The organism is Cuspidothrix issatschenkoi CHARLIE-1, assembly GCF_002934005.1.
GTDB classification, from domain to species: Bacteria; Cyanobacteriota; Cyanobacteriia; order Cyanobacteriales; family Nostocaceae; genus Cuspidothrix; species Cuspidothrix issatschenkoi.
Genome location: NZ_PGEM01000078.1, coordinates 1 through 57671, shown reverse-complemented (window position 1 = coordinate 57671; position 57671 = coordinate 1). Strand labels below are relative to the sequence as shown.

General features: G+C 36.7%; 43 protein-coding genes, 2 pseudogenes and 1 CRISPR repeat array (1 of these 46 running past the window's edge). Of the genes and pseudogenes, 33 read left to right on the top strand and 12 right to left on the bottom strand.

The genetic code is table 11. From position 1 onward, the window contains the following. Positions 1 to 944 carry the 3' portion of a B12-binding domain-containing radical SAM protein gene (locus CUN59_RS11655; RefSeq protein ID WP_104387998.1) on the top strand. 634 nt of this gene lie to the left of the window's left edge, so 944 of the gene's 1578 nt are visible here — the last part of the coding sequence; the start codon falls outside the window, past its left edge; it ends in the stop codon at positions 942 to 944. A 124-nt stretch (positions 945 to 1068) separates the two neighbouring features. Here CUN59_RS11655 and CUN59_RS11650 read toward each other — a convergent pair whose 3' ends face one another. The 3 genes from CUN59_RS11650 to CUN59_RS11640 all read right to left on the bottom strand — a co-directional run bounded on the left by CUN59_RS11650 (position 1069) and on the right by CUN59_RS11640 (position 3883). Beyond that, complete coding sequence (locus tag CUN59_RS11650) at positions 1069 to 2334, bottom strand: thioredoxin domain-containing protein (RefSeq protein ID WP_104387997.1); 1266 nt, start codon at positions 2332 to 2334, stop codon at positions 1069 to 1071. A 15-nt stretch (positions 2335 to 2349) separates the two neighbouring features. Next, positions 2350 to 3168: an SDR family oxidoreductase gene (locus tag CUN59_RS11645; RefSeq protein ID WP_104387996.1), complete on the bottom strand. Its 819-nt coding sequence runs from the start codon at positions 3166 to 3168 to the stop codon at positions 2350 to 2352. A gap of 247 nt (positions 3169 to 3415) precedes the next feature. After that, entirely contained in the window at positions 3416 to 3883 is a 468-nt protein-coding gene (locus CUN59_RS11640) for a hypothetical protein (RefSeq protein ID WP_104387995.1), read from the bottom strand. Positions 3884 to 3957: 74 nt separating this feature from the next. Between CUN59_RS11640 and corA the strand changes: the two genes are divergently transcribed. Beyond that, positions 3958 to 5109, top strand: a complete 1152-nt coding sequence (corA, locus tag CUN59_RS11635; protein ID WP_104387994.1) for a magnesium/cobalt transporter CorA — start codon at positions 3958 to 3960, stop codon at positions 5107 to 5109. A gap of 44 nt (positions 5110 to 5153) precedes the next feature. Here the strand turns inward: corA and CUN59_RS11630 are convergent, their stop codons facing one another. The 6 genes from CUN59_RS11630 to CUN59_RS11605 form a co-directional block, all read right to left on the bottom strand. Then, entirely contained in the window at positions 5154 to 5711 is a 558-nt protein-coding gene (locus CUN59_RS11630; RefSeq protein ID WP_104387993.1) for a hypothetical protein, read from the bottom strand. Beyond that, entirely contained in the window at positions 5708 to 6301 is a 594-nt protein-coding gene (locus CUN59_RS11625) for an ABC transporter permease (protein ID WP_104387992.1), read from the bottom strand. Before CUN59_RS11625 ends, CUN59_RS11630 begins: the two co-directional genes overlap by 4 nt. A gap of 11 nt (positions 6302 to 6312) precedes the next feature. After that, positions 6313 to 7503, bottom strand: a complete 1191-nt coding sequence (locus CUN59_RS11620) for a hypothetical protein (RefSeq protein WP_104387991.1) — start codon at positions 7501 to 7503, stop codon at positions 6313 to 6315. 893 nt (positions 7504 to 8396) lie between these two features. Next, positions 8397 to 8753, bottom strand: coding sequence for a Rieske (2Fe-2S) protein (locus CUN59_RS11615; RefSeq protein ID WP_104387990.1), 357 nt, complete (start codon positions 8751 to 8753; stop codon positions 8397 to 8399). A 245-nt stretch (positions 8754 to 8998) separates the two neighbouring features. After that, entirely contained in the window at positions 8999 to 10051 is a 1053-nt protein-coding gene (locus CUN59_RS11610; RefSeq protein WP_104387989.1) for a hypothetical protein, read from the bottom strand. Positions 10052 to 10082: 31 nt separating this feature from the next. Then, entirely contained in the window at positions 10083 to 10484 is a 402-nt protein-coding gene (locus CUN59_RS11605) for a hypothetical protein (protein ID WP_104387988.1), read from the bottom strand. A gap of 361 nt (positions 10485 to 10845) precedes the next feature. Here CUN59_RS11605 and CUN59_RS11600 point away from each other — a divergent pair, with 361 nt between their 5' ends. From CUN59_RS11600 to bchB, 4 genes are all read left to right on the top strand, one after another. Beyond that, positions 10846 to 11394 (top strand): GNAT family N-acetyltransferase, encoded by a 549-nt coding sequence (locus tag CUN59_RS11600; RefSeq protein WP_104387987.1) that lies wholly within the window; start codon positions 10846 to 10848, stop codon positions 11392 to 11394. A gap of 47 nt (positions 11395 to 11441) precedes the next feature. Beyond that, positions 11442 to 12878, top strand: coding sequence for a dolichyl-phosphate-mannose--protein mannosyltransferase (locus CUN59_RS11595; RefSeq protein ID WP_104387986.1), 1437 nt, complete (start codon positions 11442 to 11444; stop codon positions 12876 to 12878). Positions 12879 to 13064: 186 nt separating this feature from the next. Continuing rightward, on the top strand, positions 13065 to 15665 hold the full coding sequence (gene mutS / locus CUN59_RS11590) for a DNA mismatch repair protein MutS (protein WP_104387985.1): 2601 nt from the start codon (positions 13065 to 13067) through the stop codon (positions 15663 to 15665). 229 nt (positions 15666 to 15894) lie between these two features. Beyond that, positions 15895 to 17445, top strand: a complete 1551-nt coding sequence (bchB, locus tag CUN59_RS11585) for a ferredoxin:protochlorophyllide reductase (ATP-dependent) subunit B (RefSeq protein WP_104387984.1) — start codon at positions 15895 to 15897, stop codon at positions 17443 to 17445. 198 nt (positions 17446 to 17643) lie between these two features. On the opposite strand, the gene CUN59_RS11580 is transcribed toward bchB, so the two are convergent. Beyond that, positions 17644 to 18990, bottom strand: coding sequence for a response regulator (locus CUN59_RS11580; RefSeq protein WP_104387983.1), 1347 nt, complete (start codon positions 18988 to 18990; stop codon positions 17644 to 17646). Between the two features lie 726 nt (positions 18991 to 19716). Here CUN59_RS11580 and CUN59_RS11575 point away from each other — a divergent pair. The 23 genes from CUN59_RS11575 (at position 19717) to CUN59_RS11470 (ending at position 48986) form a co-directional block, all read left to right on the top strand. Then, positions 19717 to 20391 (top strand): vWA domain-containing protein, encoded by a 675-nt coding sequence (locus CUN59_RS11575; protein ID WP_104387982.1) that lies wholly within the window; start codon positions 19717 to 19719, stop codon positions 20389 to 20391. Positions 20392 to 20540: 149 nt separating this feature from the next. Beyond that, a complete protein-coding gene (locus tag CUN59_RS11570) occupies positions 20541 to 21323 on the top strand; it encodes a PP2C family serine/threonine-protein phosphatase (protein ID WP_104387981.1) in 783 nt (260 codons plus the stop codon). Positions 21324 to 21471: 148 nt separating this feature from the next. Continuing rightward, on the top strand, positions 21472 to 23664 hold the full coding sequence (locus CUN59_RS11565; protein ID WP_104387980.1) for a tetratricopeptide repeat protein: 2193 nt from the start codon (positions 21472 to 21474) through the stop codon (positions 23662 to 23664). Positions 23665 to 24173: 509 nt separating this feature from the next. Next, positions 24174 to 24947 (top strand): glucose-1-phosphate cytidylyltransferase, encoded by a 774-nt coding sequence (gene rfbF / locus CUN59_RS11560; RefSeq protein ID WP_104387979.1) that lies wholly within the window; start codon positions 24174 to 24176, stop codon positions 24945 to 24947. A gap of 165 nt (positions 24948 to 25112) precedes the next feature. Then, positions 25113 to 26324, top strand: a complete 1212-nt coding sequence (gene lhgD / locus CUN59_RS11555) for an L-2-hydroxyglutarate dehydrogenase (RefSeq protein WP_104387978.1) — start codon at positions 25113 to 25115, stop codon at positions 26322 to 26324. Between the two features lie 44 nt (positions 26325 to 26368). Beyond that, on the top strand, positions 26369 to 27397 hold the full coding sequence (locus tag CUN59_RS11550) for an NAD-dependent epimerase/dehydratase family protein (RefSeq protein WP_104387977.1): 1029 nt from the start codon (positions 26369 to 26371) through the stop codon (positions 27395 to 27397). A gap of 69 nt (positions 27398 to 27466) precedes the next feature. After that, entirely contained in the window at positions 27467 to 27601 is a 135-nt protein-coding gene (locus CUN59_RS22330; RefSeq protein ID WP_279327301.1) for a hypothetical protein, read from the top strand. Between the two features lie 207 nt (positions 27602 to 27808). Beyond that, positions 27809 to 28651, top strand: coding sequence for a phytanoyl-CoA dioxygenase family protein (locus CUN59_RS11545; RefSeq protein ID WP_104387976.1), 843 nt, complete (start codon positions 27809 to 27811; stop codon positions 28649 to 28651). Between the two features lie 75 nt (positions 28652 to 28726). After that, positions 28727 to 29272: a dTDP-4-dehydrorhamnose 3,5-epimerase gene (gene rfbC / locus CUN59_RS11540; RefSeq protein ID WP_104387975.1), complete on the top strand. Its 546-nt coding sequence runs from the start codon at positions 28727 to 28729 to the stop codon at positions 29270 to 29272. Positions 29273 to 29274: 2 nt separating this feature from the next. After that, positions 29275 to 30588 carry an NAD(P)H-dependent oxidoreductase gene (locus CUN59_RS11535; RefSeq protein WP_104387974.1) on the top strand — a complete coding sequence of 438 codons (1314 nt, stop codon included), beginning with the start codon at positions 29275 to 29277 and terminating at the stop codon, positions 30586 to 30588. Positions 30589 to 30983: 395 nt separating this feature from the next. After that, positions 30984 to 32081: a glycosyltransferase gene (locus CUN59_RS11530; protein ID WP_104387973.1), complete on the top strand. Its 1098-nt coding sequence runs from the start codon at positions 30984 to 30986 to the stop codon at positions 32079 to 32081. A gap of 193 nt (positions 32082 to 32274) precedes the next feature. Next, entirely contained in the window at positions 32275 to 34503 is a 2229-nt protein-coding gene (locus CUN59_RS11525; protein ID WP_104387972.1) for a GumC family protein, read from the top strand. A gap of 827 nt (positions 34504 to 35330) precedes the next feature. Then, entirely contained in the window at positions 35331 to 36053 is a 723-nt protein-coding gene (gene hepC, locus CUN59_RS11520; RefSeq protein WP_104387971.1) for a heterocyst development glycosyltransferase HepC, read from the top strand. A gap of 279 nt (positions 36054 to 36332) precedes the next feature. Continuing rightward, positions 36333 to 38177, top strand: coding sequence for a heterocyst formation ABC transporter subunit HepA (gene hepA / locus CUN59_RS11515; RefSeq protein WP_104387970.1), 1845 nt, complete (start codon positions 36333 to 36335; stop codon positions 38175 to 38177). Between the two features lie 19 nt (positions 38178 to 38196). Continuing rightward, positions 38197 to 39648: a glycosyltransferase gene (locus CUN59_RS11510; RefSeq protein ID WP_104387969.1), complete on the top strand. Its 1452-nt coding sequence runs from the start codon at positions 38197 to 38199 to the stop codon at positions 39646 to 39648. Continuing rightward, positions 39645 to 40826 carry a glycosyltransferase family 4 protein gene (locus CUN59_RS11505; protein WP_104387968.1) on the top strand — a complete coding sequence of 394 codons (1182 nt, stop codon included), beginning with the start codon at positions 39645 to 39647 and terminating at the stop codon, positions 40824 to 40826. The genes CUN59_RS11510 and CUN59_RS11505 overlap by 4 nt, the downstream gene beginning before the upstream one ends. 11 nt (positions 40827 to 40837) lie before the next feature. Next, positions 40838 to 42001, top strand: a complete 1164-nt coding sequence (locus tag CUN59_RS11500) for a glycosyltransferase family 4 protein (protein WP_104387967.1) — start codon at positions 40838 to 40840, stop codon at positions 41999 to 42001. 32 nt (positions 42002 to 42033) lie between these two features. Then, the gene (locus tag CUN59_RS11495) at positions 42034 to 43038 is read left to right on the top strand and encodes a glycosyltransferase family 2 protein (RefSeq protein WP_104387966.1); all 1005 of its coding nucleotides are present in this window, start codon (positions 42034 to 42036) and stop codon (positions 43036 to 43038) included. A 62-nt stretch (positions 43039 to 43100) separates the two neighbouring features. Further along, complete coding sequence (locus tag CUN59_RS11490) at positions 43101 to 44084, top strand: glycosyltransferase family 2 protein (RefSeq protein ID WP_104388004.1); 984 nt, start codon at positions 43101 to 43103, stop codon at positions 44082 to 44084. Positions 44085 to 44226: 142 nt separating this feature from the next. Continuing rightward, a complete protein-coding gene (locus CUN59_RS11485; RefSeq protein ID WP_104387965.1) occupies positions 44227 to 45429 on the top strand; it encodes a glycosyltransferase family 4 protein in 1203 nt (400 codons plus the stop codon). After that, positions 45347 to 46309: a glycosyltransferase family 2 protein gene (locus CUN59_RS11480; protein ID WP_104387964.1), complete on the top strand. Its 963-nt coding sequence runs from the start codon at positions 45347 to 45349 to the stop codon at positions 46307 to 46309. Before CUN59_RS11485 ends, CUN59_RS11480 begins: the two co-directional genes overlap by 83 nt. Positions 46310 to 46353: 44 nt before the next feature. Beyond that, positions 46354 to 47805 carry a glucose-6-phosphate isomerase gene (locus CUN59_RS11475; protein ID WP_104388003.1) on the top strand — a complete coding sequence of 484 codons (1452 nt, stop codon included), beginning with the start codon at positions 46354 to 46356 and terminating at the stop codon, positions 47803 to 47805. A gap of 302 nt (positions 47806 to 48107) precedes the next feature. After that, entirely contained in the window at positions 48108 to 48986 is an 879-nt protein-coding gene (locus CUN59_RS11470) for an aspartoacylase (protein ID WP_104387963.1), read from the top strand. Here CUN59_RS11470 and CUN59_RS11465 read toward each other — a convergent pair. Next, a pseudogene (locus CUN59_RS11465) lies at positions 48969 to 49422 on the bottom strand (glycosyltransferase family 4 protein); the annotation flags it as partial. The gene CUN59_RS11470 and the pseudogene CUN59_RS11465 sit on opposite strands and share 18 nt — an antisense overlap. A gap of 164 nt (positions 49423 to 49586) precedes the next feature. Then, positions 49587 to 51863, bottom strand: a complete 2277-nt coding sequence (locus CUN59_RS11460) for an NHL repeat-containing protein (RefSeq protein WP_104387962.1) — start codon at positions 51861 to 51863, stop codon at positions 49587 to 49589. A 905-nt stretch (positions 51864 to 52768) separates the two neighbouring features. Between CUN59_RS11460 and CUN59_RS11455 the strand changes: the two genes are divergently transcribed. The 4 genes and pseudogenes from CUN59_RS11455 (at position 52769) to CUN59_RS22655 (ending at position 56541) form a co-directional block, all read left to right on the top strand. Then, positions 52769 to 53932, top strand: coding sequence for a glycosyltransferase family 4 protein (locus tag CUN59_RS11455; protein ID WP_104387961.1), 1164 nt, complete (start codon positions 52769 to 52771; stop codon positions 53930 to 53932). A gap of 90 nt (positions 53933 to 54022) precedes the next feature. Beyond that, positions 54023 to 55159 (top strand): glycosyltransferase family 4 protein, encoded by a 1137-nt coding sequence (locus CUN59_RS11450; RefSeq protein WP_104387960.1) that lies wholly within the window; start codon positions 54023 to 54025, stop codon positions 55157 to 55159. Positions 55160 to 55422: 263 nt separating this feature from the next. Beyond that, a pseudogene (locus CUN59_RS22660) lies at positions 55423 to 55860 on the top strand (ATP-binding cassette domain-containing protein); the annotation flags it as partial. 45 nt (positions 55861 to 55905) lie between these two features. Further along, complete coding sequence (locus CUN59_RS22655) at positions 55906 to 56541, top strand: ABC transporter ATP-binding protein (protein WP_438501815.1); 636 nt, start codon at positions 55906 to 55908, stop codon at positions 56539 to 56541. A gap of 402 nt (positions 56542 to 56943) precedes the next feature. Further along, positions 56944 to 57641: direct repeats of the CRISPR family, unit length 36 nt; unit sequence GTCCCCACTCGCTGGGGATATTAATTGAATGGAAAC. Between the last annotated feature and the right edge of the window lie 30 nt (positions 57642 to 57671).

Genomic DNA, 57671 nt, shown 5'->3' with positions numbered 1-57671 from the left:
TGGGTTGGCGGCGGGGTGTATTCATGGTTGATGATAACTTTATTGGCAACAAGCGGAATGTGAAATTGTTGCTAAAAGAGTTAAAAGTGTGGATGGCAGAACATCAATATCCGTTCAATTTTGACACAGAAGCTTCCATTGATTTAGCACAAGATGCAGAAATGATGGAGTTGATGGTTGATTGTGGCTTTAAAGCGGTATTTTTGGGTATTGAAACCCCAGATGAAGATAGTTTACAACTAACTAAGAAATTCCAAAATACTCGCAGTTCTTTAACTGAGTCAGTAGAAACCATTATTAAAGCTGGCTTAAGGCCAATGGCTGGATTTATTATTGGTTTTGATGGTGAAAAATCTGGTGCGGGCGATCGCATTGTCAGATTTGCCGAACAAGCAGCCATCCCTTCTACTACCTTCGCCATGTTACAAGCATTGCCCAACACAGCGTTATGGCATCGCTTGAAAAAAGAAGGACGACTACGGGAAAATCAAGACGGGAATATCAATCAAACCACATTAATGAATTTCATTCCTACCCGTCCTCTGGAAGAATTAGCAAGAGAATACATTGAAGCTTTCTGTGCTTTATATGATCCTGTTGCCTATTTAGACCGCACCTATCGCTGTTTTATGATCTTGGGTTCAGCTAAATACAAAGCACCAGGCAAAATGCCAGAATGGGTAGTTGTAAAAGCTTTGCTACTAGTAATTTGGCGACAAGGATTTAAACGGCAAACTCGCTGGAAATTCTGGCATCATTTATTTAGCATTCTCAAGCATAACCCCAAGGTAGTTGAACAATATGTTTCTACCTGCGCTCACATTGAACATTTTATGGAATATCGGCAAATTGTCCGCGATGAAATAGAAAGTCAATTAGCTGCATATTTAGCCCAAGGTGCAGAAAAACCCTATGTTCCAGAAAAGGAAAAAGCAGTAGCTTAATACAGCAGAATTTAGGAGTTCAGGAGTTCAGGAGGAAGAATTTTTTCCCTGTTCCCTGTTCCCTGTTCCCTGTTCCCAGTTAAGAGTTCCCAGTTAAGAGTTCCCTGTTCCCTGAGTTCTTAGTTTAATTTTTCTCAACAATACCACCATTATCAATGGCGGTATAAGCATCATTATCAACTAAACCCAACCAAGGATCGGAACTGGGAGTTAAAAACAATTCAGCATAAACTTTTTCATTGAGTTGGTTAACATCTGAAGTTTGATTTTGGGTTAAAAACCATTGATGAATTTGTCTATGTAGTAGATATTCGTTTCTGACTGTATCTAAAGCCATGACGGTTTCAAAATTACGAATTACTCTGGATAAATTATTGTTATCTCTGGTCTTTGGTAATTTCTTATTCTCAATCAAGGCAATGCTATTACTATCAAGTTTAGCATCATTTTTATAGAGTCTAGCTAATCTATCCCAGGTTGGTTGATCGAGAATTTCTGAGGTATTTTCTGGTGTTTCTGGCTGTATAGATCTGAGAATTGGTATTTCTACTCTAGATTTAGAAATTGCTAAAGAACCTGCTATGATTGCGTTAGGATTAGATGTAGAATTGTTAGAATTTTCTCCTAAACGGGGAGGAGATTGTATCCCTAATTGAGATAAATCCGTTCTCCATTGGTTTTGAATATCATCAAGACGGCGTTGGTGATATTGTTGTAATAGGATATTATATTTTTCACCTTTTTGGTTACTCAAGATTTTAGCTATTTTTTGCCCTTGCTGAAGTTGTTTTAGAAAAGCTTGGGGTCCATAGAGTCCAGGAATGGCATCCAGTGGACGGCCATCACTATCTAAAATATAATGAATACTATTACCTGTGATGGTTCTTTCTAATTTGCGTCCGTCACCAAAATCAATGGTGATTTTTGGCGCAGGCCGGACAGTTTGCCAATGTAAAATAAAGTCTTTTCTCAAAGTTTGGGAAATTACGGCATTAGGATATAGGGCAACTCTAAAAAATCGGCTGTTAGCACAACTCAGTTCTGTATCTAATCTGCCTAATAATCGCAAGGAAAGAATTGGTTTACCAGTGATTTTCGCAGCAGCTTTTGCTTGTTCTAAATCAGTATACCAATATAATTGAGAAGCATAACAATCTCGTTGTTGACATAATTGATCGAGGGCTATTTTAACTTCTGGTTTAGGTGGTGTCTGTAAGTTATTAATGTAGGATTTGAGGAAAATTTCTAGTCCTTTTTGTCCTTGGGGTCTGAGGTTCGTGACTATTTGTGATAATTGGGATTTTGGAGATGGGGATATTTGGCTATAACTTGGTTGTGAATATACAAAACTTGCCAAAATAACCAGGAATGAAAAATGATTTAGTTTCATGTTTTTACTATGGTTTTATAATTGTGAAAATAAACTTTGCCAGTCAATTATAGGCGATCTATCCCCTTTGTTAACTATTTCAAAAACTTTGTTAACAGAAGTTTGATAAAATAAACTTTCGACACAGGCTGCAGCTACATCAATGCGACTAGAATCACCTGTAATTGTATCTCCTGTGGATAAGACGACATTTAATTTACCTTGGGTTGTGGCTTGGAGTAGGGTGTTAAGATCAGAGGATGTATAGGGGCCATCAATTAAACGTCCGGGACGAATGATAGTATAGGGGATGCCGGAATTAATAATTGCTTGTTCTCCTTTTTCTTTGGCATCGAGTACGCCAAAAAGATTGAGAATTTTAAAGGGAAATTGATGTTTGCGGAGAATACCACAGGAGGAGACTAATACGAAGCGGTTTAAGTTTTTGGGTGCGGCTGTAAGTAGGTTAACTACACCTTGATAATCAACTTTTGTAGGGGTATTTTTGGCTTTATTTTCTAAAAATTGGGGATTAAATAAAGTTATTCCTAATTCCAAAATATTAGGCGGTTGATCAAATTCCCATTTGCTAGTAGGAAAAGCACTTGTTCCTGTACAACAAATAATTGAGGTAATATTTGTCATGGAGGTTTTTAATGTGCTGGGTTCACAAATATCACCGACAACTATTTCTACTTTGTCGTTAAACATTTGCGCGGCTTTTTCAGTATTGCGGGTGAGAATGCGAACTGGTAAGCCCTTGGCTAATAGTTGACTAACTACAAGTTGTCCGACTCCACCTGTAGAACCAACTACTAAAATGAGATGTTGAGAAGAGTTTTCACTGCTATTCATAGATAGATATTTTTGGCATTGGATATACAGTATAAAGCAGATCCATAGGTTACAGAATCTAAATTTCAACCTATACAGGACTTACGCAACTGGCACATTGGTAGGGTGTGGTTCGACAACCTCACCAACCGGGTCAGACTGCATAAATCCTGTAAATAAAGAGATTGTTAATGTCTGACACACCCTACAACTACTATACACAAAGCTAGTTTTAATTCTGACTCCTGACTCCTGGATTCTGCTGTATTTAGTCTATAACAATTTTGGTTTTACCTTTGTGTCCATGAATTAATTTAATTTGTTCCCATCCTTGGGGATACCAAGCTGTTGATTTTGGTTCTTTTAACCACTGCATGACAGCAATATTAGTACAATCTGGACTAATATCTTGAGGATACATTTGAAAGTAACAGCCAACAGCAACTACGCCAATACCACTAATTCCTGTGATATCTTCATCTCTGACTAATTGAAAACTTTGGAGTTGATAATTATCGAGGGAGTTTTGCCCAAAGATTAATTTTCTGCCTCTTTGATTTTGCAGTTCTTGAAAAGATGCCCAAGATGGAAAGGTTGCATGACTGGGATGGGGAAAAATTCGGACTATGGCTACTTGTCCATCTGGTAAAATAAATCCGCCAGCAATAATCTGTTTTGATGGTTTTGCTTCGGGTTCAATTAACCAAAATGTTTGTTGTTTTTGGGCTATAAACATATCTTTTAAATTGTCTCTTCCACATATTATATGTGTTAAAATCCCAATCATTCATAACTAACGGTGAAAATTTTATGGTGAAGAAAAATCGCAAATTTACCAAACTGATGAAGAAATCCGGGGTTAAGGAACATTTCCACCAACCTGGAACTATACCTGGGACAATTATTGTTGATGAAAATAGCAAGCCACCTAGCATTTTTCTGATTGACTATAATCAAACTGATCTGATTCATAAACAAATCAGTTATCCGGAAGAATGTATTAACTATTTGGATACAAATTCTGTTTCTTGGGTAGATGTACAAGGTTTAGGAAATCAAGATATTTTACAGCGTTTAGGCCAATCTTTTGATTTACATCCCCTAATTTTGGAGGATATTGTGAATATGGTAGAACGTCCGAAAATAGAGGATTATGAGGATCAATTAGTAATTATTGCCCACATGGTTGTTCCTAATAACAATAATGGCAGTTTTTACGGTGAACAGGTAAGTTTGGTATTAGGTAAATATTATGTGTTAACGGTGCAAGAAGAACCGGAACATGATTGTTTTGATGGTGTGAGAAACAGAATTGATAAATCTAAAGGTATCATCCGCTGCCAAGGTAGTGATTATTTAGCCTATGCTTTATTAGATGCAATTATTGATGGCTTTTTTCCCGTTTTGGAACTTTATGGAGAACGAATTGATGATTTAGAAGAGGAAGTGATAATTAATCCTAGTCAGAAAACATTACAAAAAATATACCAAATTCGTCGGGAATTATTACAACTACGGCGGGGAATTTGGCCGCAAAGAGATGCGATTAATTCTTTAATTCGAGATGGCAGCGAATTAATTAGTCCTGATGTGAGAATTTATCTCAGAGATTGTTATGATCATACGGTGCAATTAATAGATATATTGGAAACTTACCGAGAATTAGTAGCTGGATTAATGGATGTTTATTTATCGGCAGTTAGTAATAAAATGAATGAAATTATGAAGTTGCTGACGGTGGTTTCTTCGATTTTTATTCCTTTGACTTTTATTGCAGGGGTATATGGGATGAATTTCAACACTGAAAAATCACCCCACAATATGCCGGAATTAAATTGGTATTGGGGTTATCCCCTATGTTTAGCACTAATGCTATTAGTTGCTACCATTTTACTATACTCATTTTGGCGGCGGGGTTGGCTGAGTAATTCTGCAAATTTGCCAAGAGAATTTCACCGCTAGAATCAATTAACATTAAAGTTTGGTTTAGCGAATTTAGTCTGCTATCAACTGCGGGGACTTTCAGGCGTTTTTAAGTCGTATAAAAATAAGTGTAGAATTTCCAATGGTGACAGAGGAGAAGCATGAATCATTAAATCATCATTTCCTGGATGTAAATGAAATCGTTTTCCTCTATCATCATTATTATGTTCTGGTAAATTTAGATCAAATCGTAAAAATTTAGTTGGGTTATTTTCTAAAAATCTAATTTCAAAATCAAAAGCAATAATTTCAGCAGGTTTAATATTTTCATTCACTAAAATTGCAAAATCAAACCAGCAACCGTCACATCTTTCAAAATGAGAAATTTCTTTAAGTCGCTTAAAGTTTCTCTTTCCTCCAGTTATTTCAATAATTCCTTTATCTTTAGATGGTGAGATTTTCAATAAATTATGAATTTCATAAGATTCTGTTTTTAAAAACTTATCATCACAGGCTGCTATTAAAGATTTAAGAATTTCACCTCTTAATACCTTAGCACTTTTTACTGTTAAGGGAGTTATTTTTAATAGGCGTTCTTGGACATCCTCACAAATTTGCACCCAGTCACTTTGGTTACTCAAATTAAATCCCCCCGTTCCAGTAAAACAACCCATTCAGCATATTCAGGTTCAGGTGGTAAATTTCTACTTTCAGCCATTTCAATTATTTGAGAGTCTGTTAAACCTGACCATTCTCGAAGTGCTGTTAGTCTTTCCTGAATTTCGTCAACACTGAGCAATTCTGTATCTTTTACAAAAAAATATACCCTAGAACCGAGCCAACTTACAATATTTGGAGCATAAGAAAACATTATTTTTGCTGATTCTGATGATAAAATTAACACTACTCCGCGTTTTCTCATCAGTGAACTTCGCATACAATCAAATTCATACCAATTATTTTTATCCCATTGTTCGAAGTTCCAAAGAATCAAATAATCTTCACTTGCTTGAATAATTTGCTTTATAAAAACATTAGTTTCATCTTGAGCAGATAAACAACCCACTTCACACTCTGAAAAAATGCTCAGAGTTTCTTGTAAATCGTCCACTAATTGCTGACTATATAAACTAGAAGTAATTAGTGCTGACCAGGTATTTCCTGATGTTGGTTGTGAGCTAGTTTTTTGTAAAAACTCGTCAATAGAAAGTAATTTAAGTAAATTAATCATCGAAATTAATTTTAATCTAAAATTTGTTGAATTAATGGTTTAATAGCTGGATGAACTGCATAACGTAGTTTTGGATATCTATATTCAAGAATTACCCTTTTCACCAACAATCGCAAATCTTCGTCAGTTATAGGAATAAATTTTTTATTTTTGAGCATCTGCTTAATAATTTTTAGCTCATTATCTGATAAACCAAGTAGTTGATTTCTACCAGTTGAATCAACAGCTTTTAAAACTTGTTTTTCTTGTAGTTTTTCGTCACCTGATATGTATGTCTCTTCAAGAGATGCTTGTGTTATTGCAATAAAGTCTCGTAAAACCCCACCAGAAAATTGAATTAAAGCTTTCATGGCTGATTCTTCTATAAAATCTTCAGATGATCGATTTTTAATAATTTCTTCAAAAAAATTATAAGCATCTTGGTCATTTTCTATATCAAAGAATGGTTGATAATAAAAGTAGTCTAAAATCTTATCAACGGTATCACGATAGTTACTATAAATTGCAGTTATTGGACCAACTAATACTAGACCAATACCAGCAGATGATATTGCTTTTGCATCTGAAAATACAAGCTGCATAAAGGTTTTAATATCATTAATTCTATCTAATCCATCAAATAAAATAACTAAATTACCATAGTTTTCGGATGCACATTTAGCTAACTTATTGACCGTTTCCACTAACTCTGAATTTATCCCATATCCCTCTACTTTCTTAGGAATAATACCTTTTACACTTATTAATTGTTCGTCATAGTCAGGTCCGTAATAGTATCCATCATCATAGTATGTATAACCATGTGCCAACTTACGAATTAAATCAATGGATTGTATAACATTGTCATCTTTACTATCTTTCATAAGATTAGCAAGTTCTAGACCCGCAATTGCAGTTAGAACGCCAGTGGTTATTTTGGAAATATATGTATACAAACTAACATCTACATATATTGCATGAGTATCTTCTATTTCATTAATCTGTTTACAAGCAACTAACAATTGAGTTGTTTTTCCAGATCCAATACCTCCTAAAAGCAGATGCGAAGAAGACGGACGTAAAGCTATTCTTGCTGATATTTCATCTACAAGTAATTTTCCTGGTGCGTGGACATAATAACCACTTTCAATTGCTGCTGATGGATCTGCTGCACCCTCAAAAGCTGCCATTCTTTCTCGAAAAAGTTTGAGGCGATTAGACATATAATTTAAGCTCTCTGTTTTCAACTCTTTGTTAATTTGTGTCTATATGTTTAACAGTTGTTAAGGTTTCCAACCTCATAGAGTCCAAGTTTAGCATTAAAGATTAATATTAAGTAGGGTTTGCTGAATAAACGCAAAACCTAGATAAAAAAAGAGCTTAAGGGTAAGAAAAGAGAAAAAAGTGCAAGAAAAAGGCGTAAAAAAGGTTTTTAATCAAATATCTCCTGATGGTAAATGTTGTTAAATTACGGGGGTAGCTGTGACAATAAACCAGAGTAACAAAGCTAAAATCAAGATACCGAGTTTAACAGCTATATAGGTATAACCGTGATGAATAATAAAATCTTGGCTCGTCATATTCCACCTCTACTTACTAGCTGGTAACTAGCGATTTTACTCCAGGGAGTATTTTTCCTTCACTCCATTTTCTCATGCTTCTATTATGGCTTGAAAGTGGATAAGAAAGATGTTTAGTAAAGTTTCGTTAACATTTCTTAGCTTTATTTAGCATAGGTGAGTGGTCAATATTTGATCATGATAGAGGTTGGGATAAAAACCCAACTTCTATCTATTAATTAGGGGTTATAGTTTCTTAGTGAAGCTACGTATATTTACCCCCCGGCTACGGTGTACACACAAGTTCTATCTGTCTTCCTTTTGTGCTTATTTAGCCCCCTAAATCCCCTGCCCCCGTGACCCCCAGAATTGGGGGTTAGGGGCATTAAAACCCTATTAGAGGATGTTTGAAAAGTTTTGGGCGAATATAATTCGCTACTAAACAAACCAAGTCCACCTGCGTGGACTAGCGAAAAATTAAGCTTTTTAACCCACGAAGGTGGGTTTTATCTGTGTAGCCGCGATTTCTAATCGCCAGGGCTAGGGCTAGTATGAATTTAGACTGATGGAACGTCAATCAAAATGTTACCTTCTTCCACTTTCAGGGGATAGGTTGGCAGGGTTTTTTCTGGGGAAACTTTTCCCAATAATTTACCAACTACTGGTGGAAATGGACACCAGGTTTTAACTTGGCCATTTTTTAAGTCGAAAGCACTGCGATGGAAAGAACAAACTATAGCACCATCTTCAATTTTGCCTTTTGTCAGGGGCATTTTTAAGTGGGGACAGGTATTATCTACTGCATAAAGCTGATTTTCGTGGTTTAGGAGTAGGATTTTGCGATCGCCTACTTTAACTACTTCTCGCGCACCGGGTGTGAGTGCATTAGCCCCTAAAACTTTAGTCCAAGCCATGATATTTTCCTAATCTAGAATAGATATCTTCTTAGTTTCTCGTAATTTAGCACTTTGCGATCGCTTGATTTGATAACAAACCTATCTACCCATAGATAGAGTCTAATAGCTGATGACTGATACCTAAATATGTAATAATTCAGGTGAAGGTATAAGCTCCCCGACTTCTTTGATTGATTCTGTCCACAAACTATAAATTGATATTAGAAGTCGGGGATCTGGGTGTTAATAAGTGATATTTACATTTAGGTAAAGTCAATGGTGACGACAAAATCTAAAATAGTTTCCTTAATTTTCTCGGCCTCTTCTTTTACAGTATCAGGCATTTCACCATTTAAAAAACTCCGTTGGCTACTAACTATATACAAAAATTGATTATTGACAAAGGATAATAATCCTCTATAGGCATCTAATCTAATGCCGTTACCGTTAGTTTCTTGCTTAGAAATTGTTGATCCTTGGGGCATATCTACTAATACATAGTAATATTTTTCTAAGGAATCTTGCAAATATTCTGTATACTTAACTTCTGCATGAGGGATATTCACAATTATTGCCTGGGGAACATATCTATCTACTAAAATTCGATGCAAATATTTTTCAGATCCTTCTGATTCTATATCATCAATCTGGGAGGCAGAAAGAGGATAATAATCAATTCTAAATAAAGTTCCTAAATCATCGGAAAAGCTCACCATTCCTTCTTCAGTTTGGATTCTGCCACCTTGGAGAGAATCGAGAGGAATGGGAACTGTAAAATTTCCCAAAGGAGATTGATAAAACTGTTCCCCAGATTCATTAAATATAACTGGTTGATAATCTTCTTCTATATATTTTTCCTCATCCCCTGCTTCAATAGCAGCAATTACTTCTTTAATAATTTCTTCTGCTTCTTCATCATCCAGTTCTAAAGCTATTTGTAGTTCTTTCAGATATGGTTTTTTATCGGCGGGAATAATTAAATCTTCTGCCTCCAGAAGCATGATTATAGCTGCTGCAAACCCATCCAAAATTACCTCATTAGAAATTCCGGCATTAGCAGCATTAAACAAAGATCCCAATCCATAATTTCGGGCAATTTCTATTAACCTATCAACAGTTTCTAATATTTCTTCTTCTGCATATTGCTCAAAAAGCTCAAATTCCCAGAGAATATCGGCTAATATCTCTACATCTAAATCTTGTATTCCTTCATCAATAATTGCTGTAATTACAGCAATTGCTGCTACAGATTCTTCTACATTCAATGATTCTACTATTAGTGCTGAGGATTTGAAGATATAATCATACTTGCTCATAAATTTTTAGTCCTTAATTAATGTTCTTTTCTTATTTTGGTTGGGAAATACGGTTTTCAATATCTTCTAATGTCCGTAATAGTAGACGATTTGCCTCTAATTCCCAACCCCATTTTTGAATTTTAAAAGCTGTGGCAGTTCCGGCTATAGCTGCTAATAGGCAGATGGGTTGATTGAGGGAAATACCAAATAATAAACCCAAACCAGCAATACCCCAAAAGGGTAAGGCCACCACTTGTCTTTGCTCCTCCACAATTTCAGCAATTTTACTGTTTGGTATTGTAGCCAATAATGCGGTTTTTAGTTCCCTTTGTTCTGCTAATGATAGGGATAGGCTAATCTTACGGCGGAGTTTTTCAATTTTGCGGCCATCGGTGCTATACTCCGTCAGTTCATCTTCTGCCATTTTCAGGTATCGTTCTAGTTGTGACATAGGAGACGTATGTTTGTAGTTGAACTACACCTATTATTCTTCATTTCTGCGACCTTTGATCAAAATTATTTGTAAATTAACAGTAAAAAAGTTGAGTTCTGATGTTTTATAATTACGTAAGAATTCAGGGAACAGGGAACAGCAAACAGCAATTCTTAGAGGGTGTTTGAAAAGTTATGGTTGATGTATCAAATATTTTTACCCCGCCCTAACCCTCCTCTTACTAAGGGGAGGGAACTAGATTTTCACAATTTCCCCCCTTAATGAGGGGAGATGAAGGGGGGTAAAAATGTTATGAAAATTAGAGTTTACCACTTTTCAAACATCCTGTTAAACGGTTGTTAACATTAATCAAAGCAAAATGACGACTCTTTTAGAAACCGAACGCTTAATTATTCGCAGTTGGATGCCTGATCAAGATGCGGAACAAGTATTTGAAATTTACAATGATCCTGAAGTCCTCTGTTTTTTAGGAAATGCCGCACGTCCTCCCAGTGTTGAGATACAACGTCAGCGTTTAATTGATAGTTTAGAGCGATCGCAAATCCGAAAAAATAGTTCTGGAACTTGGGCAATTATCGAAAAAGATAACACAAAAATTGTCGGGATAATCATGCTTTCCCAACTACCCGATCAAAATAGAATGTTGACAGAAGATTTAGAAATCGGTTGGCACTTAGGCAAATTTGCATGGGGAAAAGGATATGCTACTGAAGCAGGACGCGCTATGCTGGACTATAGCTTTAATATTCTCAATATCCCAGTTATTTATGCTGTAGTCAAACCAGAAAATTATGCTTCTATTCGTGTCACGCAAAGACTAGACATGGAATTTTTAGGTAGGACTACTAAATATTATGGCATTGAACTATTACTGTTTCACAGAAAATCAAACTTAATTAATCTGTAGTTTAAGGATCACAAGCAAAATTAATTTATTTTCATCAAAAATAAAACATGGACAAAAATTCATTTCGTTTAGGGATATTGGGAATATTTATCGTTTCACTGTTCTTACGTTTTTGGCAATTAAATAAATTTAATACTTTAGTATTTGATGAAGTTTATTTTGCTAAATTTGGTAATAACTATCTCACCCATACACCATTTTTTAATGTCCATCCGCCCCTGAGTCAATATCTGATTGGTTTAGGAATTTGGCTGAGTAAATATATTCCCATTGCTAAAGATAACATCAATAGTCTCACAGGTTCTTTATTATCACCTTGGAATTATCGCTGGGTTAATGCCCTCACTGGTTCACTAATTCCCGTCATCGTCACTTTATTAACTTATCAATTGAGTTATCGTCATCGTTTTGCCTTATTAGCAGGAGTTTTCACAGCTTATGATGGCTTATTTTTAGTAGAATCTCGTTATGCTTTAAGTAATATATATATAGTAATTTTTGGACTCCTTGGACAATGGTTATTATTATTAGCATTAGAAAAACAAAAACCCTGGTTTTGGTTAACTCTATCTGGAATCTGTTTTGGTGCTTCCGTTGCCACTAAATGGAATGGTTTATCGTTTTTATGTGCTGTTTATGCTTTATGGATCGCCACTTGGATAATTAAATGGTTGCAATCTTTAGATATCACATCCCAAGGTGCAACCATAACCACACCATTAAAAAATATTACACAACTAAATATTTGGCAAATGTGTTCCTATTTAGGCATTATTCCCGCAGTTGTGTATAGTCTAATTTGGATTCCCCATCTCCAACTAGATAAAAGATATGGATTTATTGAAGTTCATCAACAAATTTTGCAATTTCATCTCAAATTAGGTGGGAATAGTCCTAGCATTCATCCCTATTGTGCAGCTTGGTATAAATGGCCATTGTTAACTCGTCCCATGGCTTATTATTACGAAACTACCCAAAGTATTCAGGAAGTTTTACCTGTATTTGGGCCACCCTTACCTAGTAATGCTGCTAAGATAGTTTACGATGTTCACGCCATAGGAAATCCCTTTTTATGGTGGTTTGGTTTAGCAGCCATGATATTTTTAATGGGTATGCTTATCAACCAAATAATCATGCCATCAATCACAAGAAAACGACTATTTATTCCCAGAAACCTCACCCTTGATACCTGGATTGGTTTATTTTTAGTTATCAATTATGCCGCCAATTTACTCCCTTGGGTAAAGGTAACAAGATGTGTATTCATCTATCATTATATGTGTGCCGTTATCTTTACATTTATAGCCATTGCTTGGTTTGTTGATCAATGTTTGCTGAGTTATCAGCGTTCAATTCGTGCAGTTGGTGTCACCATCACCTTTATCATCACTGCTGCTTTTGTATTTTGGATGCCTATTTATCTCGGTTTACCACTCTCTCCCCATGATTATCGAATGCGGATGTGGTTTAATTCTTGGATCTAAATAACAATATTAGTAGAGACCCCTTATTGCGATCGCCTTTTTACCACTCTAGTAGCAAAAATGGCTGCATCAACCAGTAACCCCGACAAAAAATAAATAAACTTTAAGCGAGCGTTCCCCATACCCTACATCGCGCTATCATCAGAGATAGTGCCTAAACTGTGCCATAAATTCTCAGCATCTACCATGACCACTTCCACACCAGAACCCCAGCAACCAAATACACCACTTACCGATACAAATCTGGTAGAAAACCGCAGCAAGCTGAGTAAAATGTATCAGCACTATGTAGAAATGAAGGACAAATATCCTCATGCCTTGCTGCTATACAGAGTAGGTGATTTTTTTGAAACTTTTTTCCAAGACGCTGTAACTGTATCCAGAGAATTAGAATTAGTTTTAACCAGTAAACATGGTGGTGAAGTTGGTCGTGTTGCCATGACTGGTGTACCTCATCATGCTTGGGAACGCTACACAACTTTGCTGGTGGAAAAAGGTTATGCTGTGGTAATTTGTGACCAAGTAGAAGACTCTGCTGAAGCTATTGGTTTAGTTAGGCGAGAAGTGACGCGCATTCTCACACCTGGAACTTTGTTAGAAGAAGGAATGCTCAAAGCCAGTCGTAATAACTACATAGCGGCTGTGGTAATTGCTGTAAACCATTGGGGATTAGCTTATTCAGATATATCAACTGGGGAATTTATCACAACTCAAGGAAGTGATTTAGAACACCTCACTCAAGAGTTAATGCGATTGCAACCATCAGAAGTTTTGTTTCCCACCAACGCCCCCGATTTAGGTAGTTTACTACGTCCTGGGGAAACTTCCCCATCTTTGCCCCAATGTTTACCACCTACATTTTGTTATAGTTTGCGGTCGCAAGTTCCTTTTTCCCAAGCCGAAGCTAGAAGTAAATTATTACAGAAATTCAAACTGCGATCGCTTGAAGGTATCGGTTGCGAACATCTACCCCTGGCAGTTCGCGCCGCAGGTGGTCTTTTAGAATACATTGAAGATACACAAAAGGCTAATCCTGTATCTCTGCAATTGTTACGCACCTACACCTTAACCGATTATTTAATCGTAGATCATCAAACCCGTCGTAACCTGGAAATTACCCAAACCGTCCGGGATGGAACATTTCACGGTTCTCTATTGTGGGCTTTAGATAGAACAAACACGGCTATGGGTAGCCGAGCATTAAGAAGATGGTTGTTACAACCGCTACTTGATCTTAAAGGCATTAAATCACGGCAAGATACCATTCAAGAATTAGTACAAAATACGCCTTTACGTCAAGATATACGGCAGTTATTACGGCAAATTTACGATTTAGAGCGTTTAACCGTCAGAGCCGCTTCTGGTAGAGCAAATGCACGGGATTTGGTCGCCTTAGCTGATTCTTTCTCTCGTTTACCTCAAATTTCTTGCTTAGTGGAAGATGCGAAATCCCCTTTCTTAAAAGCTTTGCAAAAAGTCCCACCGATCCTAGAAGAGATAGCAGAAAAGCTACACGCTCACATCGTAGAATCACCACCAATTCATTTGAAAGAAGGTGGTTTAATTCGTCCGGGGATCAATCCCCTCTTGGATGAAAGAAAAGCTACAGTAGAAGCAGATCAACAATGGATTGCAAACTTAGAAGTTGATGAAAGAGCAAGAACGGGAATCCCGACATTGAAAGTAGGATTTAATAAGACCTTTGGCTATTATATCAGTATTTCCCGCAGTAAATCTGACCAAGTTCCCGATAATTACATTCGCAAACAAACCCTCACAAATGAGGAACGTTACATTACTCCTGATTTGAAAGAACGAGAAGCACGTATTCTGACAGCGCGAGATGATTTAAATCAGTTAGAATATGAGATTTTCGACGCATTACGGGATGAAGTGGGTTCTCACGCCGAAATTATTCGTAATATTGCCCGTGCGGTGGCTGCTGCTGATGTATTATGTGGTTTGGCGGAATTGGCTGTACATCAAGGTTACTGTCGTCCGGAAATAGTTGCAGGACGGGAGATTAATGTGATTGATGGTCGTCACCCGGTGGTAGAACAGTCTTTACCTGCGGGGTTCTTTGTTCCTAATTCAACTTGGTTAGGTAGTAAGGAAACGAACCACAGAGGCACAGAGGACGCAGAGGAAGAGGGGAAGAAGAGTACATCTTCTCCTGATTTGGTGATTTTGACGGGGCCAAATGCGAGTGGGAAGAGTTGTTATTTAAGGCAGGTAGGTTTAATTCAGTTGATGGCGCAGGTGGGCAGTTTTGTGCCAGTGCGGTCTGCTAGGTTGGCGGTATGCGATCGCATTTTTACCCGTGTTGGTGCTGTTGATGATTTAGCCACTGGTCAATCTACATTTATGGTGGAAATGAATGAAACTGCAAATATTCTCAATCATGCAACTTCAAAATCTTTAGTTTTATTAGATGAAATTGGTCGGGGAACTGCAACTTTTGATGGTCTTTCCATTGCTTGGGCTGTGGCAGAATATTTAGCAGTGGAAATTAAAGCTAGAACTATTTTCGCTACTCACTATCATGAGTTGAATGAATTGGCTAGTATTGTTCCGAATGTGGCAAATTATCAAGTTACTGTGAAAGAATTACCTGATCAAATTATCTTTTTACATCAAGTTCAACCCGGTGGTGCTGATAAATCCTATGGGATAGAAGCGGGAAGATTAGCAGGGTTACCTGCGGTGGTAATCAAGCGTGCAAAACAGGTGATGGGACAAATAGAAAAACACAGTAAAATTGCAATGGGCTTGAGGGAAGGACTTTGATAATTCTGATCCAAATATTTTGCAAATCATTAAGATTTATTTACTTAAACAACATAAATATTGTTTAAATAATCAGCTATAACCCAGTCAGCCACTAGGTTTTAACCTCTCAGATGTCAAATAACCTCGCAACAAACCTTATTTGTTCATAGCGGTTAGGTTTGAGAAAATCAGAAACGATTTAATAATCAAGCACTTATAGTTATTTAACTTCAAGGGAGAACACAGGATGAAATTGGCTTACTGGATGTATTCTGGACCCGCCCACATTGGGACTTTGCGGATTGCGAGTTCCTTTAAAAACGTTCATGCTATCATGCACGCGCCCCTCGGTGATGACTACTTCAACGTTATGCGTTCCATGCTATCGCGGGAGAGAAACTTTACCCCAGTTACAACCAGCGTCGTTGACAGAAACGTTTTAGCGCGAGGTTCTCAAGAAAAGGTGGTAGACAACATCACCCGCAAAGACGCGGAAGAACACCCAGATTTAATCGTTTTAACTCCTACCTGCACCTCCAGCATTTTGCAAGAGGACTTACACAATTTTGTCGAAAGGTCGCAGTTGGAAGCAAAAGGCGACGTAATGCTGGCGGACGTGAACCATTATCGCTACAATGAATTACAGGCTGCTGACCGCACTTTACAACAGATCGTTCAATATTATATTGAGAAGGCCCGCAAAAAAGGGGAATTACCAACAGAGAAAACGGCGAAACCCTCAGTTAACATTATCGGCGTTTCTACTCTGGGTTTCCATAATAACCACGATGTCACCGAATTGAAGCGGTTAATGACTGATTTGGGAATTCAGGTAAATACTGTTATTCCTGAAGGTGCGTCTGTTCACGAATTAAAAACTATGCCTCAAGCTTGGTTTAACTTAATTCCTTATCGGGAACTGGGGTTAACAACAGCTAAATATTTAGAAGAACAGTTCGGGACACCTTACGTAGATATTACGCCGATGGGTGTTGTGGAAACTGCTAGATGTATCCGTAAAATTCAGCAGGTAATTAACGCCCATATTTCGACTTCGCTCACTATGGAAGGTGCTGAGGTTAATTATGAAGATTTCATCAACGAACAAACTCTGCACGTATCCCAAGCGGCTTGGTTCTCCCGTTCTATTGACTGTCAGAACTTGACTGGGAAGAAAGCGGTGGTTTTTGGTGATAATACCCATGCGGCGGCTTTAACGAAGATTCTCGCCCGGGAAATGGGGATTCATGTGGTTTGGGCTGGTACTTATTGCAAGTATGATGCTGACTGGTTTAGAGAACAGGTGAGCGAATATTGTGATGAAGTATTAATTACAGATGATCATGGTGAAATTGGGGATGCGATCGCTCGCGTTGAACCTTCTGCTATATTTGGTACACAGATGGAACGTCACGTTGGTAAACGTTTGAATATTCCTTGCGGTGTGATTGCAGCACCAATTCACGTGCAGAATTTCCCCATTGGTTACAAACCATTTATGGGTTATGAAGGCACAAATCAAATCACAGATTTAATCTATAATTCCTTCACTTTGGGAATGGAAGATCACCTTTTAGAAATCTTTGGTGGACACGATACAAAGGAAGTAATTACTAAAGGAATTTCTGCAGAATCTGGTTTGAATTGGACAAAAGATGGACAAGCAGAATTGAATAAAATTCCTGGTTTTGTGCGCGGGAAAGTGAAGCGAAATACGGAAAAGTTTGCCCGTGAGCGTGGGTTTAAAGATATCTCGGCTGAGGTGTTGTATGCAGCTAAGGAATCTGTAGGGGCGTAGTTTTGGTAGTTAGGATTTATTGATATTAAAGGATATCCGTTATGGGTATCCTTTAATGATTTTAATCATTGTTTCCGCTAATTATTGGGGGTTATTTGGTGTGAATAGAAAACTATTAATACCATGTTCTACTAATTCCATTGTACCACCAAGACACCCAACAATTCTATTCCTGCTTCCATCGGAACGTCTCTACAATTATGCTAGGTGCATGAAAATTATTTTTAGCAATTCAGCACGGGTAAAAGGCTTAGTTAAATAACCTGAAGCACCAACAAATCTTGCTTTAACTTTATCCATAATTCCCTTGTTGCTAGTCACAAAAATAATGGGAGTATTTTTAAACATGGAATTATTGCGGATAATGCGACATAGTTCATAACCGTCAATTCCTGCCATATTCAAATCAAGTAAAATCAAATCAGGCTTATGTCGAATAATTGACATAATTGCTTTAACAGGTTCATTAATAGTCACCAAAGTAAAATTTTCATCTTGCAAATAGCGACTAATTTCCTTGAGAATAGTGGGACTATCATCTACAGAAATAATTTTGTAGTTTTTTTGTTTAATAGTCGTATTGACCGTGATTTTTTCCCCTTCAACTGGTGCTAATTGGACATCTTTATCTGCTTCAGGTGCATCAGCAATATCAGGTCCTAACTGTTGCACTACGGCATTTTCTGGAGAAATAATCGGAGTAGGTTGGGGAGTAAATGATTTATTCTCAATTAATAACTCTTTTCTATCTTCAGTAAATAGGAAAGAATGGGGATAAGTTTTTGGTAACTTATCAAATGGGGGATCAGGTTCATGTAAGACTATTGAACCTTTAACAATATAGGGGTATAAATTCAGGGCTAGTTGCAATTCATCCTGATTGAGAATAATCGCTAGATGACGTAAACTAAACCCCTTCATCCAATTGGTGAGATCAATAGGTAGTGGAGGTAATCTTTTATCATAAAATTTGCTACTAACTAATAAATATGGGCGCTGATAGGGAGAAGATATATATCTACCCAGATATCGCCAATTTTGTAACTTATTTTGGCATTGTTCTATGATAAAATTAATATCTAATTTACAAATTTTGGTAATATGATTGAGGCTTTCTGTTAATTCATAATTGCCAGTTTTTATGAGCAGAAAAGATTCCAGGACTTCTTCAACTAATTCTTGAATCAGTAAGGTTGCTTGAGTTGGAAGAATATGTTTTTGACTAATTAGCCAATTAATCGCTTTATATTCAGGAAGTTGACTAGGTAAATTCTGATGTTCTTCATTATCAAACATCAAGCGCATTTGTACACGCACTTCATTATCTACCAGGGGGATTCGTTGATGAAGACGACGCATCTGTCGTTCTAATCTATCAAAGGGTTCTACTGAATGAGTCGCATAAATAATTTTTCCTTGTTCAATATATATCAGCCAAGATACAGAGTTACTAAATGCTTGTAAACAGGTGGTTTCATAACAATTACTTAATTGTCTTAATAAACCCTGGGGTGATAGGTGAGTAAACGTGCCAATATTCTTCATAATTTTTACAATTTTTTGTGCGGATACATCAATATAGTTTTGAAAAAGATTAAATATCAGGCTGCAAGATGGTCATCATCACCTGTTATGGAATTATGAATATCGAGGACAAAAATCTTATCAAAATCATCGGATGGAAAGGTAACAATTTATGTGTTTTTCTATGGTGATTTTTCAGCATTTATCTCGATGAAAACGGACAGTTATGCAGATTTTGCGGTTATTTGATCGTAATCAAGGGTATCCACTTTATTCCAGTGATGATGGTGAGATTTTCCCAGGAATTTAAACTCATCAAATTTTATATTGATATTCCTCCTTTTTGTGGATTTAACAATGATGAATTTATGGCAGTTAAGACAGAGAAAATCCCTCATGGAATCTTTAAAAATTTATGGGGGTAAATGTATATATTGATTAGTAAGCATTCAGCCATCAACATTTAGCAGTCAAATTTTGTATTTTTTTGATTAAACATTCTGACTCCTAACACAGTGACTCCTGAATTCTCTGATGTTAACTGGAATTGAGACTATGGTAGACAGGCTACAACAACCAAGATTAAACATCATCACAATTTACTACTAACTTAGCAGTAATGATGAGTGGTTGAGATACTTGATATAAGTAGCTCAAACTAACATCTTGACTATACTAGCATCAGAAACTATATACTTTGAGAAAAAGGAAAATAAAGCTTTGGACTATAACATAACACAAAACGTTATGATTGATACATTTAATCTGGATCAAGCTGTAGAATTTGCTGAGAATCCCGAACCCCGTTGTCCATGCGTGCTGTTGCTAGATACATCTGGCTCTATGCAAGGGGAACGAATCGAAGCTTTAAATCAAGGCTTGCTAAGTTTAAAAGATGAACTAGTAAAAAATTCCTTAGCGGCTAGAAGGGTAGAAGTAGCAATTATTACTTTTGATAGTACAGTCAATATCGTGCAGGATTTTGTTACTGCGGATCAGTTTAACCCCCCTATTCTTACCGCCCAAGGCCTAACGATTATGGGATCGGGTATTCATAAAGCTTTAGATATTATTCAGGAGCGCAAATCCCAATATAGAACCAATGGCATTGCTTATTACCGTCCTTGGGTGTTTATGATTACCGATGGTGAACCCCAAGGAGAATTAGATCATGTTGTTGAACAAGCATCCCAAAGACTGCAAGGAGACGAATATAACAAGCGGGTGGCTTTCTTTACTGTAGGGGTAGAGAATGCAAATATGGCCAGATTAAGCCAAATTGCTGTGCGTAGTCCCCTCAAACTGAAGGGTTTAAACTTTATTGAGATGTTTGTTTGGCTCTCTGCGAGTATGTCAGCAGTATCTCATTCTAAATTAGATGAACAGGTTGCACTACCTCCCATTGGTTGGGGAACTGTTTAGTTAACATATAGCGGTATGCACTTGAATGAGATACAGAATTTACCTAAAAAACTATACACTCTCATGACTTTCAACTCTGTTCCCTATTCCCTGTTCCCTGCTATAACAGCTTAATGTTCAAATTGAACTAGCTGTGGAAAACAAATTATATGAATACATCAAAACAGATTTCTCAATGGCGTATAGTAGCAGCCTCTGTCTGTGGAACTAGCCACGTCAAAAACCAGCAACTTTGTCAGGATGCTCACCATTGGCAGGTATTAGCAAATAATGTGCTGGTGATAGCAGCAGCGGATGGGGCAGGTTCTGCTAAACTAGGAAAGGTGGGATCAATGATTGCTGTGGAAACGGCAATAGAACATCTTTCAATGCAAGAGATTACCAATGATGCCCTAGCTAATGATAATGTTTTGCGCTATTTGCTTACTAATACCATGTTAGTAGCCCGCAAAGCGATAGAAATGGAGGCAGATGCTGGTGAAAATCAACCCCAGGATTTGGCAACTACCTTAATTCTGATGATTGCTGCACCGAAAATTGTGGCTGTGGCGCAAATTGGAGATGGTGTAGCTGTAGGTAAGAATAGTATGGGACACTTGATAGCATTAACTACTCCTAGTAGTGGTGAATATATCAATGAAACAACCTTTTTAACATCTCCTGGTGCTGTAGAGACTGCCCAAATTAAATTATGGCGAGAAGACATTGTTAATGTTGGTGTTCTCACCGATGGACTACAAATGTTGGCTTTGAATATGATAGTAGGTGAACCTCACAAACCGTTTTTTTTGCCTTTGTTTGAGTTTGTCGCTAATGCCGAGGATAGAACATTAGCAAAAGAACATCTACAGAGGTTTTTAAGCTCCGAGAAGATTACCCAACGTACAGATGATGATTTGACTTTAGTTCTAGCTGCCTTTGGCAACCCATGATTGATTCTCATCAGTACACCTGTTGCAAAAATCTGTTTTACAGCCCTGGGAAAAACATATAAGAGAAAGGAACATAGCTGTTTTAACTGTTCCTGATTTCTTCTTTTTTCCCTAACTGTCAATTAATTTACATTACCTTAATTCTTCCATGCAGGTACTACGTCGTCTTCCCAATCCAGAAATTCTCAACTTCTGTGTCAGTGTGGGACATGGTGGTGAAGCTTGTATCTATGCAGTGCCATCGGATGAACATTTGGTAGCAAAAATCTATCATAAACCCACTACTAGCTATGCCCAAAAACTACAGGCGATGCTTGCTAATCCTCCTGTTAATCCTACGTCTAGTTTAGGACATATTTCTATTGCTTGGCCACAGGAGTTGTTAGAATCTGTAGATGGTAGTGGTAAGGTTGTTGGCTTTGTCATGCCAAGAATCCGGGGAATGCGGCCGATCATGGATTTTTATAATCCGGGGGTGCGCCGACAACATTGCCCATTATTCAATTATCAATATTTACTGCGAACTGCTCGCAATTTGGCGGCGGCTGTTGCGGCTTTGCACGCCAGCCAATATTGTATTGGTGATGTGAATGAGTCGAATATCTTGGTGAGTGATACGGCTTTGGTGACATTGGTAGATACAGATTCTTTCCAAGTTCCTGAACCATCCCAAAATATTGTTTATCGTTGTGCTGTGGGTAAGGCTGAGTATACGCCCCCAGAATTACAGAATAAGATTTTTGCTAACTATGATCGAGACAGCCATCATGATCTGTTTGGGTTAGCTGTGCTGATCTTCCAGTTATTAATGGAAGGTACTCACCCATTTTCGGGGATATTTCAGGGTGGTGTTGAACCTCCTCCCTATGAAGCACGGATCTTGGCTGGCCATTTTACCTATAGCCAGAAGAAACAAGTACCCTATTTACCAACGCCCATTTCTCCGAGTTGGGATTTTCTGCATCCCCAATTACAGGATTTGTTTGTGCGTTGTTTTGAAGATGGCCATAGTAATCCAAAGTTGCGCCCTAATGCTCAAACTTGGTTGTCGGCACTAACGGCGGTGGAAGAGAGTTTGATAACTTGTGGTACTAATCCTCAACATCTGTATCATAATCATTTGCAGAAGTGTCCTTGGTGTGAACGGGCGAAAAAATTAGGTGGTAGAGATCCGTTTCCCTCTCCAAGGGCGATCGCTTCCAAACAACATCTCCAACCCCGACGCAAATCAAAACGTCGTCATAGTCCTACCCCTAGAATTACCCAACCGCTAGGATCAAACTCCCCTGTATATAATTGGCAATCATCATCCAGTCAGTCGGTTTCGTCTCTATCCCCTACTAATAGGCTCAACCCCAAGATATATAGTGTGATTTTTAGTGTGATAGGTTTGGGTATTTTGGGCTATTTGGATGTGATGGTGAAGTTTACTCGTCCCTTGGTTTCCCAAAATCCTTATACTCAAGAAAGTTTGCTCTCGCGGACAGATAATCCTCCTCCACAGTCAAATCTGTCGTTTATGGATTACTATCAGCAGGGTGATCTTGCTTATCAACAGCAAGATTATCAACAAGCGATCACCAATTTTACTCAAGCTGTCAAGAAAAATCCCAAATATGCGAAAGGGTATGTAAATTTGGGTAATGCTCGCTATAATTTGAATGATTATGAAGGTGCATTAGCTAATTATAACCAAGCTTTGAAATTGAATCCTCAAGAAGTTAAAGCTTATGTAAATCGTGGCAATGTTTATTATATATTGGCGGATTATAGTAGCGATCCAGACAAGGAATATAAACAAGCGATCGCTGACTTTAACACTGCTATTAGTATAGATAAAAATGATGCTGAGGCTTATATCAGAAGAGGTATTGTCAGATTTGAAATTACCAAATATGTCAATAATTCTCTTGACGAATACCAAAAATCAATTGCCGATTTTACACAAGCAATGAAACTGAATTCATCGAAAGTAGAGGCTTATTTTCAACGAGGTCTAGTTCGATATCAAATTGCTCAATATAGTGCTAATTACTTAAAAGAATACCAACAAGCAATTTCTGATTTTAACGAGGCCTTAAAAATTAATCCCCGACTAGCTAAAGTTTATTTAAAGAGGGCTATGGTTCACTATGAGCTATCACAATATAGAGAAAATGGATCTGATAAAAATCATGTTCAAGCAGTAGCAGATTTGCAAACAGCCGCCAAAGTTTCTCTAGAGCAAGAGGATATGGATAATTATCAACAAGCCCTCAGCAATATGTGTATTATTGTAGCCAAAAAATGTGATACTGTTTTACCGAAATCAACTTTAGCAGGACAGAAGAATGCAGGTTGAAGGTTGACGATTGACTGTTCACTGGTAAAAGTACAATAATTAGGGGTTGCTGAAAAAGTTGTCTGTGAGGAGAGGGAACAGGGAACAGTGCGATCTGGGACTCCATTTGCCAAAACCTTGCACTTGCTTGTTCTTAAAATCCGCGAAACCCCTACTAATAACCGGTTATAGCTTTATTCAGCAAGCCCTAATTAGAAACAATCATGTAGAGACGTTCCACGGAACGTCTTTTTATTATGTGAGAATTCCGCAATGTATTTTTTGAGACTTAATAATTTTTTTATTGCCTATTACTTCCTGAAGATATGAATTTATTTATAAATATTTTACAGAGAAAATATCTTAATTTACTTTTTCTTTATCCTTTTAGAAAAAATTGCGGCTACATTATGATTATTATCTACCATAAGCATTGAGAAAAAATCATCATTGAACTACTCAGATATCATGGTGCATTCTCTACATTGTCTGGATATTAACAAACACCTGATAATCTTTGAGGTAATTATATGAAAGCGGTGATTTTAGCCGGCGGTTTAGGTACAAGGTTAAGCGAAGAAACCAGTATTAGACCCAAACCTATGGTAGAGGTTGGTGGTAAACCAATTCTCTGGCACATCATGAAGATTTATTCCGCTCATGGCATCAATGATTTTATCATTTGTTGCGGTTATAAAGGGTACATCATCAAAGAATACTTTGCTAATTATTTCTTACATATGTCAGACGTGACATTTGATATGCGATTTAATCAAATGAATGTCCATTCTGGATATGCAGAACCTTGGCGAGTCACCTTAGTAAATACAGGTGATAATACCATGACTGGCGGACGTTTAAAACAAGTTCGTGAACATATTGGTAATGAAACTTTTTGCTTTACCTATGGTGATGGTCTCAGTAATGTCAATATTACAGAATTAATTAAATTTCATAAACAACAAAACACATTAGCCACACTCAGTGCAGTCCAACCAGCAGGAAGATTTGGGGCGATTTCTTTAGGATACGAACAAACAAAAATTACCAGTTTTAAAGAAAAACCTGAAGGTGATGGTGCTTGGATTAATGGTGGTTATTTTGTCCTAGAACCACAAGTAATTGATTTTATTACGGATAGTTTAACAGTGTGGGAGAAAGAACCATTAGAAAAGTTAGCTGATTTAGAAGAATTATCTGCTTATAAACATGATGGTTTTTGGCAACCAATGGACACATTAAGAGATAAAAACTATCTAGAGGAACTTTGGCAACGTGGTAAAGCACCTTGGCAAGTTTGGTAATATTCCGTTACCATGATAAAATGAAAGTACGGATTAAATGAACCATGAAGACACGAAGGAAACGATGGCAGAAGAAAAGAAGATAGGTAAGGTACTCTTTCGCTGGGAAGGAAGTAGGAGTTTTGGATTTTCAATTTTAGATATTGGATTGGGGAAAGATTAATAATGTATGATTTTGCGATTATTGGCGGTGGTATAGTTGGACTTTCTACCGCCATGGCATTGGGAGAACGTCATCCAGATGCCAGAATTTTAGTGTTAGAAAAAGAGAGTCAATGGGCGTTTCATCAAACTGGTAATAATAGCGGTGTAATTCATTCTGGTATTTACTATAAACCAGGAAGTTTTAAGGCTAAATTTTGCCGTGATGGTAGTCGTTCCATGGTCGAATTTTGCCAGAAACATGATATTGATCATGACATTTGTGGTAAAGTCATTGTTGCTACTAATGAACAAGAATTACCACGACTCGAAAATCTCTACACACGGGGTTTAGAAAATGGCATTCCTGTTAAAATAATTAGTCCCGAAGAAGTAAAAGAAATTGAACCTCATGTCAGTTGTGTGGGGGGAATTCGGGTATTTAATACAGGAATAGTTAATTACAAACAAGTTTGTTTAAAATACGCCGAATTAATTCGCAATCAAGGAGGAGATTTACGTCTTAATACCCAAGTTTTACAAATTCGTCGTAGTGGTCAAAATCACGTATTAAAAACTAACAATGGCAGTTTTGAAACTCGATTTGTGATCAATTGTGCCGGATTACATAGCGATCGCATTGCAAAATTAGGTAAGGCTAACCCTGGAGCAAAAATCGTTCCTTTTCGCGGTGAATATTACGAACTTACCCCCGAAAACCGCTATCTAGTCAAAACTCTCATTTATCCAGTTCCTAACCCAGATTTCCCCTTTCTCGGCGTTCATTTCACCCGCATGATTGATAACAGCGTCCATGCTGGACCAAATGCAGTTCTCAGTCTCAAACGAGAAGGTTATAAAAAAACTGATTTTGACCTACGAGATTTTGCCGAAGTTATTACTTATCCTGGCTTTTGGAAACTAGCAGCTAAACACGCTGACGAAGGGATTCAAGAAATAATTCGTTCCTTTAGTAAAGCTGCTTTTGTCAAAAGTTTGCAAACACTAATTCCCGAAGTAAAAGCAGAAGATGTAATTCCTACCCATGCAGGAGTTCGCGCCCAAGCATTGATGAATAATGGTTCTCTAGTAGATGACTTTTTAATTATTGAAGGTGAAAACTCCATTCATGTTTGCAATGCACCCTCACCGGCGGCAACTTCTTCCTTAGAAATTGGTAAAGCCATAGTAGGAAAAATACCAGAACTCGCACATTTGCATAGTTTAGCTATTTAACAGCTACAAACAACAAAATTTACACCGCAAAAATTTTAACAATCATGAAGATTTTAGTGACCGGCACAGAAGGTTATCTTGGTTCTTTATTGCCTCCCTTATTAATGCAAAGAGGCTATGAAGTCATCGGAGTAGATACAGGTTTTTATAAAGTTGGTTGGTTATATAACGGCACGGAATTAACAGCTAAAACCCTCAATAAAGATATTCGTGATATTAATCCTGAAGATTTAGCAGGAGTGGACGCTATGGTTCACATGGCCGAATTATCTAACGATCCTACTGGTCAATTATCACCGACCATTACCTATGATATTAATCATTTAGGTTCAGTTCGTCTAGCCAATTTAGCAAAAACAATGGGAGTTCGGCGCTTTGTTTATATGTCCTCCTGTAGTGTGTATGGTGTGGCTAGTGAAAGCGATGTCACAGAAGAATCTCCTGTAAATCCCCAAACAGCTTACGCCGAATGTAAAACCTTAGTAGAAAGAGATGTTCAACCATTAGCTAATGATGATTTCTCTCCTACTTTTATGCGAAATGCCACAGCTTTTGGTGCTTCCCCTAGAATGCGATTTGATATTGTTTTAAATAACTTAGCCGGGTTAGCTTGGACAACTAAAGAAATTAAAATGACCAGTGATGGTACACCGTGGCGGCCATTAGTTCACGCCTTGGATATTTGTAAAGCCATTATTTGTGCATTAGAAGCACCCAGAGATGTTATTCATAATCAAATTTTTAACGTGGGTGATACTGCGAATAACTACCGAGTTAAAGAAATTGCAGAAATCGTAGCTGAGGTTTTTGCTGGTTGTAAATTATCCTTTGGTAATAATGGTTCAGATAATCGCAGCTATCGCGTATCCTTTGCAAAAATCAATAGTATTTTACCAGGATTTAAGTGTGATTGGAATGCTCAAAGAGGGGCAGAACAATTATTTAGTTTGTTCAAGCAAATTGACATGACTGAAGATACCTTCTTGTTTAGAGGATTCACCCGTTTGAAACAATTAGAATATCTCATTCGCACAGAACAAATTAATCAAGACTTTTTCTGGAATAAACAGTAAAAATAATCATTCCAAGTTCGTAGTGAGGAATTTATTCCTCCTTTGAGGACTGAAGTCCTCAATCTCACTTTGCTCTATTCATTGTCGGCTAAATGTCTTAAAAAAGATGGAATTTGTATCACTAATCTTTCCGATTTAGCACAACAGGAAGTGCTAGAAGGTAGAACTTCTCAAGTGCGGAGTACCCGAAATAAGGATAACTAATTTCTTAGAATTCAGGAGTATGGCTAGTGTCACACTATGCTTTGAGCAAACTACGTGAACGCTATTAGGAGTTGAGCAGAAAGAAGAAAAAAGTAAATTTCTGCTCACCTGTTCTCTGGTGTATCGAGTTTTTTGTATCCTGAATCCTGAGACTAATGGTTTATTACGATTGAACTGGAAATAACTAATTAATGAAGAGTAAATATGATGATCAATACAATCAAAGCTAAAACATCAGCACTAGCTTATGAATTAAATTATATACAGGCATTAGTAAGGCATCACAAAAATTTACCTGAATTAACAGCAAGCGATCGCTTAATTCTTAATTCCCTCAAACGTGATTGTATTTATATGACAAATCTCACGGATTTAGGTTTTAGCTCAACTTCCACCTTACTAAATGCTGCTCATTCTCTATTACCAAGTATGGTAAAAGATGACCATAGTGATCCATTACGAAATCCACCAAAAATCTATACTGTTACAGATTTACCCGAATTTTCCAACTGGGTAAAAGAAACAAGATTACTCAAGATTATCGAAAATTATATTGGTCTTCCTGTTGCCTATCAGGGCGTACATTTACGCAAAGATTTTGCCTGTAGAGATCAGTTTGCCACATTACTATGGCATAGGGATATAGAAGATAGAAGATTTATCAAAATCATTGTTTACTTAAATGATGTAGAAACAAAGCATGGTCCTTTTGAATATATTCCATTGTCTTATACTTCTTTCTATCATCCTAATTATTACCGAATTAAATCTAAAATTAATACTTCGGGAGGAATAAACGATGAAACACTAAATCAGATTATCCCCAAATCAGCTTGGAAGTCTTGTCCAGGTCCTGCTGGTACAGTGATTATTGTTGATACAAGAAGACTTTTACATCATGGTACTCTCCGCACGGAAGAAAGATCAACATTATTTTTTGCCTACGGTTCTACTGCTCGCAAACAACCAGAACTTTGTAATCATTTCTGGGATGATTCTCATTTCAAACCTGTTTTGTCTAGGCAATATGCTCAGGGTATAAATAATTAATTGTTGTCTGTTAATAAAAATTTAGAAGATCCTAATTTTTTTGCCAATTACCAATTCTACATAGGATGATAACCCATGATTTTTACTGCTACTAAACTTGCTGGTGCTTTCATTATTGACCTAGAAGAAAAGCCTGATTCGCGCGGTTTTTTTGCTCGGACTTTCTGCGCCGATGAATTTTTATCTCATGGTTTAAAACCAACAGTTGCCCAATGTAACTTATCTTTTAATCATCAAAAAGGTACATTGCGGGGAATGCACTATCAAACTCTACCCGCAGCAGAAACAAAATTGATTCGCTGCACTCAAGGAGCTATTTATGATGTAATTATTGATATGCGTCCTGAATCTCCCACTTATTTATCCCATATTGGTGTAGAACTAACTGCCCAAAATCGTCGCGCGTTATATGTACCAGAAATGTTTGCCCATGGTTATCAAGCGTTAACCGATGGTGCAGAAGTTGTTTATCAAGTGGGTGAATTTTACACACCAGGATATGAACGAGGTTTGCGTTATAACGATCCGATGTTAGAAATTTCTTGGCCTATGAATGTGACAGAAATTTCTGATAAAGATCGCAATTGGCCTTTACTAGAATCTATTTTAATCGGAGTTTAATTATGATCATTGTAGATAAAGCCTTAGAAGCACGGGCGGCATTAGGTAAACCTGTAAAAGTAGCCATGATTGGTGCTGGTTTTATGGGTCGAGGCATTGCCAATCAAATTATCAATTCTGTGCCGGGGATGGAGTTGGTAGCTATTGCTAACCGACATATTGATACAGCAAAACGAGCTTATTTAGAAGCAGGAATTGAGGAAATTAACATTGTTGATAATTTAGCTGATTTAGAAGATGTGATCGCTCAAGGCAAATATGCGATCAGCGAAGATGCCATGTTGCTATGCCAAGCCGAAGGTATAGATGCAATCATTGAAGTTACAGGTACGATTGAATACGCAGCTCATTTAGTCATGTGTGCGATCGCTCACCAAAAGCATATCATCTTAATGAATGCCGAACTTGATGGTACAATTGGCCCCATCCTCAAAGTCCATGCAGACCGCGGTGGAGTCATCCTTACCGCCTGTGACGGCGACCAACCAGGGGTAGAAATGAACCTCTACCGCTTTGTCAAAAGCATCGGGTTAAAACCCCTCCTATGCGGCAACATCAAAGGTTTACAAGACCCCTACCGTAACCCCACCACTCAAGCAGGTTTTGCCCAACGCTGGGGACAAAATCCCGCTATGGTGACAAGCTTTGCCGATGGTACGAAAATTTCCTTTGAGCAAGCCATAGTCGCCAACGGTACCGGCATGAAAGTCGCCAAGCGGGGAATGTTGGGCTATGACTACACAGGTCATGTAGATGAAATGACCAAAATGTATGACATTGACCAACTCCAAGAATTAGGCGGTATCGTTGATTACGTTGTCGGTACTAAACCAGGTCCAGGAGTATTTGTCTTTGCCACCCACGAAGACCCCAAACAACGGCACTATCTCAACCTTTATAAACTAGGTGAGGGTCCCCTATACAGCTTCTACACCCCCTATCACCTCTGCCATTTTGAAGTTCCCCTCTCCGTCGCTCGCGCTGTCCTCTTCCATGATGCTGTTCTTGCACCCATCGCTGGGCCAGTGGTGGATGTAGTTACCACCGCCAAAATTGACCTCCAAGCCGGAGATATCCTAGATGGTATTGGTTATTACATGACCTATGGACAATGTGAAAATTCCCCCATAGTTCAACAACAAAACCTCTTACCCATGGGTCTAGCGGAAGGATGCCGCCTAAAACGTGATATTCCCAAAGATCAAGTCCTCACCTATGATGATGTGGAATTACCAGAAGGTAGACTGTGCGATAAATTACGGGCAGAACAAGCAGTTTATTTTCCTCCTGCCAAAACCTTAGCCCTGACAAAATAGTTTTTCCAGAAGGCAGGAGGAAGATGAGAATGTAAAGACGTTCCGGTGGAACCTCTCTACAAGGGTTTCAAGCCACGAACATTTAATTACCACCAGATGTCTATTGGATTTAAACCCAAATGGGCGATCATAAATTAGTTGTAAACAATAAATATCCCCAACTTCTGATTTTATCTTATAAATAAATAATGAGTAGGTGTAATTCATGAATTACTCCTACTTTAATTCAGTTTTGTGTAAATCCTCAATTCATAAAAAGTTTTATGGGCGAAGCATTTGGGCGGTATCCTAGCCCCAAAACCATTGATTTTATGTCCGAATGCTTCGCCCTTACTAGAGCATAAAAATTAAGCCTCATCCACAATCGTCAACTACTAAATTATAGGGAATCCGGTATGAAAATTGCCCTCGTTCATGATTACTTAACCCAGCGCGGAGGAGCGGAGCGCGTATTTGAACTATTGTGTAACCGCTATCCTGAAGCTGATATTTTTACCTCATTATATGATGCACAAAAAAGTATAGATTTCGGTGAGAGAATTATTAATACCACATTTTTACAAAAAATTCCTGGTGCAACAAAATATTTTCGGATGTTAGCTCCCCTATATTTTCCTGCCTTTCGCGCCTTGGATCTCCAAGATTATGATCTAATTATTAGCAGTAGCACCAGTTTTGCCAAAGCAGTACGGAAAAAAAACCAAGCTAAACATATTTGTTTTTGTCATAATGTTACCCGGTTTTTATGGGATACAGAAACTTATTTACGGGAATACGGAGATTATAGATACTTTGCTCCGTTGATTGAAAAAGTATTTCAAATGATGCGGAATGTAGACCTAAAATACGCTCAAGAACCAGATTTGTACATTGCCAACTCTAGCATTGTTGCCCGAAGGATTCAAAATATTTATCACAAACAAGCCCTGGTTATTAACTATCCAATTGATACCAACAACTTTGTTTTTTCTGATACTAAAGAAGAATACTACCTGGCATCGGCGCGGATGATAAGTTATAAACGTCTTGATATAATAGTCGAAGCCTTTAATTGGCTCGGCTGGAATTTATTAATATCAGGTGATGGACCAGAACAAGAAAGATTAAAAGCCCAGGCATTACCCAACATCCAATTTTTAGGTCATGTCAGTGATAAAGAACGCAAAAATTTATTCTCTAAAGCCAAATCAATTATTGTGGCGGCTTTAGAAGATTATGGATTAGTTCCAGTCGAGGCTAATGCTAGTGGTACACCAGTAATTGCCTATGGAGCAGGAGGAGTATTAGATACTCAAATACCAGGAAAAACAGGTGTATTTTTTAAGAGACAAACGCCCTGCTCTTTACAAACAGCATTACTAGAAGCTGGAGAAATAGCTTGGGATTACGAAACCATTCGTAATCATGCCATTAGCAATTTCTCGGAACAGTCATTTTTTAGTAAAGTTGGGCAAATTATTGATCATACTACTGGCAAATGGCAACTTAATTAAGGCAGGAGGCCATTTTAGTAACTGTGATTTATACCCGATTATTTCCCTAACTAATCAAATCGAAAATTATAAAAAGCTCGTCTAATTTGCTTTTTCCGTTTTTAATTTCAGGCTGCGTTATTAATGGTGTGCATCGCTAATTGACATGATTTTTAGGTGTTTGCATAGTGTATCGCAGATAAGGATAATAAAAGTGGTTCAAACTAGTCTAAATCCCCATATAAATCCCATATCCGAACCAGAAGCTGGTTATGGTCAAATGTTTGCCGTCATGCTGCGGCGGTTTCCCTGGTTATTGTTAGTATTTCTCAGTTCTACAGCTATAGCTGGGATCGTGACATTAAAAACACCACCCAGTTTCAAAAGCACCATGCAATTGTTAATAGAACCTAACTATCAAGGTAAGCAAGAAACTGATAACACCGAAAGTCAATTTACCGATAGTACAGTCGAGATAGACACGGCTACTCAATTAAATTTGATGCAGAGTTCTGGACTACTGCAAAAGGCAGTTAATAAACTCAAAGCTGAATATCCAGATTTTACCGTAGCGAATTTAAAAAGTTCCTTGGTTTTAACTCAAATTAAGACTCCAGACGATAATATTGCTACAAAAATCTTTCAAGTAGATTATACCGATAACGATCCAGTCAAAACTAAAAAAGTTCTCAATACCATTCAGGAAGTTTATTTAGAATACAATAAACAACAGCAAAATTCACGCTTACAAAAAGGTTTACAAGTCATTAGAGATCAATTAAGAAAAGCTACCGATGAAGTTACAGCTTCGGAAGCAAATCTCCAACGGTTTCGGAGAAATCAGAATTTAATTGATCCAGAAACTCAAGCCCGAACCCTAGAGACATCTTTAAATACAGTCCAACAGGAAAGACAAACCACTCGTTCTCTCTATGAAGAGGCCTTAGCAAAGCAAAAATCTCTGCAAGCACAACTTAACCGTTCTCCACAAAATGCCTTAGTTTCTTCTCGTTTAAGTCAATCTACCCGCTACCAAAGTTTACTTAATGAAATTCAAAGAACCGAACTAGCTTTAGCCCAGGAACGTTTACGTTTTACAGATGATACTCCCAGTGTGCAAAAATTGACCGAACAATTACAAAGTCAAAAACAACTTTTACAAAAAGAAGTTAGCAGAACTTTAGGAGAAAGAAGCAATTCCACCTTTAGTTCTAGAGATAATCTTTTAGAACAAGGACAACTGGGGCAAATTGATCTAACCCTCACAGGTCAGTTAGTAGAAACTCAAACCACAATAGTTTCATTAAGCGCCCGCGATCAAACTTTAGCGGACAAAGAGCGACAATTACAAGCCGAATTGAAGCGGTTTCCTGCTCTGTTAGCTTATTACAATCGCATCTTGCCACAATTGCAATTTAGCCGAGAAAGATTAGAACAATTACTAAGATCAGAACAAAAATTACGCCAAGAACTTTCTAAAGGTGGATTTAATTGGGAAGTAGTAGAACCACCTGAAGACGGTGTGCAAACTGGGCCTAATATGAGACAAAATCTATTATTAGGTGGAGTCATTGGTTTAATGTTAGGAGGAATAGCCGCCTTTATTCGGGAAGCCTCTGATGATGCTGTACATACCACTGCGGAATTAGAAAAACAGGCAGCTCTACCATTATTAGGAACAACTCCTAAATTGCCTCCAGCTAAACCTAGAGAATCAATGATCAAGTTGCCATTTGGTAAACCAGAAGTGCTGGCCCCCTGGACAATTCAAGTATTACAATCTCCGCCCCGTTGGGAATCATTGGATCTGATTTATAAAAATATTGAACTACTCAATAATGTTTCCGATTTAAGATCCTTAATGGTAACATCAGCCTTACCAGATGATGGTAAATCAGCCCTAGCTTTAGGGTTAGCCATGAGTGCGGCTCGTTTGCATAAAAAGGTCTTATTAATTGATGCTAATTTACGGGATCCTAACCTGCACAAACAGCTAAATTTACCTAATGAACAGGGGCTTTCTACTCTGTTAGAAAGTGAAGTAATTATCCCTAATCAAATTAGTGTTCCCTACTCTGGCTCATCTTATATTGATATTTTGACTGCCGGACCCATACCGATCGATCCTGCCCATCTTTTAAGTTCTCCCCGGATGATAGAATTGATGGCTGCATTTGAAAAAAACTATGATTTAGTCCTCATAGATGCTCCTTCAGTTCTTGGTTTAGTGGATGCTATGCTCACAGCATCATCTTGTCGCAGTGTGGTGATGATGGCCAGCATGGGTAAAGTTACCCGCACCCAACTAAATCAAGCCACAAAAATGTTGAGTAAGTTAAATTTAATTGGTGTTGTTGCTAATGGCGCATCTCCATCTGATAGCACCTATGTACCCTATGTCAAACCAAAGCAATTAGTTCTGCAACAAGCATTGGAAGAATAAATCAGAATATTTGCTCAATATTCAACCACATACAAGATATTTACCCCCCGGCTTTGCCGTCCCCCCTTACAAGCTACGGTGTATACACAAGTCTTCCTTTTCTGCTAATTTAGCCCCCTAAATCCCCCAAATTTGGGGGACTTTGAAATTCTTATTCCCCCAGAATTGGGGGTTAGGGGGTATGAAAACCATAAGAGGTAACTTGATTAAACTTCTGTGTACAGGGTAGCTCTTACAAGGGAGGACTACAGGGGGTATTTTTATGTGAATTTTCATACAGAATTACTATTAGGTCAAAAAATCAAATCAACATAAAACATTCATTATTTTATTTAGTTACCATCAATTCATTTTATCAAAACTTAATAGGTTACATAAAAAAGTAATCTTTATTTGAAGAATAAATAAAGAAGTTGCTTATTGATGATCTATTTCTTGATATTCTTATATTCTAGAGATTGAAACACCAAAACCAGAAAATTCAGGGGGAACTGGTTCATGGTTCTGAAAAAAATAAGTATTTTGGTAATAATTCAGGTGAGGCAATAAGATCCGCGACTTCTAATATCAATTTGTAATTTATGAACACACTCAATAAAAGAAGTCGGTGTTCTGGCTACGAATGACTACTGTAGCTGAATACTTAGTTATGTTGGACTGAGTTGATATATCCTCCTCAATTACTTTCAGAATCAAGACATTCAAGATTTTATCGAAATTATTCCCGATCATAGTGGTGACAATTAATCCTGTGATCATAATAATAACTGTGTTGAATTTTTACTTATCTGAGTTAATTTTTGGCTACTTTATCACTACTTATATATATGCAAAGCTCTCTCATTTCTAGTCACAATCATAACTCCATTATCTCCAATAAATCTGAACATCTTAGTTTTCTATCTTGTCGCTTACAATGGCGCATGGGCAAGTTATTGGTGAAAAATTCGGAAACATTTTCACAGCCATATTTAGCTTCTCTAGAGAATAAACAGTCGCTTATAGAGTGTTTAAAACATTCTCCTGTTAGTTTAGTCAGTATAGATCCAAAAATCGATCCTGCTGTGATCAAGGTTTGGGCAGATGCTTGTGAGGAAGCGAATAAACCTATATTTATGAATATTCCTGGTTATCAAAAGTTCCCACAAACAGGTAATCAAATTTTCACAGGTTTAGCTAGAATTATAGACTGGACTGTAGCTTTATTTTTAGTCTTTTTGATGAGTCCATTTTTGCTACCAGGATTAATCTTGATGCAAATGTCATCTCCCAATTTCCTGTTTGATTATCAGTGGTATGTCGGTGAAAAATTTCAACTGGTACGGAATATTAAGTTTAGAACCAATATCTCAGTTGATGTCAGCAGTTTACATATTATTAGTATGACTAAATACTGTTTAGAAAAATACTTTAATTTAGTCAATGTATTACAATGGAAAACCCGCTTAATAGGATATCATTATTTATCTTTAGAAGATGCAATTCGTTTAAGTTTAGAAAAACAGCACCAGAAGTTAAATAAAGAACATAAATTTATGAAAGTAGCTTAGAATTTTCAAAATAAAAAATGTTTCCTGGTTGGACATTTTCTACTATAAATTATCTATTTAATCCCATATCTTACAGCTTCATCATTATAACCAGAATAAAGATTAGGCAATACTTACCAATCTTGATTGATGATCTGTAAGATAGGCACAAAATCAGGAAATTTCTACAAAAAATCAGCTTAAATAGTATTGTAAATACTATTATTTTGTAATTAATTTAATTGCAAAATATCAATAATTGTTACCTAGTTAATACTGAAAAATATCATCTCAAATTTTATGATTTTAAAATTTCTACCATCATTCTGGAAAATATTTAAGTCCACAAATTTCTGGCACAATAATCGCTTAATTTTACGAGAATTTCAACACTTCCGACTTGTGGCAGTTTTAGCCTTAGTATTTTCAATTTTAGCCGCAAGTTTTGAAGGCTTCGGTTTAGGATTTTTATTGGTATTTTTGCAAAGTTTAACCACTCTTGGAAGTGAACCTGTGAAAACAGGAATTGAGTGGTTTGATATTTTAATCTTAGGAATTAATACTTCAGCAACAGAACGATTATATCGCATATCCACTTTAATCGTCATTACAACCTGTATGCGGGCATCCTTCAATTATTTAGCCCAAGTTTGTATTAATTTTAGTGAAATAAGTTTAGTAGACAGTCTTCGGAAACGAATTTTTGAACAATTAGAAGCACAAACTCTCAATTATTTTAATCATAAAAAATCGGGAGAATTAGTGAATATACTCACTAATGAAATGGAGCGCATTAGACAGTTATTTGGTGGTATCGCTTTCTTCATAACTAGAAGCTTTGCAATCATTGTCTATTCTACTTCATTGTTTATGCTTTCATGGAAACTTTCCATAGTGGCAATTTTATTATTTAGTCTTGTCGCCGTGGGATTATCTACTCTGAATAAACAAATTAGAGAACGTAGTTTTGGCATTACCACAGCTAATGATAATTTTACTTCTAGAACCCTTGAATTTATTGAAGGTATCCGTACAATTCATGCTTTTTCTACTCAAGAATTTGAGCGCGAAAGATATTATCAAGCAAGTGAAAAAATAGTTAGTACCATAAAAAGTATTGATGTAATTTCTTTAGTAGTTAAACCTGTCGCTGAAAGTGTATCTACTCTGATTCTGATTGGTATGATTATCGTGGCATTAACTACGGGTTTAATGGAGGTTTCTGCTTTGTTAACCTTCTGTTTTGTCCTGTTTCGGATTATACCAATGATTCAAGATATCAATGGAGTTCTAGCTTTTTTAACTACTCAAGCAGGAGCAGTAGAAAATATCAAGGATCTGTTAAAATCTGATGGTAAGGTATATTTTAAAAATGGCACATTGAAATTTCCAGGTTTAAAAAGATCCATTGATTTAGTATCTGTAGATTTTAATTATAATCATAATCAGCGAGTTTTACACAATATTACTCTCTCAATTAAACAAGGTGAAATGACAGCCTTAGTCGGTGGATCTGGTGCTGGGAAAACTACACTGGCAGATTTAATTCCTCGTTTCCATGATACGACCGAGGGCTACATTTATATAGATGATGTGGATATTCGTAAATTTGAAATTCACTCTCTACGTCATCAGATAGCAGTTGTCAGTCAAAATACATTTATTTTCAATACTTCAGTTTGGAAAAATATTGCTTACGGTACACCTACAGCTACAGAAGCAGAAATTAAAGAAGCCGCTAAACTGGCAAATGCTCTAGAATTTATTGAAGAAATGCCCGAAGGATTTAGAACACAATTAGGAGATAGAGGTGTACGTTTATCAGGAGGACAAAAACAAAGAATTGCGATCGCCCGGGCATTGCTAAGAAATCCAGAAATATTGATTTTAGATGAAGCTACAAGTGCTTTAGATTCTGTATCTGAACGTTTAATTCAAGAGTCGCTAGAACAGCTATCTGTGGGACGGACTGTAATTGTCATTGCTCACCGTCTTTCTACTATTGCCAAAGCCAATAAAGTCGTAGTTTTAGAACAGGGAAGAATTGTAGAACAGGGTAAATATCAAGAACTTTTAGAAATGCAAGGTAAACTTTGGCAATATCACCAAATGCAGTATGAACTGACTCCTAATAATGATATTTAATCACTAAAAATACAGAGAAATGAACAATTCTTTCCTAGAATTTATATCCTTAAGTTTTCAGAAATTCAAAAAATCTGCTTGTGTCCAAAAAAATTGGTCAGAAAAATCACAAAATCAGCGCAAACTATTTTGTATAGCCCATGATTTACCACCTGTAAAAACACCAATTGCCTATAGAGCTAATAAACTATTGGCAGAATTTCAGAAAACTTGGCAAATCATTGTATTAACAGGTACAAAGGGTGGGTTTTTACCAGAAAACTCTCATATTCATTATACCAAAAGTTGGTATCCTCAAGCTTTTATTGCATGGCTAGGAAAACTCAGACTGGAAAAAATATTAACATTATTAATTTGGCCAGATCGAGAGATATTTTGGATTTTACCCGCAGTATTTAAAGGCTATCAATTAATTAAACAACAAAAACCAGATGCTATTTTAGTGATTATGATGCCCTATTCTGCGGGTTTGGCGGGGATAGCACTAAAATGGCTAACTGGTTTACCTTTAGTGGTTAGTTTAGATGATTCACTCAGTTGTACTGATATGCACCCTAATGCAGTTAGTTGGTTACATCATCATCTAGAACGTTGGTTAGAAAATCTCTATGTGCAACAAGCAAATGCGGTAGTTTATGTTTCTCAATTCAATTTACATTTAGTTAAAAATCGTCAGCCTGAATCGGAAAAATCAAAGTTTCATTTAATTCGTTGTGGTGCAGATCCTTTAGATTTTGCTACTCCCATTACCTCCGAAAATGACAATTCATCTTTCGAGGTAATTTATACAGGTGGGATGAATGGTTGGTATGAATTTTATCATCTACCTCAAGAAAAAAATTTAGTAAAAAGACTTTATAAAGCTTGGGTGGAATGGGGATATTATCAACGAGTAAAAATTGATTATCGTAGTTCTAGTCCAGTTTTTGTCGGTCAGGCAATTAAACAACTCATCTCTCAAAAGCTAGAATGGGAAAACAAAATTAAACTGTCAGTTTATGGTAATAGTTTTCCTGAATTTGTAGTTAATAAAGTCTTACAAAATCAAAATATTACAGATGTAGTTAGTGTCTCTGGTTCATTACCTCACTTTCAAGCGATTCAATTAGCTAGACAGGCAGATTTATTATTAATAACTTTACCAAATCGTCCAGATGGTACAAGCGGTGGCAGAATTTCTTGTAAAAGTTATGAATATTTAATGACAGATAGACCAATTTTAGCTGCTGTACCTTACGGTGAAAATTGGGATTATTTACAAGATAAACCCGGTGTTTGGCTAGTAGAACCTACCGATGTAGAAGCTATGAAAGCTGTAATTGCCCATATAGCTAGTGCTAAGTTTTCTGGTTCTCCTTTACGTTTTGATAGGACGCATTTACATCAGGAATTAAGTTATCAAAATTTAGCCCAAGATTACTTAAAAATTTTTGACAGTATTTGTTCAACTACAACTTTTAATTATTCATGAAAATTACACTTACTTGCAATACTGGTTTAGGTACAGGTGGACAAGGCGTTTGTTTAGAAAATGCTGCATTAGGATTACATAAATTAGGAGATTTAACGGTATTTTGTAGTGGTTTAACAGCACCAAAAACCAATTTTCCTATATATCCTGTGGGTAATTCTATTTGGAGTAGAAGATTATTAAGTACCCCTATTTTACGTCGTCGTCATGATTTAGCTGTGTTGCTAAGTGATTTATATTTTGACAATCAGGTAAGTAAAAGATTAAAATCTCACTCCTGTGATTTAATTATGGGCGTAGCAGGACAAACTAATTTAGCATTTCAAACTGCTAAAGCTCAAGGTGCAAAAGCGTGGCTATATTGCTTGAATAATTATCTGCCTTTTATGCAGGAACAAATTCAACAAGAATTAGATTTTTTATCTGATTCAACCGTAGCTACCATGAATCCCAAAATGCTGAAAAGATTTGCTAGTGAATGTGAACAAGCAGATTTAATCATTGTGCTTTCTGAAGTGGCTAAACAAACTTTTATTCAAGCTGGATTTGCAGCAGAAAAAATTAAAGTTGTCACTCCTTTTGTGGATACTAATAGATTTCATCCCACCTTAAAAACAGATGCAGTTTTTCGGGTTGTTTATGTAGGAACTATTGAACCTAGAAAAGGACTATCTTATTTAGTTAAATCTTTTTTAAAAGCTGATATTCCTAATTCAGAATTATTGATTGTTGGTGGGGTATCTACTCGCGGATTAAAGAAATTTATAACAGAAACATTAAGCCAAAATCCCAATATTAAACAGGAATTTTGGAATTTTAGTCAAGATGATCCGACTAAAGTTTTTGGTAAATCCTCTATTCTAGTTTTGCCTTCTGTAGAAGATGGTTTTGGTTTAGTAGCATTAGAAGCTATGGCTTGTGGATTACCTGTAATTGTGACTTCTAATTGTGGTGCTGCGGATGTGGTAAATAATAGCGTCAATGGTTTTATTGCTCCTCCTAGAGACGTGAAAACTATGGCTAATCAACTCAAATTTTTAGCTGAAAATGAGGAGATGAGAGTAGAAATGGGTAGAAGAGCAAGAATTACTGCCCAAAAATATAATCAGGAAGTTTATCAACAGCAATTGTGTGAAATATTTGCACAACAAGGTTTAATTACACCTATTTTTAATTAACCAGGACAATAATGTTAACGAGAAATAATCCCATAGAAGCTCAACAAAAAATATATCACTGTTCTCCTGTTAATATTGCTGGTGGTGGAGGATTAGAAACTTATATAACTGCTTTGATTAATTCACAAAATTCTGAATTAATTAATCATGGGACTGAGCCGGAGGAATTTGTCATTAGTTCTTTAAAAAATATCAAACAAAGTGATTATGAATTACTGCATATTCATGATCCTGATATGTTGATAGATTTTCGGGAAGAATGTCCAGCAGTTTTAACTATTCATAATCATTCTAGTTATTGTCCTAGTGGTACAAAATATTTAGCAGATCGTCAACAAGAATGTGATCGCTCTATGCACCCTCTAGGATGTACTTGGGGTCATTTAATAGATGGTTGTGGGAGTCGCAGACCCAAAAATATTATCCAAGACTGGCAAAATGCTTACTATTTTCTGAAAAACATTAAAAATCTAAATATTGCTGTAATTGCTAATAGTAATTATGTGCGAGAAAAACTAATTTATCATGGCTTATCACCTAATAAAGTCACTACTTTATACTGTGCTGTAGAAAGATCAAAACATCCTGTAATCCCCTTAAATCAAGAAATCCATCAACAGCAACATATTTTATTTGTAGGTCGAATTGTTCCCTATAAAGGTATTGAATCTTTAATTAAAGCATTAGCAAAAACTAATCCTAAAATTCACTTAGATATTGCTGGGGAAGGTTGGGCTAAACCCAAAATGATCGAATTAGCAGAAAAAATGGGTTTAAGCGATCGCATTACTTGGCATGGTTGGTGTAATGGTGACAAATTAGAAGCACTTTATCAACAGTGTTTCTCAGTGATTTTTCCCAGTTTGTGGCCAGAACCTGCGGGTTTAGTAACATTAGAAGCTTATGCCCATTGTCGACCGATTATTGCTAGTGCTACCGGTGGTATTCCTGAATATATCCAAAATCATCAAACAGGTATTTTAGTACCTCCCCATGACCTGCAAAAATTAGGCGATGCCATCAATGAATTATCAGGAAATTATCATCAAGCTCGACTGATGGGTGAAAAAGGTCACGATTTATTTGAGCAAAAATTTGTGATGGATGTTCATATTCAAGAACTAGAAAAAAGTTATCATAAAACTATGACCGAGTTTTATTCTCGCAAAAAGTAAATCTTGATAAATACTTTATAACCAAATTCACCATGACTACAAAACTACCAAAAATTGTCGTTATTACCCCTGTGAAAAACGAAGCGTGGATTTTAGATCGTTTTTTGTCAGTGACTAGTCAATTTGCAGATCACATTATTATTGCTGACCAAAATTCTACTGATGGCAGTCAGGCTATTTGCAAAAAATATCCTAAAGTGATTCTGATTGAAAATAAATCACAACAATTTAATGAAGCTGAACGACAATTATTATTAATTCAGACAGCTAGAGATTTAGTACAAGAACATAAAATTATATTGGCTTTAGATGCGGATGAAATACTAGCTGCTAATGCTACTAAAACCGCAAGTTGGCAAAAAATGCTGCAAGCAGAACCAGGAACAATATTGTTTTTTGAAAAGCCTGATTTATTTGACAATACTTATAAATGTATCAGAAGTGGAATTCTCACCCCTCTTGGCTATGTTGATGATGGTGCAGAACATCAACCACGGAAAATTCATAGTGTTAGAGTTCCTATGCCTGAATATGGAACTAGATTACATATCCATGATATTAAGATTCTCCACTATGCCTTTGTTCGTTTAGATGCTCACGCCTCAAAAATACGTATGTACAGTGTCATAGAAAATATATTAGAAGATACTAATGCCATAAGTAGACGATTTCGCCATCCTTATAAACTGAACTATTTAAGTATTGGTAAATTAGAAGCTTGCCCCCATGAATGGTTTGATAGTTGGGAAGATTTAGGTATTGATATGCACACAATTACTAAACAACAATATTACTCTTATGACTTTGAAGTGCTGCATTATTTCCATAAATATGGATGTAAACGCTTCTGGATGGAAGATATTTGGAAATACGATTGGGAATCTTGCCGCCAATATGCAAAATCCCAGAATATAGCTAATATCCCCGATTATAAAATACCTAAAAACTCTAAATTGTTGGATTTATTAATATCTATAATTACTAATTTATATGGGAACATAGGGCAGTCATTAAAGCATTTAATCTTTGATCAATGATTATGCAAATATCAAAAGGTAAGAATTTAGAAGTAAATCTGTTCAAATCTATCATCTGCTATATGAATAATAAATTACCCGAACCTTTAGTTAGTATCATCATTCCCACCTATAACCGGATAGGATATCTTCAGCAAGCAATTACTAGCGCGGTTGCCCAAACCTATCAAAATATTGAAATTATTGTTTCTGATAATTGTAGTGAGGAAAATCCTCAAGCATTGGTGGCTGCATTTAACGATCCACGGATTAAATTTTATCGCCATCCAGAAAATATTGGGATGTTAGGTAATCAGTTTCATGGGTTTAAAATTGCCACGGGTAAATATGTGGCTAGTCTCCATGATGATGATATGTGGGATGAGGATTTTTTATCTAAACTTGTACCACATTTAGAAGCAAATTCCCATTTAATTTTGGCTTTTTGTGACCAATATATTATGGATAGTGATAGTAAAATTAATATAGCCGCTACAGAACAAAATACCCGCAGTTATAAACGAGATAAAATTGCTGAAGGTATTCATAAAAATTTTACTAAAATGGGTTTAGTTGATAAAAGTATTCCTACGGCTGCGGCTTGTGTAATTCGCAATGATATGATTAATTGGAATCTTATTCCTTCAGAAGTTGGGGGAATGTGGGATTTATATTTAACTTATGTTTGTTGTCTTTCAGGTTACGGAGTTTACTATGTTCCTGAAAAATTAACTAAATATCGAGAGCATGAACAAACTGATACCATGCTCAGTGGTAGACGCAGTATTCAGGCAAAAATTCGTAAGGCTAAAAGTGAAATATTCTGTTATCAAATTTTTATGAAAGATAAAAATTTACAAGAATTTCATCAACACTTTAAAAAACTTTTGTTAACAGCGAATACAACTTTAGGTATTGGTTTATTACTAGATCAACAAATTGCTGCCGCCCGTCCTTATTTTTGGCAAACTTTACGGGAGCAAAAATTTAATTTACGCACTTTAGTAGCTTTAGCACTGAGTTTTATTCCTCCTATGATTACCAGGAAAATATTAAAAGTTGCATAAAGAGAAACACCAGAATTTAGTAAGGGGATAAGATCCCCAACTTCTGATAGCAATCTCTAATTTATGGACATAATTAATCAAAGAAGTCGGGGATCTGGGTATGGTTCATTAAAATTCTAAATTAAATCCGGAGAGGTTATCAGTGAAAATTTGTATTGTGACGCACAAAGTCCGCAAAGGTGATGGACAAGGCCGAGTTAATTATGAAGTAGCAAAAGAAGCCATTCGCCAACGTCATAATTTAACACTAGTAGCCAGTGAAGTTGCCCCAGAATTAGCAGAAAATAGGGATGTAAATTGGGTTTCTATTCCAGTTGCTGGCCATCCTACAGAATTTGTCCGTAATTTCATTTTTGCTCAAAAAAGTGCGGCTTGGTTAGGTCAAAATCGGGCTGATTTCGATTTAGTCAAAGTCAATGGTGCGATTACTATGGGCGCGGCGGATGTCAATGCTGTGCATTTTGTCCATAGTTCTTGGTGGCGATCGCCTGTGCATATTTTCCGCACCCGTAAGGATATTTACGGTTTATATCAATGGTTATTTACTGGGGCTAATGCCTATTGGGAAAAACAAGCCTTCCACCAAGCTAAAATTATGATTGCTGTATCAGAAAAAGTCGCCACAGAATTAGTTAATATTGGTGTCCCTCGTCAAAAAATTCGGGTAATTGTTAATGGTGTAGATTTAGAAGAATTTATTCCTGGTGTCACTTCTCGCAGTTTATGGGGATTACCAGAAAATGTCACATTGGCTTTATTTGCTGGAGATATCCGCACACCGAGAAAAAATTTAGATACAGTATTACAAGCTTTAAAAAAAGTTCCAAATTTACATTTAGCCGTAGTGGGAGATACTCAAGGTAGTCCGTTTTTAGAACTAGCAAATAATTTAGGTATTAGTGAACGAGTGCATTTTTTAGGATATCGTCGAGACATAGCCAAAATTATGCAAGCAGCAGATTTTTTTGTTTTTCCTTCCCGTTATGAAGCTTGCACTCTCGTATTATTAGAAGCCTTGGCTTCGGGTTTACCTGTGATCACCGCCACCGCTACAGGAGGGGCAGAATTAGTAACACCAGAAGCGGGAATTGTTCTATCAGAAACGGATAACGTTGATAGTTTAGCTGCAAGTTTGTCTGTTTTAGCCAGCGATCGCTCTCTGCGTCAACAAATGGGTGAAGTTGCCCGTACCATTGCCCAACAACATAGCTGGTCAAAAATGGCACAAAATTATTTAAATATATTTGAGGAGTTAATCATTAATGAGAAACACAGTTCTCATCCCCACCTATCGCCGTCCTCAAGACTTGGCCCGTTGCCTGAAAGCCCTTCAACAGCAAACTAAATCCGTTGATCAGGCGATCGTCGTTGTCAGAGACACAGACGCAGACACCTGGGAATTTCTCCATCAATTTCCGCCCTATCTCTTGTCCTTAGAAGTTGTCACCGTTACTCAGCCGGGAGTAGTAGCCGCACTTAACGCCGGACTAGCCTGTGTACAAGGAGACATTGTTTCCATCACCGATGACGATGCTGCCCCCCATCCTGATTGGTTAGCAAAAATTAACTCTCATTTTAGCGTTAATAGTGTCATTGGTGGCGTTGGTGGGCGGGATTGGATTTATCAAGGAGACAAATTAGAAGATGGTTCGCGTCCCCTCGTTGGCAAATTGCAATGGTGGGGGCGCGTTGTTGGCAACCATCACCTCGGCATAGGCGCACCCCGTGAAGTTGATATTCTCAAAGGTGTGAATATGAGTTTTCGCACCCAAGCAATTGGTAAATTAAAGTTTGATGAAAGAATGCGAGGTACGGGCGCACAGGTACATTTTGAAATGTCCTTTACCCTCACTCTCAAACGCGCGGGTTGGAAAATAATTTACGATCCTAATATTGCTGTAGATCATTATCCTGCCCAACGGTTTGATGAAGATCAACGCCATAATTTTAACGACATTGCCTTAATTAATCTAGTCCATAACGAAACCTTAGTTTTATTAGAACATCTTTCTCCCGTTCGGCAAATTGTATTTTTATTATGGTCGGTTTTAGTAGGAACTAGAGAAAGTTTCGGAATCTGCCAATGGTTAAGATTTTTTAGCCAAGACCAACAACTTGCTACTAAAAAACTGCGAGCCTCTTTACAAGGTAGATGGTTAGGATATCAAGAATATAAAATGCAATCGGCAAAATTAAATCTTGCTAATCGCTATTTTGGCTATTAATTAGATTGGTTAACATCCAAATTTTACACTATCTAGATATCAAAGTGATTTCCAATACTCTACTGTTTAATACTGTTTTAAAAAAACAATTCTCCCCGGAAGATCGATCTGCCCAAAGTTGGCTAGTGATCTTTGGTTTTATATTCCTAACAACAGGTTGCTACTTTGCCAGTGCAGCTAGTTTACGCTTCATTTTTCCGATCACAGCTTTTATAGTAGCAATATTTTTATATTTGCGGCATCCCATTCACTATATTGGTTTTACTTGGTCTATATGGTTTATTACTCCCTTAATTACTCGTTTAGTTGACTATAAAGTTGGTTGGGATACTACCCGACAAATGTTAATTAGTCCTTATTTGGTGGTATTTATTACCTTGGTCACTTTTTTAAACCATTTACCTAATATTTCTCGCCAGGGAGGATTGCCATTTATCTTAGCTTTTATCGGGGTTTGTTATGGTTTTTTAGTGGGGATAATTTATAATCAGCCTCTTCCCGTAATTCGCAGTTTTTTAGATTGGCTCAGTCCCATAATTTTCGCTTTTCACCTATTTGCTAATTGGCGCGATTATCCTAGTTATCGGCAGCATCTTCAACGGTTATTTGTTTGGGCGATTCTTTTAATCGGAGCGTATGGTGTTTATCAGTTTGTGGTTGCACCTGAATGGGATAGATATTGGTTACTAAAATCGGAAATGTTTACCAGTGCTGGTAATCCTGTTCCCTTTGGAATGCGCGTCTGGAGTACACTACATTCACCAGGACCCTTTGCTACTGTGATGCAAGCTGGATTATTAATATTATTTACCAGTTCTGGTTCTTTAATTTTTCCTGCTTCTGCTGTAGGTTACTTATCATTTTTACTCTGTCAAGTTCGGACTGGCTGGGGTGGCTGGTTTTTAGGGATGATTATCCTTTTTGGTTCTGTTAAACCACAGATTCAAAAGCGGTTAATTACTATCATCTTGGCAATGACAATATGTGTTGTCCCCTTGGTGACAATTGAACCTCTTTCTAAAGTTATTACTACCCGATTAGAAAGTTTTTCTAATTTAGAAAAAGATAGTAGCTTTAGAGATAGATCCGCAGCTTATGATCGTAACCTAAGTCTAGCTCTTTCTAATGTTGTTGGTAACGGCTTTGGTAATATTTGGAAGGTGAATGAAAAAACTGGACAAATAGAGGTAGTTGTTATTGATAGCGGCATTTTAGATATGTTTTTCACTTTGGGTTGGATCGGTGCTATCCCCTATGTTGGTGGATTAATACTAATGATTTTTGCTGTTAGCAAGTATACTGAAGGTCAGTTTGATAGTTTTATTAGTGTATCTCGCGCTATCGGTATTAGTTGTTGCGCTCAGTTGATTATCTATAGCGGAATGTTGAGCATTGCAGGTATGATTATGTGGGGATTTTTCGCTATGGCCATGGCCGGACACAAATATTACAGCAGAATTAATAATTCAGGGGTTGGGGTCAGTAAAAGTGAGTAAAACTCAACACACATCTGGTGAAAAATAATGTAGGGACAGTTCATGAATTATCCCTACAAGGGTTTGGTGATTAGGCATATTTAATTTCTGCCAGATGTCTAATGTGGAGACGTTCCACCGGAACGTCTGTACAAACCACTTACATTTTATTTTCTCCGGAAGTCTCATGCCTAATGGCTATATAATTAAAAACTAAAGTGTATTTTCACAACCAACAATTTTAAATTGTCATCAGATCCCTGACTTATGAATAAAGTTGGGGATCTAGGTTTGGGAATTATCATTAATTAAATGAGGTAATTATGAATCAAATTAACCGGGTAGTAATTGTAGGAGGAAACCATGGTAATGAGTTTACAGGAATTTACTTGGTTAAAAAGTTTCACAACCATCCCGATTTAGTCCATAGATCCAGTTTTGAAACTTTATCTTTGCTGGGTAATCCTAAAGCGATCGCTGCACGGGTAAGATATGTAGAAAAAGACCTCAATCGCTGTTTTGTCCAGTTGAGGAATGAGGATAAACCTGCTAATTATGAAGAATTAAGAGCGCGGGAAATTCAAACAATATTAAAACCAAAAGTTCCAGATATTGAAGATGTAATTATTGATTTACATACTACTACATCTAACATGGGTTTATGTATTATTTTAGGAAATCGCCATCCTGTATTACTGGAATTAGCTGCTGTTTTAAGTGCAATAAATCCTTTAGTAAAAGTTTATCTTCATGAACAACCTAAAGGTAGTGGTTTTCTCCGTTCTTTATCTGATTTGGGTTTTGCCCTGGAAGTTGGACCCGTACCCCAAAGTATTTTAAATGCGGAATTATTTCAACAAACTGAGCAGCTTATTTATACATCTCTAGATTATTTTGAAAATTATAATCTGGGCAAAAATTTACTCAGAAATAATACTCTGACAGTTTATAGATCAATTGGTGTGATTGATTATCCGCGCAGTGAAAATGGGGAAATTCAAGGGATGATTCATCCCCAACTCCAATTTAGAGATTATGAACCGTTGCATCCTGGTGATCCGATGTTTATGACTTTTAGCGGCGAGGAAATTGTTTATAAGGGAAATGATATTGTTTATCCTATTTTTATCAATGAAGCTGCTTATTATGAAAAAGGAATTGCGATGCACATTAGTCAAAAAGAGTTAATTGAGATTAGCTAATTCTCTCGATTCTATCAAATGGATGATGTTCTTTTCTCTCATCATTTCTCCATATATAGCTAGTGTTTCTTCATTAATTCGTGCTGCATGAAATCTTTCTAGATTTTGTTGGGCGCGGAATTTCCACTCATTCAAGAGTTGGCGATCGCTCAATAATTTTGCTAAAACACTAGCTAAACTTTGAATATCTTTCGGTGGGACTAAAATCCCCGCCTGACTATGCTCTAAAGTTTCAGGAATGCCATCTACATACATCACTGGCAATAATGGCACAACCTGCCTCTCTAGCTTCTGTTAAAACTAACCCAAAAGATTCGCAATGGGAAGCCAAAACAAAGATATCTGTTGCTAACATATAACGTTGTGGTTCTGCCTGGAATCCTTCAAAATGAATACGATTATTTAAGGTTATATTTTTCACCATCGCCTCAATTATTAATAAAATCCCTATAATTTGCGTAGAACAAAGTGGAATCCAACAAACGCTAGTAATTATGTAAAATTAGGAAGTGGATAGATCCCCGACTTCTTTGAGAAGTCGGGGATCTTAATATTACGTTTCTTCAACTCTGTCACCTATCACCTGTCACCTACTATAGATTACATTGTGAACTGATATACCAATACCTTTCCTTTCCAATTTTCTTCCACAAATACTAGATATTGACCATTAGCACGACGAAAAGCACGGATACCATAAGGAATATCAACCCAACCACTTTCTTCACCAACTTCTTTCCCTGGACTCATCTTTTTCACCAGTTCTCCAGTTGTAGCTTTATAAACATATACCTCTGCGGTTTTGAAGGTAACTGCAAATACATAATCACCCGCTACACTCATGGCTGCGGTAGCAATTTGTTGTTTACCTGTAGTGTCGTAGGGAATGACAGTTCGCCATTTGGGAGTACGATTTCCTTGACTCCAATTATCAAAACGAACAATTTCTGATCCTACTACTTTGGCCTGATCTGTTACTGCTGGATGCTCAGTTGTAAATCCTGATAAATACATAGTATCTGTTTCTGGAAAATACTCAATTCTTCGCAAGTCAGTGAAGATAGCAGGAGTCTTGATTTTTTCCATTGAACTATAGGTATAGATCGGGTTTCCTTTAGCATCTATTCCCTGGAAAGGATAACGACGAATTCCATCTTGAGTTCGCAATGTTTTCCAAATATCACCTTTGCTATCTACCCACCAACCACCCATATAGGGATAATCTTTGCTGATATCATACTCATTTTCTTCAAATGCACCATTACCATTAATATCACGCCAAATCCACTCTCCTTGTGCGGGTTGATCGGGCGGCCAATTGCCAGAAATGGATTTACCTCCTTCATTTGTACCGACAAACATTCCCGCAGGAATGGCAATATTACCATCGGTTTTTGGTTGAAAGCGATAAATTTGTAAAAAGCTACCATACATATCTGTCAGGAATAAAAAAGGTTTCCCTTGAATACGCCGGACAAAAGTAGCATCTGGTGATGTATGTAAACGTGGATCTTGAGAATATTTAAAGGGATTAAGTGTATAGGCCTGATAAGTCCACTGTTTACCAGCAGGTTTACTATAATCCATCACATATTGTTCTTGTTTTGTGAAGAGATTAACACCATCTGTGTGCGGATCTGTATCTGCATTATCTACAAATATTAATCCTAGTAATTGCCATTGTACTTGTCCTGATGGGGAAAATTTTCTTAAATCTGTACCTGAGTTTTTGAAGCCGTTATTATTGATATAAAAATTACCTGCGGCATCTGTACCAATTCCTGTAATACCATAGAGTTTTGTAGTTTTAATTTCTCCAGGTACACCACCGAAAATACCTTTTTTATCACCAAAGGTATCTACTCGCACTGGTTGATTATTAATGTTATAAATCACCACTTGTTGATTAACACCATTATCTGCTATTAATAATCTACCTCGATTATCAATGGCTAATGCTGATGGTTCGTCAATATCTATAATGTCATTGGCTAATTTTTGCCCTATTTGAGAATAATTGACGATTTTGGAAAATTTGCTACCTTTTCTTTTTTGAATAACCCACAAGTTGCCTTTTTTATCAATGGTGATTTGTCTAGGATTAGCAATGGCAAAACTATTTAATTCTTCCATGTTTTCGGTATTATAAACCCGAATCATATTTTCACCAGCATTGCTGACAAATAGTTTATTATCTACGGTGGCTAATCCAGTAACTTCATGTTTTTGGCTGGTAATTAACATACTTTTATCCCAGCCATTGCCTTTGTTAAAAGGTGCAGGTTTTCCTGTTAAGTCATAACGTCTCACGCAGTACCAAATTTGACCTTTTTGCGGATAATGTTTTTTAGTTGGATCTAGTTCACCTTGAGACATAGCAATATAGATATATTTGCTATTGGCAGTTATGGCTTTACCACCTAAACGACTCCAACCATGGGTATCTTTTAAAGTTAAAATCGGTTGACCATCTTTATATACTGCTGCTTCCCTACCAGCTTCATCCCAAACACTATTTGTGTATACTGTTCCATCATCTTGGACATACATGGCCTCGATATTGTTTTGTACTGTTAATTGACCATTACCAATGGTATTTCCTAACCAAGAAGTAATATAGTTAACTTCGGAATTTTTCGATATTTCAGATGTGGAGGATGTTGGAGGCGTGGGAGATATTGCAGGTGTGGGAGATATTTTAGTTGTTGCTAAATCCATTGTCATTCCTGCAAATGTCACTGTTAATCCGCAGGTGATACCAAGTAAAACATTAAAGATTATTTTTTTATTACCATATTTACTCCGAAATAAACTGTTGATACAGCTATTAAGCTGGTGATGAATTTTACTCAAATTTCTCAATTTCTTATGATTCATATCAAAATCTTAATCAACTAATAGACGGTAAAATTTGTAGTAATACCATTTCTATGCTTTATTTTCCGTTGTAGAGACGGCGGAACGTCTCTACAAAATTTATTATGGCACTCTCTTCCATAGAATTAGTATAAGTAGAACGGACTGAATAATTCAAGGTTTGTAGTGAGGAGTTTAGTCATAATTTAAGGTCTGAAACCCTTACTACCAAACATTTCCATATTTTTGCATTACTTAATCTACTTTGATTTATTCTCGATTCTCGTCAAAACATAGGTAAAGTGAAGGGAAAAAAGCTAATTACAAGCTAAAGTTTGTATCATTAGATTTTTTAATACCCCTATGCAATGATAATTTCTAAATAGTTATCTATAAACTAACAAATAAATATTCTTTTATGTATGATTTCATCAAAACTTTATCAACAAAATACATTCTCTTAATAGTTGAAATCATTACTAAGATATAAATACTAATATATTTAGATATAATTTTTATTATATTCTGGATTTATAAATGTTCGATTTAAGACATTTTATAATTGATACAAAAAACTGTATTCAATAACACATTTACTTGATTTTCCCGATTCTTATTCATCTACTACTATGGTGAGGTAGAAGCAGTAATAATTGCAGCTTGCTTCCCGAAGGGTACGCAGATAATTTTGTACTTTATTAGACTGGGAAACCCTATAATGGGATATTAGTATGAAAATATTAGATTGTATCAGCACTATATTTTTTATATAAAAATAAATTTTTTTAAAAATTTATGCTGATTATATTTTTCAGTGTTGTATTGGAAGATAATGCTGAAAATATATTGTCTTTGCATGGAGAAAATAATTAAAAATATTACTCACAATAAATAATCTGAATTTATCTATGAGAGGAGTTAAGTAAGTGGAAAATAAAGATAAAAAATTTAGTTCAGCATCTATTTTAACTCTAGGTACTGGTTGGTTTCCTAAACATCCTGGAGGATTAGAACGATATATTTATGAACTAACTCATCAATTAGTAACACATCAAGATCAAGTAGAATTATGTGGGGTTGGTTTACCAGTAGATCATCAAAATACAAAGATTAAGTTGACTAATTTAGCTGATCCAGATACTAAAATTAGCAATAGATTATGGTCTATTCGCCATAACTTTAAACAAACTAGATTAGGTAAACCTGATGCAATTAATTTGCATTTTGCATTATATAGTTTTCCTATTTTAGATATTTTACCCAAGGATATACCGATTACTTTTAACTTTCATGGTCCTTGGGCGGCGGAAAGTCAAGAAGAAGTGGTAAATCAAAAATTTAATATTTGGCTAAAAGAACAGCTAATTGAAAAAATAACTTATAATCGGTGTGATCGCTTTATTGTTCTGAGTAAAGCTTTTGGTCAAATTTTACATCAAAAATACCAAATTCCCTGGGAGAAAATTCAGATTATTCCCGGTGGAGTTGATATTGATCATTTTCAGAACAATTTATCACGTCAAGAAGCGAGAACAAAGCTAAACTGGCCAACTAATCGGCCAATATTATTTACTTCTCGGCGCTTAGTTTATCGTATGGGAATTGATAAATTATTACAAGCTATAGCGATGATTAAACCAGGCATTCCTGATATTTGGTTAGCTATAGCTGGTCGTGGTCATATTCAAGCTTTACTGCAACAACAAGTTAGAGAATTAGGTTTAGAAAATAATGTGCAATTTTTGGGTTTTTTACCTGAAAATGATTTACCTACTGCCTATCAAGCGGCTGATTTAACTGTAATGCCAAGTCAATCTTTTGAAGGGTTTGGATTAGCTATTTTGGAATCTTTAGCTTGTGGTACTCCTGTTTTATGTACACCTGTAGGGGGTATGCCGGAAATTTTACAAAGATTTTCTCCAGAGTTAATTACTGAATCTATAACTGTGGAAAGCATTGCTGATAAATTAGCCCAAATTATGTTAGATAAACTGATTTTACCTTCTAGAGAAGAGTGTCGTAATTACACAGTTAAATATTATGATTGGACAAATATTGCCCAACAAGTTCGGCAGGTTCTCTTAGCTTAAACTATCAGGGTGAAAAGTCTTATCCTGTAGATTTTTAAGTTTCAATTTATATCTCATTCAACTGCATACTACTATAATTATATAAATTGTATGAAAATTTTATTCTTAGATCAGAGTGGTAAACCTGGTGGTGCTGAGTTGTGTTTAGTGGATATTGCTAAACCCTATCGTGATAATTCTCTAGTTGGTTTATTTGCCGATGGTGATTTTAGAAAGTTACTGCAAGAAAATCAAATTCCGGTGGAGGTCTTGACAACTCAAGGAATTAAAGTTAGTAAAGACAGTGGACTATTCTCAGCGTTAAGCAGTTTAGGGCAAATTATACCTTTAATTATTCAGGTGGTTGCATGGGCTAAAAAATATGATTTAATCTATGCTAATACTCAAAAGGCTTTAGTTGTAGGGGCAATAGCTAGTTTTTTGGCTCGTCGTCCTTTGGTTTATCATTTACATGATATTCTTTCTTTAGAACATTTTAGTAAAACTAATCTTCTAGTAGCAGTCAGTTTAATTAATCGCTTTGCTAGTTTGGTAATTGCCAATTCTCAAGCTAGTAAAAGGGCATTTTTAGAAGCTGGAGGAAACCTTGATCTAGTTAAGGTTGTTTATAATGGCTTTGCTATAGAGAATTATCAAGTTGATGAATTAGAAGTGAGGAAAATCAGAGCTAATTTACAATTAGAAAATAAATTTGTTGTTGGACATTTTAGCCGTCTTTCTCCTTGGAAGGGACAGCATATTTTAATTGATGCCCTTTCTCAATGTCCACAAGATATAGTAGTAATTTTCGTTGGTGATGCTTTATTTGGTGAACAGGAATATGTGCAAGATTTACACCAAAAAGTTATTAGTTTGGGATTAGAAAATCGAGTTAAGTTTTTAGGATTTCGCTCGGATATTCCCCAATTAATGACAATGTGTGATTTAATTACCCATACTTCCACTGCACCCGAACCTTTTGGGAGAGTTATTGTTGAAGCTATGCTGTGCGGTAAACCTGTGGTTGCAGCTAAAGCTGGCGGTGCGATAGAGTTAGTGGAAGATGGTATTAATGGTTTTTTAGTGACACCGGGAGAATGTCAAGAATTAGCAGATGTGATTAATCATTGTTGGCAAGAAGCTGTAAAAACTGCGAATATTGCTAATAATGCCAGAATTACTGCTAGTCAACGTTTTGATGTTAAGGTTATTAATCAGCAAATTCAAGAATTGCTAAACTCAATATAACCATCTTAAGTTAAATTAAGATCCCCGACTTCTTGAAGAAGTCGGGGATCTGGCTCTTGAAAAACAATGTATGCTATCTAGTGTATGGGTGAAAAATTTCCGCCTCTACCAATTAATAAATTTTAAAGTGAATCCCTGTGGCACAAGTTATATTAGAAAATGTTTATAAAAGTTTCCCCTCTCGCGCTGGGGAAGGTGCAAAAACCCAAGATGGTGCAGATGGTGTCAGTGTTTTGCGACGGATTAATTTAACTATTGCTGATGGTGAGTTTATAGTGCTGGTGGGTCCGTCTGGTTGCGGTAAAAGCACGTTACTAAGGTTAATTGCTGGGTTGGAGGTGATGACTGGTGGTAATATTTCCGTCGGCGATCGCTTGATTAATGATTTACCACCTAAAGCTAGAGATATCGCTATGGTGTTTCAAAGTTACGCTCTCTATCCCCACATGACTGTCTATGATAACATCGCTTTTGGTTTGCGTCGTCAGTTTCCAGATCAAGAATTTGGCAAAAAAATATTTACTCAATGGGGGAAAGATTTACTGGTAGGTGTGACAAAAAAGCTACCTAAAGGATTACGCTATATTTCCCCAAAAGAAAGAATTGTGGATGAACGAGTACAAAAAGTTGCGAGTTTGTTACAAATTGAAACTCTGTTAAATCGCTTACCTAAACAACTTTCCGGGGGACAAAGACAACGGGTAGCATTAGGACGAGCGATCGCCCGTAATCCTCAAGTATTTTTAATGGATGAACCATTATCTAATTTGGACGCTAAGTTACGGGCGGAAACACGGAGTCAAATTGTTAAATTACAACATCAGTTGGGCATTACGACCATTTATGTTACCCATGATCAAACTGAAGCGATGACCATGGGCGATCGCATTGCTATTATGTCAGAGGGTAAAATTCAACAAGTTGCAGCCCCTTTAGAATTATATAATCGTCCTGTTAATCGCTTCGTTGCTGAATTTATCGGTTCTCCACCCATGAATTTTATTCCCGTGGAGTTTCACGCACCTTTATTAATTACCCATACTAATTTTCGCTTTACCCTTCCAGATATTTGGGGAAGTGCATTACAACCATACGACGGACAAACTTTAATTTTAGGTATTCGTCCAGAACATCTAAGTTTAAGTGTACCTGCTACTAAAAATTTACCAGTTAAAGTGGACTTAGCAGAAAATTTAGGCAATGACACTTTTTTATCTGTGAAAATTGCCGATCCTGAGTTACCAAATACCAATGGACAGGCTTTACAAGTTAGAGTTCCACCTGATAGATTTATAAATACAGGTGAACAGCTTTGGCTATCTTTAACTCCTGAGAAAATACATTTCTTTGATCCCAAAACCGAGTTAGCAATATTTCCTTAATTAAGTAGGTGGGCTTTAAAAATTGTCGTTATGGCAAGGCAAGAGGCAAGAGTGAAGAAGTTTTCAGAGATTTTACTTTTCTTCACACATTTTGGTTATCTCACGTCCACTTAGGTGACAAAACTTGAGGGGTGGGAGTTCAATTGAACCTCCGGGTTTGATTATTGTTTAGTGATTTATGATACTAGCGTGTGGCGTTGGCCGATAGCGAGGCGTGGCATTGGCCGAAGGTCAGGTAAAATGGCTGAAATATTGATTTTTTCGTTGCGACCTTCGGTCGCTTACTGGGTAAGGGTTTCAGGGTTTTTGGCTGTTGGTTTTTTGTCCTTTTGTTGGTCTTTTCTCCTGACCTTCGGAAACTGCCTCTGGACACCTTGCTACATAAGGGTTTAAAATTGAGGAGTCCCCACTCGCTGGGGATATTAATTGAATGGAAACATTAGGTAGTACTTTACCTACTTCGTAAGCACCTTCAGGTCCCCACTCGCTGGGGATATTAATTGAATGGAAACTTCTTAAATCAGCTACTTTCATACTGCACCTGATAAGAAGTCCCCACTCGCTGGGGATATTAATTGAATGGAAACAATTATGGGGCATTCCTCGTACCAGCATTGCCACCCATTTGTCCCCACTCGCTGGGGATATTAATTGAATGGAAACAAAAAACGTGAGGATCTAGTTAATAGCTTTGGATGTCCCCACTCGCTGGGGATATTAATTGAATGGAAACTTGAGCATAGTATTTGTACTCAGAAGAGCATACTAACTCGTCCCCACTCGCTGGGGATATTAATTGAATGGAAACTTTAAATTAAGCTTACCCTCCTGGATAAATTCTACAGTCCCCACTCGCTGGGGATATTAATTGAATGGAAACTAGAATTGTGGCTATCAAGCATTGCTGTGATTTATTGTCCCCACTCGCTGGGGATATTAATTGAATGGAAACTAGAGTCAAACTTTTGAATCTCAGTTAGGTCACCATCAAGTCCCCACTCGCTGGGGATATTAATTGAATGGAAACAAGCCTGGCAATTTAGGGCGTTAGTCGAAATAAGGGGGTCCCCACTCGCTGGGGATATTAATTGAATGGAAACTCAGAATAGTTATTACCCACATTCCGCACT

What these genes read in the sequence shown, in the direction of transcription:
- CUN59_RS11480 (WP_104387964.1), top strand. Translation starts at nt 45,347, where the DNA reads ATGAGAAACACAGTTCTCATCCCCACCTATCGCCGTCCTCAAGACTTG.
- lhgD (WP_104387978.1), top strand. Translation starts at nt 25,113, where the DNA reads ATGTATGATTTTGCGATTATTGGCGGTGGTATAGTTGGACTTTCTACC.
- CUN59_RS11580 (WP_104387983.1), bottom strand. Translation starts at nt 18,990, where the DNA reads ATGAAGAATATTGGCACGTTTACTCACCTATCACCCCAGGGTTTATTA.
- rfbC (WP_104387975.1), top strand. Translation starts at nt 28,727, where the DNA reads ATGATTTTTACTGCTACTAAACTTGCTGGTGCTTTCATTATTGACCTA.
- CUN59_RS22655 (WP_438501815.1), top strand. Translation starts at nt 55,906, where the DNA reads ATGGATGAACCATTATCTAATTTGGACGCTAAGTTACGGGCGGAAACA.
- CUN59_RS11610 (WP_104387989.1), bottom strand. Translation starts at nt 10,051, where the DNA reads ATGAGCAAGTATGATTATATCTTCAAATCCTCAGCACTAATAGTAGAA.
- CUN59_RS11495 (WP_104387966.1), top strand. Translation starts at nt 42,034, where the DNA reads ATGACTACAAAACTACCAAAAATTGTCGTTATTACCCCTGTGAAAAAC.
- CUN59_RS11530 (WP_104387973.1), top strand. Translation starts at nt 30,984, where the DNA reads ATGAAAATTGCCCTCGTTCATGATTACTTAACCCAGCGCGGAGGAGCG.
- CUN59_RS11575 (WP_104387982.1), top strand. Translation starts at nt 19,717, where the DNA reads ATGATTGATACATTTAATCTGGATCAAGCTGTAGAATTTGCTGAGAAT.
- bchB (WP_104387984.1), top strand. Translation starts at nt 15,895, where the DNA reads ATGAAATTGGCTTACTGGATGTATTCTGGACCCGCCCACATTGGGACT.
- hepC (WP_104387971.1), top strand. Translation starts at nt 35,331, where the DNA reads ATGCAAAGCTCTCTCATTTCTAGTCACAATCATAACTCCATTATCTCC.
- CUN59_RS11620 (WP_104387991.1), bottom strand. Translation starts at nt 7,503, where the DNA reads ATGTCTAATCGCCTCAAACTTTTTCGAGAAAGAATGGCAGCTTTTGAG.
- CUN59_RS11625 (WP_104387992.1), bottom strand. Translation starts at nt 6,301, where the DNA reads ATGATTAATTTACTTAAATTACTTTCTATTGACGAGTTTTTACAAAAA.
- hepA (WP_104387970.1), top strand. Translation starts at nt 36,333, where the DNA reads ATGATTTTAAAATTTCTACCATCATTCTGGAAAATATTTAAGTCCACA.
- CUN59_RS11615 (WP_104387990.1), bottom strand. Translation starts at nt 8,753, where the DNA reads ATGGCTTGGACTAAAGTTTTAGGGGCTAATGCACTCACACCCGGTGCG.
- CUN59_RS11640 (WP_104387995.1), bottom strand. Translation starts at nt 3,883, where the DNA reads ATGTTTATAGCCCAAAAACAACAAACATTTTGGTTAATTGAACCCGAA.
- corA (WP_104387994.1), top strand. Translation starts at nt 3,958, where the DNA reads ATGGTGAAGAAAAATCGCAAATTTACCAAACTGATGAAGAAATCCGGG.
- CUN59_RS11550 (WP_104387977.1), top strand. Translation starts at nt 26,369, where the DNA reads ATGAAGATTTTAGTGACCGGCACAGAAGGTTATCTTGGTTCTTTATTG.
- CUN59_RS11535 (WP_104387974.1), top strand. Translation starts at nt 29,275, where the DNA reads ATGATCATTGTAGATAAAGCCTTAGAAGCACGGGCGGCATTAGGTAAA.
- CUN59_RS11565 (WP_104387980.1), top strand. Translation starts at nt 21,472, where the DNA reads ATGCAGGTACTACGTCGTCTTCCCAATCCAGAAATTCTCAACTTCTGT.
- CUN59_RS11600 (WP_104387987.1), top strand. Translation starts at nt 10,846, where the DNA reads ATGACGACTCTTTTAGAAACCGAACGCTTAATTATTCGCAGTTGGATG.
- CUN59_RS11460 (WP_104387962.1), bottom strand. Translation starts at nt 51,863, where the DNA reads ATGAATCATAAGAAATTGAGAAATTTGAGTAAAATTCATCACCAGCTT.
- CUN59_RS11595 (WP_104387986.1), top strand. Translation starts at nt 11,442, where the DNA reads ATGGACAAAAATTCATTTCGTTTAGGGATATTGGGAATATTTATCGTT.
- CUN59_RS11490 (WP_104388004.1), top strand. Translation starts at nt 43,101, where the DNA reads ATGAATAATAAATTACCCGAACCTTTAGTTAGTATCATCATTCCCACC.
- rfbF (WP_104387979.1), top strand. Translation starts at nt 24,174, where the DNA reads ATGAAAGCGGTGATTTTAGCCGGCGGTTTAGGTACAAGGTTAAGCGAA.
- CUN59_RS11510 (WP_104387969.1), top strand. Translation starts at nt 38,197, where the DNA reads ATGAACAATTCTTTCCTAGAATTTATATCCTTAAGTTTTCAGAAATTC.
- CUN59_RS11650 (WP_104387997.1), bottom strand. Translation starts at nt 2,334, where the DNA reads ATGAAACTAAATCATTTTTCATTCCTGGTTATTTTGGCAAGTTTTGTA.
- CUN59_RS11570 (WP_104387981.1), top strand. Translation starts at nt 20,541, where the DNA reads ATGAATACATCAAAACAGATTTCTCAATGGCGTATAGTAGCAGCCTCT.
- CUN59_RS11450 (WP_104387960.1), top strand. Translation starts at nt 54,023, where the DNA reads ATGAAAATTTTATTCTTAGATCAGAGTGGTAAACCTGGTGGTGCTGAG.
- CUN59_RS11470 (WP_104387963.1), top strand. Translation starts at nt 48,108, where the DNA reads ATGAATCAAATTAACCGGGTAGTAATTGTAGGAGGAAACCATGGTAAT.
- CUN59_RS11605 (WP_104387988.1), bottom strand. Translation starts at nt 10,484, where the DNA reads ATGTCACAACTAGAACGATACCTGAAAATGGCAGAAGATGAACTGACG.
- mutS (WP_104387985.1), top strand. Translation starts at nt 13,065, where the DNA reads ATGACCACTTCCACACCAGAACCCCAGCAACCAAATACACCACTTACC.
- CUN59_RS11545 (WP_104387976.1), top strand. Translation starts at nt 27,809, where the DNA reads ATGATCAATACAATCAAAGCTAAAACATCAGCACTAGCTTATGAATTA.
- CUN59_RS11645 (WP_104387996.1), bottom strand. Translation starts at nt 3,168, where the DNA reads ATGAATAGCAGTGAAAACTCTTCTCAACATCTCATTTTAGTAGTTGGT.
- CUN59_RS11500 (WP_104387967.1), top strand. Translation starts at nt 40,838, where the DNA reads ATGTTAACGAGAAATAATCCCATAGAAGCTCAACAAAAAATATATCAC.
- CUN59_RS11505 (WP_104387968.1), top strand. Translation starts at nt 39,645, where the DNA reads ATGAAAATTACACTTACTTGCAATACTGGTTTAGGTACAGGTGGACAA.